The 57,546-nt window shown below is 65.4% G+C and carries 55 protein-coding genes and 5 pseudogenes (1 of these 60 only partly in view); 36 read left to right on the top strand and 24 right to left on the bottom strand.

Annotated elements, in window-relative coordinates:
- The 6 genes in view from ON20_RS29900 to ON20_RS29875 are tightly spaced (at most 46 nt apart) and all read left to right on the top strand, a layout consistent with a single transcriptional unit that may run on beyond the window.
- Positions 1-917: the 3' portion of an OB-fold domain-containing protein gene (locus ON20_RS29900; protein WP_040841319.1), read on the top strand. Its footprint begins 526 nt before the window's first position; the window shows 917 of its 1,443 coding nt (coding positions 527-1,443); its start codon lies off the left edge, out of view; its stop codon occupies positions 915-917.
- 2 nt (positions 918-919) lie between these two features.
- On the top strand, positions 920-2,122 hold the full coding sequence (locus tag ON20_RS29895) for an acetyl-CoA acetyltransferase (RefSeq protein ID WP_040841317.1): 1,203 nt from the start codon (positions 920-922) through the stop codon (positions 2,120-2,122).
- Positions 2,119-2,937 carry a crotonase/enoyl-CoA hydratase family protein gene (locus tag ON20_RS29890; RefSeq protein WP_040841315.1) on the top strand — a complete coding sequence of 273 codons (819 nt, stop codon included), beginning with the start codon at positions 2,119-2,121 and terminating at the stop codon, positions 2,935-2,937. Before ON20_RS29895 ends, ON20_RS29890 begins: the two co-directional genes overlap by 4 nt.
- Before the next feature lie 46 nt (positions 2,938-2,983).
- Positions 2,984-4,141 (top strand): acyl-CoA dehydrogenase family protein, encoded by a 1,158-nt coding sequence (locus tag ON20_RS29885; RefSeq protein WP_040841313.1) that lies wholly within the window; start codon positions 2,984-2,986, stop codon positions 4,139-4,141.
- A gap of 23 nt (positions 4,142-4,164) precedes the next feature.
- The gene (locus ON20_RS29880) at positions 4,165-5,313 is read left to right on the top strand and encodes an acyl-CoA dehydrogenase family protein (RefSeq protein WP_040841368.1); all 1,149 of its coding nucleotides are present in this window, start codon (positions 4,165-4,167) and stop codon (positions 5,311-5,313) included.
- Complete coding sequence (locus ON20_RS29875) at positions 5,310-6,371, top strand: acyl-CoA dehydrogenase family protein (protein ID WP_040841311.1); 1,062 nt, start codon at positions 5,310-5,312, stop codon at positions 6,369-6,371. Before ON20_RS29880 ends, ON20_RS29875 begins: the two co-directional genes overlap by 4 nt.
- 195 nt (positions 6,372-6,566) lie before the next feature.
- Here the strand turns inward: ON20_RS29875 and ON20_RS29870 are convergent, their stop codons facing one another.
- From ON20_RS29870 to ON20_RS29850, 5 genes are read right to left on the bottom strand one after another with little or no spacing between them, the layout of a single operon-like run.
- A complete protein-coding gene (locus ON20_RS29870) occupies positions 6,567-7,406 on the bottom strand; it encodes a fumarylacetoacetate hydrolase family protein (RefSeq protein WP_040841309.1) in 840 nt (279 codons plus the stop codon).
- Positions 7,407-7,412: 6 nt separating this feature from the next.
- Positions 7,413-7,859 carry a VOC family protein gene (locus tag ON20_RS29865; RefSeq protein WP_040841308.1) on the bottom strand — a complete coding sequence of 149 codons (447 nt, stop codon included), beginning with the start codon at positions 7,857-7,859 and terminating at the stop codon, positions 7,413-7,415.
- A gap of 30 nt (positions 7,860-7,889) precedes the next feature.
- Positions 7,890-8,948: a Gfo/Idh/MocA family protein gene (locus tag ON20_RS29860; protein ID WP_083865475.1), complete on the bottom strand. Its 1,059-nt coding sequence runs from the start codon at positions 8,946-8,948 to the stop codon at positions 7,890-7,892.
- Entirely contained in the window at positions 8,945-9,838 is an 894-nt protein-coding gene (locus tag ON20_RS29855) for an amidohydrolase family protein (protein ID WP_040841304.1), read from the bottom strand. The genes ON20_RS29860 and ON20_RS29855 overlap by 4 nt, the downstream gene beginning before the upstream one ends.
- Positions 9,838-10,629, bottom strand: a complete 792-nt coding sequence (locus tag ON20_RS29850) for an SDR family NAD(P)-dependent oxidoreductase (RefSeq protein WP_040841302.1) — start codon at positions 10,627-10,629, stop codon at positions 9,838-9,840. The genes ON20_RS29855 and ON20_RS29850 overlap by 1 nt, the downstream gene beginning before the upstream one ends.
- Positions 10,630-10,773: 144 nt before the next feature.
- Here ON20_RS29850 and ON20_RS29845 point away from each other — a divergent pair, with 144 nt between their 5' ends.
- The 15 genes from ON20_RS29845 (at position 10,774) to ON20_RS37055 (ending at position 27,868) form a co-directional block, all read left to right on the top strand.
- Positions 10,774-11,454 carry a GntR family transcriptional regulator gene (locus tag ON20_RS29845; RefSeq protein WP_051163630.1) on the top strand — a complete coding sequence of 227 codons (681 nt, stop codon included), beginning with the start codon at positions 10,774-10,776 and terminating at the stop codon, positions 11,452-11,454.
- Positions 11,447-12,466, top strand: coding sequence for a C-terminal binding protein (locus ON20_RS29840; protein ID WP_040841300.1), 1,020 nt, complete (start codon positions 11,447-11,449; stop codon positions 12,464-12,466). The genes ON20_RS29845 and ON20_RS29840 overlap by 8 nt, the downstream gene beginning before the upstream one ends.
- On the top strand, positions 12,463-13,212 hold the full coding sequence (locus ON20_RS29835; RefSeq protein ID WP_040841298.1) for an SDR family NAD(P)-dependent oxidoreductase: 750 nt from the start codon (positions 12,463-12,465) through the stop codon (positions 13,210-13,212). Before ON20_RS29840 ends, ON20_RS29835 begins: the two co-directional genes overlap by 4 nt.
- Before the next feature lie 115 nt (positions 13,213-13,327).
- The gene (locus ON20_RS29830; protein ID WP_040841296.1) at positions 13,328-16,183 is read left to right on the top strand and encodes a family 78 glycoside hydrolase catalytic domain; all 2,856 of its coding nucleotides are present in this window, start codon (positions 13,328-13,330) and stop codon (positions 16,181-16,183) included.
- Positions 16,180-17,457, top strand: a complete 1,278-nt coding sequence (locus ON20_RS29825) for an ABC transporter substrate-binding protein (protein ID WP_040841294.1) — start codon at positions 16,180-16,182, stop codon at positions 17,455-17,457. The genes ON20_RS29830 and ON20_RS29825 overlap by 4 nt, the downstream gene beginning before the upstream one ends.
- Positions 17,458-17,555: 98 nt before the next feature.
- A complete protein-coding gene (locus ON20_RS29820; RefSeq protein WP_051163629.1) occupies positions 17,556-18,401 on the top strand; it encodes a carbohydrate ABC transporter permease in 846 nt (281 codons plus the stop codon).
- Positions 18,402-18,415: 14 nt separating this feature from the next.
- Complete coding sequence (locus ON20_RS29815; RefSeq protein WP_040841365.1) at positions 18,416-19,255, top strand: carbohydrate ABC transporter permease; 840 nt, start codon at positions 18,416-18,418, stop codon at positions 19,253-19,255.
- A 12-nt stretch (positions 19,256-19,267) separates the two neighbouring features.
- Positions 19,268-20,452 (top strand): ABC transporter ATP-binding protein, encoded by a 1,185-nt coding sequence (locus tag ON20_RS29810; RefSeq protein WP_040841292.1) that lies wholly within the window; start codon positions 19,268-19,270, stop codon positions 20,450-20,452.
- 29 nt (positions 20,453-20,481) lie between these two features.
- Positions 20,482-22,635 carry a N,N-dimethylformamidase beta subunit family domain-containing protein gene (locus ON20_RS29805; RefSeq protein WP_218002696.1) on the top strand — a complete coding sequence of 718 codons (2,154 nt, stop codon included), beginning with the start codon at positions 20,482-20,484 and terminating at the stop codon, positions 22,633-22,635.
- Positions 22,636-22,938: 303 nt separating this feature from the next.
- The gene (locus ON20_RS29800; protein ID WP_040841287.1) at positions 22,939-23,655 is read left to right on the top strand and encodes a DUF8020 domain-containing protein; all 717 of its coding nucleotides are present in this window, start codon (positions 22,939-22,941) and stop codon (positions 23,653-23,655) included.
- Positions 23,656-23,775: 120 nt separating this feature from the next.
- The gene (locus ON20_RS29795) at positions 23,776-25,008 is read left to right on the top strand and encodes an alpha-hydroxy acid oxidase (protein WP_040841364.1); all 1,233 of its coding nucleotides are present in this window, start codon (positions 23,776-23,778) and stop codon (positions 25,006-25,008) included.
- A 530-nt stretch (positions 25,009-25,538) separates the two neighbouring features.
- The gene (locus ON20_RS29785) at positions 25,539-25,949 is read left to right on the top strand and encodes a transposase (protein WP_051163626.1); all 411 of its coding nucleotides are present in this window, start codon (positions 25,539-25,541) and stop codon (positions 25,947-25,949) included.
- Between the two features lie 354 nt (positions 25,950-26,303).
- Positions 26,304-26,456 (top strand): FxSxx-COOH cyclophane-containing RiPP peptide, encoded by a 153-nt coding sequence (gene fxsA / locus ON20_RS37060; RefSeq protein WP_157229122.1) that lies wholly within the window; start codon positions 26,304-26,306, stop codon positions 26,454-26,456.
- 252 nt (positions 26,457-26,708) lie between these two features.
- Positions 26,709-27,170 (top strand): radical SAM protein, encoded by a 462-nt coding sequence (locus ON20_RS33695; protein WP_157229121.1) that lies wholly within the window; start codon positions 26,709-26,711, stop codon positions 27,168-27,170.
- Positions 27,152-27,868 (top strand): MFS transporter, encoded by a 717-nt coding sequence (locus tag ON20_RS37055; protein WP_157229120.1) that lies wholly within the window; start codon positions 27,152-27,154, stop codon positions 27,866-27,868. The genes ON20_RS33695 and ON20_RS37055 overlap by 19 nt, the downstream gene beginning before the upstream one ends.
- A gap of 273 nt (positions 27,869-28,141) precedes the next feature.
- Here the strand turns inward: ON20_RS37055 and ON20_RS29775 are convergent, their stop codons facing one another.
- A complete protein-coding gene (locus ON20_RS29775; protein WP_157229119.1) occupies positions 28,142-29,203 on the bottom strand; it encodes a tetratricopeptide repeat protein in 1,062 nt (353 codons plus the stop codon).
- Positions 29,204-29,573: 370 nt separating this feature from the next.
- On the opposite strand from ON20_RS29775, the gene ON20_RS33685 reads away from it, so the two are divergent.
- From ON20_RS33685 to ON20_RS29760, 3 genes and pseudogenes are all read left to right on the top strand, one after another.
- The gene (locus ON20_RS33685) at positions 29,574-29,885 is read left to right on the top strand and encodes a transposase (protein ID WP_051163623.1); all 312 of its coding nucleotides are present in this window, start codon (positions 29,574-29,576) and stop codon (positions 29,883-29,885) included.
- Between the two features lie 197 nt (positions 29,886-30,082).
- Positions 30,083-30,352 (top strand): annotated as a pseudogene (locus ON20_RS39485) (IS3 family transposase); the annotation flags it as partial.
- Positions 30,353-30,551: 199 nt separating this feature from the next.
- Positions 30,552-31,955, top strand: a complete 1,404-nt coding sequence (locus tag ON20_RS29760) for a lipase family protein (RefSeq protein WP_040841283.1) — start codon at positions 30,552-30,554, stop codon at positions 31,953-31,955.
- Between the two features lie 59 nt (positions 31,956-32,014).
- On the opposite strand, the pseudogene ON20_RS37520 reads toward ON20_RS29760, so the two are convergent.
- From ON20_RS37520 to ON20_RS29755, 3 genes and pseudogenes are all read right to left on the bottom strand, one after another.
- Positions 32,015-32,171, bottom strand: a pseudogene (locus ON20_RS37520) (transposase); the annotation flags it as partial.
- 153 nt (positions 32,172-32,324) lie between these two features.
- Positions 32,325-32,642 (bottom strand): annotated as a pseudogene (locus ON20_RS41320) (hypothetical protein); the annotation flags it as partial.
- A 168-nt stretch (positions 32,643-32,810) separates the two neighbouring features.
- The gene (locus ON20_RS29755) at positions 32,811-33,725 is read right to left on the bottom strand and encodes an alpha/beta fold hydrolase (RefSeq protein ID WP_040841281.1); all 915 of its coding nucleotides are present in this window, start codon (positions 33,723-33,725) and stop codon (positions 32,811-32,813) included.
- A 267-nt stretch (positions 33,726-33,992) separates the two neighbouring features.
- Between ON20_RS29755 and ON20_RS29750 the strand changes: the two genes are divergently transcribed.
- Positions 33,993-34,328: a transposase gene (locus tag ON20_RS29750; RefSeq protein WP_218002695.1), complete on the top strand. Its 336-nt coding sequence runs from the start codon at positions 33,993-33,995 to the stop codon at positions 34,326-34,328.
- 212 nt (positions 34,329-34,540) lie between these two features.
- Here the strand turns inward: ON20_RS29750 and ON20_RS29745 are convergent, their stop codons facing one another.
- Positions 34,541-35,758: a lipase family protein gene (locus ON20_RS29745; protein ID WP_245547568.1), complete on the bottom strand. Its 1,218-nt coding sequence runs from the start codon at positions 35,756-35,758 to the stop codon at positions 34,541-34,543.
- 696 nt (positions 35,759-36,454) lie between these two features.
- On the opposite strand from ON20_RS29745, the gene ON20_RS29740 reads away from it, so the two are divergent.
- Complete coding sequence (locus tag ON20_RS29740; RefSeq protein WP_040841361.1) at positions 36,455-37,978, top strand: alpha/beta hydrolase; 1,524 nt, start codon at positions 36,455-36,457, stop codon at positions 37,976-37,978.
- A 780-nt stretch (positions 37,979-38,758) separates the two neighbouring features.
- On the opposite strand, the gene ON20_RS29735 is transcribed toward ON20_RS29740, so the two are convergent.
- The 3 genes from ON20_RS29735 to ON20_RS29725 form a co-directional block, all read right to left on the bottom strand.
- Positions 38,759-39,049 carry a hypothetical protein gene (locus ON20_RS29735; protein WP_218002693.1) on the bottom strand — a complete coding sequence of 97 codons (291 nt, stop codon included), beginning with the start codon at positions 39,047-39,049 and terminating at the stop codon, positions 38,759-38,761.
- Entirely contained in the window at positions 39,001-39,819 is an 819-nt protein-coding gene (locus ON20_RS33680) for a class I adenylate-forming enzyme family protein (protein ID WP_051163620.1), read from the bottom strand. The genes ON20_RS29735 and ON20_RS33680 overlap by 49 nt, the downstream gene beginning before the upstream one ends.
- A gap of 268 nt (positions 39,820-40,087) precedes the next feature.
- Positions 40,088-40,507: a hypothetical protein gene (locus ON20_RS29725; protein WP_157229114.1), complete on the bottom strand. Its 420-nt coding sequence runs from the start codon at positions 40,505-40,507 to the stop codon at positions 40,088-40,090.
- A gap of 281 nt (positions 40,508-40,788) precedes the next feature.
- Here ON20_RS29725 and ON20_RS29720 point away from each other — a divergent pair, with 281 nt between their 5' ends.
- The gene (locus ON20_RS29720; RefSeq protein ID WP_218002692.1) at positions 40,789-41,481 is read left to right on the top strand and encodes an FHA domain-containing protein; all 693 of its coding nucleotides are present in this window, start codon (positions 40,789-40,791) and stop codon (positions 41,479-41,481) included.
- Here ON20_RS29720 and ON20_RS29715 read toward each other — a convergent pair.
- The 5 genes and pseudogenes from ON20_RS29715 to ON20_RS33675 form a co-directional block, all read right to left on the bottom strand.
- Entirely contained in the window at positions 41,437-41,814 is a 378-nt protein-coding gene (locus ON20_RS29715; protein WP_040841275.1) for a hypothetical protein, read from the bottom strand. The two genes, ON20_RS29720 and ON20_RS29715, sit on opposite strands and share 45 nt — an antisense overlap.
- Positions 41,815-41,822: 8 nt before the next feature.
- Entirely contained in the window at positions 41,823-43,094 is a 1,272-nt protein-coding gene (locus tag ON20_RS29710) for a serine/threonine-protein kinase (RefSeq protein WP_083865464.1), read from the bottom strand.
- A 233-nt stretch (positions 43,095-43,327) separates the two neighbouring features.
- A complete protein-coding gene (locus ON20_RS40085; protein WP_281032933.1) occupies positions 43,328-43,450 on the bottom strand; it encodes a hypothetical protein in 123 nt (40 codons plus the stop codon).
- A gap of 324 nt (positions 43,451-43,774) precedes the next feature.
- Positions 43,775-43,930, bottom strand: a pseudogene (locus ON20_RS35260) (IS3 family transposase); the annotation flags it as partial.
- Positions 43,931-44,376: 446 nt separating this feature from the next.
- On the bottom strand, positions 44,377-45,435 hold the full coding sequence (locus ON20_RS33675) for a peptidoglycan recognition protein family protein (protein WP_051163618.1): 1,059 nt from the start codon (positions 45,433-45,435) through the stop codon (positions 44,377-44,379).
- A gap of 384 nt (positions 45,436-45,819) precedes the next feature.
- On the opposite strand from ON20_RS33675, the gene ON20_RS39475 reads away from it, so the two are divergent.
- Together ON20_RS39475 and ON20_RS35250 are read left to right on the top strand one after the other, a co-directional pair.
- Entirely contained in the window at positions 45,820-46,056 is a 237-nt protein-coding gene (locus ON20_RS39475) for a recombinase family protein (protein WP_040841271.1), read from the top strand.
- Positions 45,968-46,621, top strand: a complete 654-nt coding sequence (locus ON20_RS35250; RefSeq protein ID WP_245547565.1) for a recombinase family protein — start codon at positions 45,968-45,970, stop codon at positions 46,619-46,621. The genes ON20_RS39475 and ON20_RS35250 overlap by 89 nt, the downstream gene beginning before the upstream one ends.
- Here the strand turns inward: ON20_RS35250 and ON20_RS29685 are convergent.
- The 3 genes and pseudogenes from ON20_RS29685 to ON20_RS39470 form a co-directional block, all read right to left on the bottom strand.
- Complete coding sequence (locus ON20_RS29685; RefSeq protein WP_083865460.1) at positions 46,574-47,068, bottom strand: MarR family winged helix-turn-helix transcriptional regulator; 495 nt, start codon at positions 47,066-47,068, stop codon at positions 46,574-46,576. The genes ON20_RS35250 and ON20_RS29685 overlap by 48 nt on opposite strands.
- Positions 47,065-47,496, bottom strand: a complete 432-nt coding sequence (locus tag ON20_RS29680; protein ID WP_040841269.1) for an SRPBCC family protein — start codon at positions 47,494-47,496, stop codon at positions 47,065-47,067. The genes ON20_RS29685 and ON20_RS29680 overlap by 4 nt, the downstream gene beginning before the upstream one ends.
- 195 nt (positions 47,497-47,691) lie before the next feature.
- A pseudogene (locus ON20_RS39470) lies at positions 47,692-48,379 on the bottom strand (IS5 family transposase); the annotation flags it as partial.
- Between the two features lie 261 nt (positions 48,380-48,640).
- Between ON20_RS39470 and ON20_RS29670 the strand changes: the two are divergent.
- Positions 48,641-48,823, top strand: coding sequence for a hypothetical protein (locus ON20_RS29670; protein ID WP_040841265.1), 183 nt, complete (start codon positions 48,641-48,643; stop codon positions 48,821-48,823).
- Positions 48,824-49,098: 275 nt separating this feature from the next.
- Here ON20_RS29670 and ligA read toward each other — a convergent pair whose 3' ends face one another.
- Positions 49,099-51,090: an NAD-dependent DNA ligase LigA gene (ligA, locus tag ON20_RS29660; RefSeq protein ID WP_040841261.1), complete on the bottom strand. Its 1,992-nt coding sequence runs from the start codon at positions 51,088-51,090 to the stop codon at positions 49,099-49,101.
- 34 nt (positions 51,091-51,124) lie between these two features.
- Here ligA and ON20_RS29655 point away from each other — a divergent pair, with 34 nt between their 5' ends.
- Together ON20_RS29655 and ON20_RS33670 are read left to right on the top strand one after the other, a co-directional pair.
- Positions 51,125-51,325: a hypothetical protein gene (locus ON20_RS29655; protein ID WP_040841259.1), complete on the top strand. Its 201-nt coding sequence runs from the start codon at positions 51,125-51,127 to the stop codon at positions 51,323-51,325.
- A gap of 270 nt (positions 51,326-51,595) precedes the next feature.
- Positions 51,596-51,841 carry a hypothetical protein gene (locus ON20_RS33670; protein WP_051163616.1) on the top strand — a complete coding sequence of 82 codons (246 nt, stop codon included), beginning with the start codon at positions 51,596-51,598 and terminating at the stop codon, positions 51,839-51,841.
- Between the two features lie 256 nt (positions 51,842-52,097).
- Here the strand turns inward: ON20_RS33670 and ON20_RS35240 are convergent, their stop codons facing one another.
- On the bottom strand, positions 52,098-52,424 hold the full coding sequence (locus ON20_RS35240; protein ID WP_438803455.1) for a helix-turn-helix domain-containing protein: 327 nt from the start codon (positions 52,422-52,424) through the stop codon (positions 52,098-52,100).
- 176 nt (positions 52,425-52,600) lie between these two features.
- On the opposite strand from ON20_RS35240, the gene ON20_RS29645 reads away from it, so the two are divergent.
- Positions 52,601-53,605, top strand: a complete 1,005-nt coding sequence (locus tag ON20_RS29645; RefSeq protein ID WP_083865455.1) for an aldo/keto reductase — start codon at positions 52,601-52,603, stop codon at positions 53,603-53,605.
- 26 nt (positions 53,606-53,631) lie between these two features.
- Positions 53,632-53,928, top strand: a complete 297-nt coding sequence (locus ON20_RS29640; RefSeq protein WP_040841257.1) for a putative quinol monooxygenase — start codon at positions 53,632-53,634, stop codon at positions 53,926-53,928.
- Between the two features lie 139 nt (positions 53,929-54,067).
- Here the strand turns inward: ON20_RS29640 and ON20_RS29635 are convergent, their stop codons facing one another.
- Complete coding sequence (locus ON20_RS29635; protein ID WP_218002691.1) at positions 54,068-55,354, bottom strand: ATP-binding cassette domain-containing protein; 1,287 nt, start codon at positions 55,352-55,354, stop codon at positions 54,068-54,070.
- On the opposite strand from ON20_RS29635, the gene ON20_RS29630 reads away from it, so the two are divergent.
- Together ON20_RS29630 and ON20_RS29625 are read left to right on the top strand one after the other, a co-directional pair.
- Positions 55,337-55,816, top strand: a complete 480-nt coding sequence (locus ON20_RS29630; RefSeq protein ID WP_218002690.1) for an IS630 family transposase — start codon at positions 55,337-55,339, stop codon at positions 55,814-55,816. The two genes, ON20_RS29635 and ON20_RS29630, sit on opposite strands and share 18 nt — an antisense overlap.
- 269 nt (positions 55,817-56,085) lie before the next feature.
- Positions 56,086-57,546, top strand: a 1,461-nt coding sequence (locus tag ON20_RS29625; protein WP_051163636.1) for an amino acid permease, incomplete at its 3' end; no start/stop codon positions are given.

The following is a 57,546-nucleotide window of genomic DNA, read 5'->3' as shown; positions in this document are numbered from 1 at the left end:
GCTGGCGGATTCCCGGCGAGTCGGCCGGCCACCTGTGGGAAGAGCGCTTCGCCGTGGACCGATACGTCGAACTCGCCGGGCAGGCGGTGCGGGCGGCGCTGGACGAATCCGGCACCGACCGCACGGCGATCGGCCGCATCGCCGTCGCCGGAATGCACCGACGGGCGGTGGCGGTGGTGACCCGTGAACTGCGTGGAGAGGCGACGGTCGTGCCCGACCGGGCCGACGCCATCGGCGTCACCGGTACCGCCGAACCGGGATTTCTGCTGGCCACGGCGCTGGACGAGGCTCAGCCGGATGAGCTGATCCTGCTGGTCCACCTGGGTGACGGTGCCGATGCGCTCATCCTGCGAGCCACGGATGTATTGCCGCGCTGGCGTGATGACCGTGTAGTGGGCACGGCTTCCGAGCAGATCGCCGACGGCAGGGAGATCGATTATCACCGCGCACTGATATGGCGTGGGCATCTCCGGCCCGAACCGCCGCGGCGCCCCGATCCGGACCGTCCCGCCGGTCCACCCGCCGCGCGGAACGCCGGGTGGAAATTCGGGCTGGTGGGATCGCGCTGCACGGTGTGCGACACCCGGCACCTTCCCGCGAGTCGGGTGTGCCGCTCCTGCCACAGCGTCGACCGAATGAGGCGGGATCGGATCGCCGGCGAATGGGGTGTCGTCACCACATTCCAGGCGGACCGGCTTGCATACAGCATGAATCCGCCACTGACCGGTGCGGTTGTCGATTTCCCCGGTGGCGGCCGACTGGTGTGCGAGGTCACCGATATCGACGACGATTCGCTGCGGATCGGCGACCGGGTCGAGATGACCTTCCGACGGCTCTACACCACCTCCGATGGTGTGCACAACTACTTCTGGAAGGCGCGTCCGTGCCGCGACCGCCGGATTTCGAACGAGGGATGACCATGCCGACACACGGAATTCGCGACAAGGTGGCGATAATCGGAATGGGCTGTACGGCCTTCGGGGAACACTGGGACAAGGGCGCCGACGATCTGCTGATCGAGGCTCATCAGGCCGCCGCCGCCTCGGCCGGGGTGGATCCGCAGGACATCGACGCCTACTGGCTCGGCACCATGGGAGCGGGCTACTCGGGGCAGTTGTTGTCGCGCGCCCTGAAATTGGACTACAAGCCCGTCACACGGGTGGAGAACTTCTGCGCAACCGGGTCCGATGCCTTCCGCAACGCGTGTTACGCGGTGGCCTCCGGCGCATTCGATGTGGTGATGGCCATCGGGGTCGAAAAGCTCAAGGATTCAGGGTATTCGGGTCTGACGAGCAATCCCGCCCCGCACGACGGAACGGTCGCCGGTATCACCGCCCCCGGCGCCTTCGGCCTGCTGGCGCCCGCCTACGCCGAGGCCAATGCGCTGGACGACGAGCTGATGAAAGAGGTCCTCACCCGAATCGCCTGGAAGAACCATTACAACGGGGCGCGCAACGCACGGGCGCAGTTCCGCAAGGAGCTGACGATGGACGCCATCCGCGATAGCCCCACGGTCTCCGGGATGCTCGGCGTGCTGGATTGCTCCGGAGTGTCGGATGGGTCGGCCGCCGCGATCCTCGTGCCGGCGGAGCGGGCCTACGATTACACCGATCGGCCTCTGTTCGTGAAGAGTTTGTCCCTGGTCGCCGGACCGGGGGACGGTGGAATGGACCCGGACTACGACTACACGACCTTCCGTGAAGTCGTCGCATGTGCGGCGCGCGCCTACCGGGAGGCCGGAATAACCGATCCCCGGACGCAGCTGGCCCTCGCCGAAGTGCACGATTGCTTCACCCCGACAGAGCTGGTCCTCACCGAAGATCTCGGCCTCAGCGAGCGCGGAAGTGGCTGGCGCGATGTGCTGGAAGGCGCCTTCGACCTGACGGGGGAGATCCCCGTCAACCCGGACGGCGGCTTGAAGAGCTTCGGACACCCGATCGGTGCATCGGGTCTGCGGATGCTGTTCGAATGCTGGCTGCAGCTCCGGGAGGAAGCTCCGCCGGAGCGACAGATAGACAGCATCCGCACGGGCAGCCGCACCCGGGCGCTGACCCACAACATGGGTGGCAGACCGGGCGACTGCCTGAGTTTCATAGCGGTGGTCGGATCGGAAATCGGATGACCGGCCGGACCGAATCGGCGGATGTGGTCGCCGAAGCCTGCCGGGGTCCGTTACGGATCTGGACGCTGAACATGCCCGACCGCCGCAATCCGATATCCGATGATGCGGTGATCGAACGGTTCGTCCAGCTCACGGACAGGGCGAATTCCGATATCGATACCCGGGTGGTCGTATTGACCGGAGCGGGACCGGTGTTCAGTGCGGGCGGCAATATCAAGGATATGGCCCAGCGGACCGGGCTGTTCGGCCGGTCGCCGTCCGAACTGCGTGACGGCTATCGATCCGGAATCCAACGTCTGGCCCGCGCTGTCTACGGTTGCGAGGTACCGATCGTCGCCGCGGTCAACGGGCCGGCCATCGGCGCCGGGTGTGATCTGGCGATGATGTGTGATGTCCGGGTGGCGGCTTCGAACGCCTACTTCGCGGGGAGCTTCGTGGAGCTGGGCTTGGTCCCCGGCGACGGCGGTGCCTACTTCCTGCCCCGCGTGATCGGATTCGCGCGAGCGACTCAGATGCTCTTGACAGGAGAGAAGGTCGACGCGACCACCGCGCTCGACTGGGGCATGGTCTCCGAGGTCGTCGCACCGGAGGGCCTGCTCGCCTGTGCCGAGGCGATCGCCGCGACGATCGCGATGCATCCGCCCCGCGCGGTTCGGCTGACCAAACATCTGCTGCGGGAGAGCAGACGGCAGGACCTGGACAGCCTGCTGGAGCTTTCCGCGTCCCTACAGGCATTGGCACATACCACCGAAGACCACCGTGCGGCACTGGCGGCGCTACGGGCCGAACAGCGCCCGCATTTCACCGGCCGTTGAACCGGGGCCACCGGTGAACGGACCGATCGGATAGAGGGGAATAAGAATGGAACGGACGATCTTCGAGTCCGAGCACGAGGATTTCCGGCGCATGCTACGCGAATTCATCGTGCGGGAAGTCCAGCCCTACCGTGACGATTGGGATCGACTCGGCCACCCGCCGCGCGAATTCTATGCCCGACTCGGTGAACTGGGAGTGCTCGGCAACCAGGTGCCGGACGAGTACGGCGGTGGTGGCGCGGTGAGTTTCAAGTACAACGCCATCGTCTACGAAGAGGTAGCGCGCGCGGGCGTTTCTTTCGGCCAGTTCTCGGTGCACACCTGCCTGATCCTGCCTTACCTGCTGGCCTACGCCACGGACGAACAGAAGCAGCGCTGGCTGCCGGGATTCGCCTCCGGAGACCTGATGATGTCGATCGCCATGTCCGAGCCCGGCACAGGGTCGGATCTGGCGAATATCTCGACCACCGCGAAACTCGACGAGCACGGTGAGCACTACGTTGTCAACGGCGCCAAGACCTTCATCACCGGTGGCGCGGTATCCGATCTCGTGCTCACCGTATGCCGCACGTCGCCGTTCGACCCTGCCGACCGGCGCGCCGGGCTCTCCATCCTGTGCGTGCCCACCGCGACGCCCGGATTCACGGTGGCCCGACAGCTACGGAAGATCGGGCTGCACCAGCAGGACACCACGGAGCTCGTCTACCAGGACGTGGTGGTACCGGTGGAGAACCTGCTCGGCGAGCCGGGAGCCGCGTTCGGCTACCTGACCCACAACCTCCCCCAAGAACGGCTGGCCATTGCGCTGGGCGCGGTGGCCATGGCCGAGGCCGCGATAATGCACGCCACCTCCTACGTCAAGGATCGCACCGTGTTCGGGCAGCCTGTGGCAAGCTTTCAGAACACCAAGTTCGTCCTCGCCGAATGCTCGGCCGAGACGCAGGCCGCCCGCGTGTACGCCGATCACGCCCTGGAACTGCACGATCGTGGCGAACTGACGGTCGCGGATGCGGCGCGCGTCAAGCTGCACTGCACCGAGATGGCGGGCCGCGTAGTGGACAAATGTCTGCAATTGCACGGGGGATACGGTTATATCACCGAGTACCCGATCGCCCGCCTGTACGCCGATACCCGGGTGAACCGGATCTATGGAGGCACCAGCGAAGTGATGAAGACCATCATCGCCAAGGACCTACGCCTGTGACCCCCTCGCAGCGGGGTGCGTCCCTGTGTCCACCCCTGGTACCGGCGGCCGGACCGGAGTCCCCGGAACTGGGTGACCTCCGCCGCGCGGTCCGGGAATTCGTAGACGACCAGATCGCTTCCGGTGTATTCGTGCCGGGGATCGACTCCTGGTCCACCGCATGGAATCCGGCCTTCAGCCGCACACTCGGCGAACGGGGGTGGGTGGGGATGACCATCCCACCCCGCTACGGCGGTGCGGGTCGTGGTTTCGTGGAGCGCTTCGTCGTCACCGAGGAACTGCTCGCCGCCGGTGCGCCCGTGGCGGCACACTGGGTGGCCGATCGGCAGGCCGCGCCGGCCCTGTTGCGGTTCGGCACCGAAGAACAGAAGCAGCGGTATCTCCCGGGAATCGCTCGGGGAGAGATCTACTGGGCGATCGGTATGAGCGAGCCGGAGGCGGGTTCCGATCTGGCCGGTGTGCGCACCAGGGCTGTCCGAGCCGATGGGGGCTGGCGGGTCACCGGCACGAAGCTGTGGACCACCGGCGCACACCGTGCCGACGCGCTGTTCGCTCTGGTGCGCACCGAGGACGCGGTACCGGACCGGCGCCACGACGGATTGAGCCAGTTGATCGTTGCACTGGATTCCCCCGGGGTTCGGGTCCGGCCCATCCTGTCGATGGCAGGCCGGCACCATTTCAACGAGGTGCACTTCGACGATGTGTTCGTCCCGGACGATATGGTGCTGGGCGCCGTCGGTAGCGGTTGGACCCAGGTGACCGCCGAGCTCGGTTACGAGCGCAGCGGTCCGGAGCGCTTTCTGTCCACATTCGGCACGCTGGCGGGTATAGCCGCGGCGATGGACGACGAGACCGGCTCGGTAGAGCCGCGTGTGGGTGCGGCGGTGGCCCGGGTATTCGGTCTGCACCACCTTTCGCGTGCTGTATCGGTGGCATTGGAACGCAACGATGATGCCGGGGTGGGCGCCGCGGTGGTAAAAGTGCTCGGCACCCGCACCGAAGGCGATATCGCCGACTTGGCCGACGAACTCGTCGGAGCCGGCACCGTCATGGGACCGCGGCTGGTGGACCTGGTGCGATCCGGTTTGCTGCAGCGGCCCGGGTTCACGCTGCGCGGCGGCACCAGCGAAGTTCTGCGGGGTGTCATCGCGCGGGGATTGGGGCTGCGATGAGCGCGAACGGTCTCGACAGTACCGAAATGGCCGTGCTCGCGGATACGCTCGCTCGGATACTGCGCTCATCGGAGCTGGTGCGGGGCCCTCAGCCCATCGATCGAGTGGTGTGGGGTCGGCTACACGCGCTGGGGATGACTCGGCTCACCGGGACCGAAGAGCACGGCGGCGCCGGGGCCGGTTGGACGGAATCGGCGGTATTGCTGCGGGCACTGGGCGAATATGCTGCCCGGGTGCCCGTGGCCGAGCACGACCTTCTGGCAGAGTGGCTGCTCGAGTCCGGTGACTGTCCGCGCCAGGGCGATGGACCGGAATATATTCGGACCGCCGCGATCGCGGCTCCCGACGGCGTGGCGTCCGATGTGCCATGGGCCCGTTATGCCGATTCCGTTGTCCTGCTGTGGCCTGTCGGCGACAGCTGGCGGATGGCGGATATCGCCCACGGCCGGTTCACCGTTCACGACGGCGCCAATATTGCGTGCGAGCCTCGCGACCACATCCGGGTCGATGTTGCCGCGATCGGCGGCGTCGAGGTGTCGGCGGATATCGTGACCCGGTTCCGATACCGGGGTGCACTGGCCCGGGCCCAGATGGCATGCGGCGCCATGTCACGGGTGATCGACATGGTTGTCGACCATGTGACCGTTCGCGAGCAGTTCGGTAGGCCGCTGGTGAAGTTTCAGGCGATCCAGCACATGGCCGCCGATATGGCGGCCGAGGCGACGCTGGCGCAGGCAGCTGTCGATGCGGCCGTCGCTCGCGCAGATGCGTGTGGCTTCGCCGATTCCGGCAGTAGGTTCGTGATTGCCGCCGCGCGTTCGTGTGTGGGACACGCGGCGGCAACGGTGGTGCGGGGCGCGCACCAGTGCCTGGGGGCGATCGGGTTCACCGAGGAGCACGATCTCCATGTGTTCACCAACCGGCTACTGGCGTGGCGCGGAGAATACGGCTCGGTGCGCTTCTGGGACCTGCAGGTCGCGACCGCGGCCGCCGCGGCCGGTGAGCGGGGATTGTGGCCGTTGATCAGTGCGAGTCCGTCCGGCACCGGCCGAACGTGACCTCGTCCGCCGTGCCCTGTCGGCAGCATCATCGAGCGCTGCCGACAGGGCACGGCGTTCGTCACCGGCGAATCGCGCCGTCGGATTGCCCGGACGGTTCGGGATCGGTGAGACGACTCCGCCGGTGCGCTCGACCCACACCAGTGGCGGATGACCGCCAGAGGGAGAACTTTTCCCGCTGTTCCGCGCCGCCGGTCACGTCAGAATCCGATGGCGCAGTTCACCGATGCCGGTGATATGACTGACCAACTCGTCGCCGGCGCGCAACCATCGCTGCGGCGATCTCCCCATGCCGACACCGGCGGGCGTACCGGTGAAGATGAGGTCACCCGGCCACAAGGTTAGCGTTCGCGACAGTATCGACACCAACCGTGCCAGCGGAAACACCAGATCGCGGGTGTGTCCGAGTTGGACGAGCTCACCGTTGAGCGTGCAGCGCAACTCCAGATCCTCCGGATTGTCGAAGTCGTCGGTCGTTACGACGCAGGGGCCGATGGGGCCGAAACCGGGATATGATTTGCCGAGGCTGAACTGCGGCGCGGGACCGTCGAGTTGCATGATCCGCTCGGAGAGGTCCTGGCCGACGGTCAACCCGGCAATGTGGCTCCAGGCATCGGATTCGGCCACGCGGTGTGTCGTACGGCCGACCACGGCGACGAGTTCGACCTCCCAGTCGGTGTGCCCGTCGAGCGGTATCCGGATGTCGCCGTAGGGCCCGGTGAGGCAGCTCGCGAACTTGGTGAACACGGTGGGACGCTCGGGCACATCCAGACCCGATTCACGTGCGTGGTCGCGATAGTTGAGGCCGACGGCAATGATCTGCCCAGGTCGGGGAACGGGTGGTCCGAGGTCGGCACGATCATACGGCTCGCCGCTTGCGAAGTCGGCGGTGTCGCACCACGCGACGAATTCATCCCACCGAGCGTAGACGGACTGGGGGTCGGGGTCGAAGAGCCCGGCCGAGGTGCGATTCACATCGACGGCGCCCGCGGGTGTGAGAATGCTCAGCCGCCCGCGCACAGTAGCAACACGCATCGTGGCTCAGCTCCGGATCTCGAGGACTTCGATGGTGAATCCGTGCGGGTCACGGAAGTACGCCACGCGACGGCCCGCATTGGGGCCGGATGTAATCGTGACCGGACCGGTACTGCGTGGTGCGGCGCCCAGCGCACACAGCCGGTCGAATTCTGTGCCGAGGTCGTCTGCGGTCAGGCACAGGTGGGCGGTTCCGGGGTTCTTGGTTTCGAGATCCACGGGAACCCCTGTGGGGTTGAGGTATTCGATGAGTTCGAGCCGCACAGTACTACCCGGAATGCGGAATATCGCGATATCGAGCCTGGTGTCCTGATATCCGACCTGTTCGGACGTGTACGGCTCCTCGTAGGTCCGGCGTATTTCCGGTGCGGTACCGAACAGTTGGGAGTAGAACTCCACGGCCGCGGCGATGTCGGGAACTGTGCACCCGACGTGTGATACTCCTGTGAGCACTCTGCTCTGTCTCCTTCGAAGCGCGGGGAATCAGGTGGCCGGTAGTTCGACCGGTCGGCGGGCAGCGGCGGAACGGTACATGGCATCGACGAAGATGACCGCGTGGAGGCCGATGTCGGCGGGCGACCCGTTGACCGCGGTACCCCGGACGATATCGATCAGATTGTGTGCCGGGGCGTGCTCCGGGTTGCGCTGGGCGGCGGGCAGTGAATCCAGATGTTCGATACTCCCTTCCGCGTTGTGGATCGACGCCGTCCCGCGGTTCACGTCGAACAGGATGTGCCCGGCGTCGCCGAATATCTCGTAGCGCATGATCTCGTCCTGTCCGGCGAGCACCGATCCGGTGGAACCGAGGGTTGCGACAGCGCCGCCGGAGAATTTCGCGACCACTGTGTCGACCAGGTCCACCGGCAGTTCGAAGTTGTCGGTGAACGCGAAGATCTCGGTCGGGGTGAGGCCGGTCAGGAAGCGGAGCAGTGCTGCCGCATGGGTCACCTGTGTCTGCCCTTGTCCGCCCCCGGAGAGTGTGGGGTCGCTGTAGGTGGACGCGGCCGGCGCGTTCACGGTGTAACCGAAAGCTTCCCGGTACGGCTCGGGGTCGCCGCGGTACAACTCGCGGACAGTCGAGGCGTACAGGCACGAGATGTATTCGATGCGGCCGATCCGGCCGGTGGCTATTTCGTCACGTAGCCGCAGCGCATGGGCGTTGTAGTGCCAGGGGTAGTCGATGAGCAACTCGGCGCCCCGCCGGCGCGCCAGCGCGATGAGTTCCCGGCCGTGCGCCGGATCGAGCACCATCGGCTTCTCCAACAGCGTATGCACACCCCGGTCGAGGACCTGTTCCGTGATCGAGTGGTGCAGTGCATGCGGTACCGCGACGATCGCGGCGTCGATGTCGACCGAATCGAGCAGGTCGGTGGTGTCGGCGAAGGTCGCGGGATCACCGAATGCGGCGGCCGCCGCGGCGCGGCGGCGAGCGTCGGGGTCCACGAGTGCTACGAGCTGAGCGCCGGGGTGATCGGCGATGGCGGGCAGGTGGGCGTATGTCGACCACCAACCACATCCGATTACGGCAACACGTGCTTTCATATCCTGTCGTTCCGGTCGGTGAGGGCGAAGATGCGTTCGGCGTTACCCGAGAACAGCGCGCGCTGTTCGTGCCGGGGCAGCTCGGAAATGATGTCGGCGTAGGCCTCGAGCACATCGGGGTAGGAACTGTAGAGCCGATCCACGGGCCAGTTGCTGCCGAAGAAGCAGCGGTCGATCCCGAAGGCGTCGAGGCATTCGAGCACCCAGGGGCGTAGTGAATCGACGGTCCAGCGGTGATCGGCCTGGCCGAGGCCGGATATCTTCATCACGATGTTGTCCACTTCGGCAAGCTGTCGAATGGCGCGCCGCCAGCTCCGGAAGTACGTGTCGTCGCGGAACTTCGGATAGCCCGCGTGGTCTATGCAGAGGGTGACCGCGGGGAAGCGTGCGGCCAGCGCGCGTGCATCCGGCATCCGTTCCACGTCCGGGTCGGCGCAGCACACCCACCTGTACCGGGCCAGCAAGGCGTACCCGCGGTGCCACGCCGGATCCGTCAGGTAGTTGTCGTATCGGAGATCGCGAATGCCGCGCACATTGGCGAACGCGGCGTGGCGAGCCAACTGCTCGGGGGCGTCGGCCCGGGCCAGGTCGGTGTAGGCGATGATTCCGTGAGGTGCGCCGAGCCGATCGGCGAACTCCTGTAACCAGCGGGTTTCCTCGACCGGATCGGGGGTGCCGATCGCCGCTTGTACGTGGATCACCTTGCTCACGTTGTGGAAACGGGTCTCGGCCAGGAAGTCGTCCGCCCAGTACCGCTGGGATCGGATGGCATGATCAGGTCCGGTGACGGGGTCTTCGGGCGCCTGCGGCTCGAGCCATTCGTACCTCAGCCGGGGATGTGCGTGGTCGTGGAAGTGTACATGCGTATCCACGAAGTCCAGGTCTGCCATCACTGCGCTCCCGGGATCGTGCCGAGGTGAGCTCCGCCGTCGACATCGAGAGTGACACCGGTGAGGAATCCGGCATGCTCGGAGAGGAAGAACAGGGTCGCGTCGGCGACATCCGTCTCCGTCGCATTACGGCCCAGGGGATTGGTCGCCGCGGCCGAATCCCGGATCTGGTCCGCGGTGCGGCCGGTGCGCGCGACCTTCCACTCGAGCACCTGCTGCCCCATTCCTGTGGTCGGGCATCCCACGGGACACACGCAGTTGGCGGTGACGCCGGCTCCGGCCAGCTCGGCGGCGACGGCTTCGGTCAGGCCGATGAGCCCGAACTTGGCAGCGGAATACGGCACCTGGAGGCCGAAGCCGCGGCGTCCGCAGTCGGATCCGATGGTGACGATTCGGCCCCGACCGCTGGCGCGAAGCAACGGCGCTGCCGCTCGAATGGTGAGAAACGCCCCTTTGAGGTTGATGTCCAGTGTGCGGTCCCAGTCGTCTTCGCTCGTGTCTTCGAGGGCGCCGACATGGAACACTCCGGCCGATATGACAATGGTGTCCAGTCCCCCGAATTCATCGGCGACGCGTGCCACGGCCTCGCGCACGGCGTCGGGTGAGCGGACGTCGGTCGTTACCGCGAGAGCGTCCGGCCCGATTTCGCGAGCGGCCCGGGTCGCGGCGGTCCGGTCGATATCGACTATCGCCACCGCGGCGCCGGCTTCGTGGAGCCGTGCGGCGATATGCCGGCCGAGACCGGATGCGCCGCCGGTCACCATTGCGACACGTCCCTGTGCGATGTGCATCGTTGCGGTCCCTCATCAGTGTGGTGAATTGCTATATTATTTAGCATAATACTGGACGCTCCCCGCAGGATGCTATAGCATTTCTCGGTATTCGGGCATGTGATGCCGAGAGTGCTCGAACATCCACAGAAAGGCGGAGCGTCAGTGACGAGTAGCCCGCTGACAAGCGGCAACCTGGCCGACGCGGTGGCCGACAGGATTCGTGAGGCGATCTACGAGGGGCGGTACCTGCCCGGACAGCGGCTGGTCGAGCGGACCCTTGCCAGCGAGTTCGGGGTCAGTCATATCCCGGTCCGGGAGGCCCTCGCCCGCTTGGGGGACGACGGTCTGGTCGAACGACTGCCCCGGCGCGGTTGCCGGGTGGCGACGCTGACGGCGACCGAGCTCGAGGAACTGTCCGGTCTGCGGATCGTGCTGGAGCGGTTCGTAGCGAGGCGGTGTCACGAGCGGATCACCCCGGCGCGCGAACGGGAGCTGCGGCGGACGGTCCGTGCCATGCGCGCGGCCGCCGCCCGCAGCGACTACCACCGGGTTCTCGACCTGGATCAGGAGTTCCACGAAAAGCTCTGGGAGATATCGGATCACCGTATGCTGATCGAGGTCGTCGGCCCGCTCCGATTGCGGATCACCGCCTTTCTGCGGGCAGCCATCGCCGCGCTGGACTCGGAGGGTCTGATCCGGCACGCCGATGCGCACGGTGTGCTGTTGGACAGCATCGTGGGTGGGGACGCGGAGGCGGCCGAGGCCGAGATGGCCGGTCATATCGAGGAGGCAGCGGTTCGGCTGCGTCGGACCCTGCACGGGGGTGGCGAGCACGATGGATGAAGGCCCGCTGGTGGTCGTGACCGACTGTGATCTGCCCGATCATCGAATCGCCGTCGAGGTGCTGACCCGAGCGGGCATGCGAGTGCGGCAGGCGAACTGCCGCACCCCGGAAGAGGTCGTGGCCGCCGCTCGGGGCGCCGCCGCGCTGCTGGTGCAGTGGGCTCCGATCACCGCCGACGTGCTCGCCGAATTGGGCACCTGCCGCTTCATCAGCAGGCTGGGTATCGGATACGACATGATCGATGTGGCCGCCGCCACCCGTCGGGGAATAGCGGTGGCGAACACACCGGAGTACTGCGTCGAAGAAGTCGCGACGCACACGATCGCGCTCGCTCTCGGTCTCGTGCGTGGGATCCCGGCGCTGCACGAATCGGTATCCGGGAACGAGTGGCCGGCCGCCGGCGCCGTGGTGCGGATGAGTAGACCCAGTGACAGCACAGTGTCCGTGATCGGCTTCGGACGTATCGGTTCCCGGGTTGCCGCATCAGCGCGTGCACTGGGTTTCTCCGTGCTGGTGCACGACCCCTATCTCGCCGCCGGTATCGTCGAGACGGCCGGGTATCGGGCCGTGGATCTGGAATCCGCTCTGTCGCAGGCCGATATCGTCAGCCTGCATGTCCCGTTGACCGCCCGGACCCGGCACCTGATCGATCGGCACCGGTTGGAGCTGATGAAGCCCGGCTCCGTGGTGGTCAACACCTGTCGTGGCGGACTGATCGACGAAAGCGCCCTGGTCGATGCGCTCGTGGACGGCAGATTGGGTGGCGCGGCTCTGGATGTCTTCGAGACCGAACCGCTTCCGGCGGACGATCGGCTGCGGTCGGCGCCTCGCGTGCTCCTGACCCCGCACATGGCGTGGTACTCCGAGGAGGCCCTGGCGGAACTGCCGAGATCTGCCGCCGCCCAGATCGTCGAGTTCCTCTCCGGCGCTACCGTCGCCTCGATCGTCAACCCCGGCTACGAAGATCACCTTCGGGAGGCCGGGGTCGGTTCGCCGGGGGAGCGACAATGACATCCGGGCGCAATGTGCTGATCACCGGGGGCGGCAACGGTATCGGTGCGGCGACGGCGCGGTTGCTCGCGGCGGACGGGTGCGATGTGTGGCTCACCTATGCGACGAACGAGGTGGCGGTTCGCCGCGTCGAGTCGGAATGCGGCGCCCACGGCGTGCGGACGATGCGATCCGCGGTTGATCTGGGGGATCCCGGCGATATCCGGCGGCTGGCGGACGATATCGGTGATCGCTGGGGCTCGCTGCACGTTGTGGTGAACAATGCCGGTTCCTGCCCGTATACGCCGTGGCAGGACATTACGGCGACGGAATGGGATCAGGTACTCGGCGTGAATGCCCGGGGTGTGTTCCTGATGATCAAGGAGTCGATGCCGCTCCTGCGTGCGGCGACCGGGGACCGCGCTGTTGTCAATGTGGCGTCGCTGGCGGGCCAGGTCGGTGGAATCTCCACCAGTGTGCACTACGCGGCGGCCAAGGCCGCGGTGCTGGCGGTGACCCGGTCGTTCGCCCGGCATCTCGCTCCGGAAGGAATTCGGGTGAACGCGGTGGCTCCTGGGCCGGTGGCCACGGGTATTACCGCGCAGCTCGCCGACGACGCGCGTGCGGCACTGGTGGGCGGCGTACCACTGCGGCGGATGGGGGAGCCCGGGGAAGTGGCCCATGCCATTCGATTGCTGGCCTCGGCCGATTCCGGATTCACGACCGGAGCCACGTACGACATCAACGGTGGGCTTCGGATGGAGTAGCCGCGGATCTCCCGATCCGAAGTCGTCGACCAACAGCACAAAACTCCGGATAGCCCTACCATTGCTTGGTCAATTGACTTAGTCTATTGACCAAGCCAGAGATCGGAATACCAACATGACACTTTTCACCACACCGGGGGAGGACTCCATCGGCGGCAACGGCACGCTCACTGCCACGGATCTGCGGTGCCGGCACCTCACCGACCCACTGGGTATAGATAGCGCTCGCCCGGTTTTCTCCTGGGTCCCGACCGGGAAAGCGAACACGGTGCGGGGATTCCGCATCCTCGTCGCCGGCGACCCGGATCTCCTGCGCCGGGGCATCGGTGACCGTTGGGACTCCGGAAAGGTGGAATCCCGGGATACGTCGGGTGTGCGTTACGCCGGTGAGGCGCTGCGGAGCCGCGAGCGTTACTGGTGGACAGTGCGCCTATGGGACGACGAAGGGCTGCCGGGCGCGTACGCACCCGCGGCGACCTTCGAGATGGGGCTGCTGGACCCGTCCGACTGGCAGGCCGCGTGGATCGCTGCCGAGGACCCGGACACCTCCTCTCCACAACTGCGCACGGAATTCGACGTCTCGGGCGTGATTCTGCGAGCGCGTGCCTATGTTGCCGCTCTGGGGTACTACGAGCTTCGCCTCAACGGAGAGCGGGTCGGCGACCGCGTGCTGGACCCGGCGACCACGACCTACGATCACGACCCCGAACTGCACGACAGCGAAGGCAACCGGGTCCGTATCGCGAGTCCGCGCATCCTCTACTCCACCTACGACATCACCGACCGGATCCGCCGGGGCGCAAATGCCGTCGGGGTGACCCTCGGTCACGGGTGGTACAGCGCCGAGGAGGACATCGGTCCCGGACCGATGCCGCGCACACCGTACGGTGACCGGCCACGGGCGCTCGTGCAGCTGGAACTGGAACTGGCCGACGGCGGACGACAGACGATCGTGTCGGACGCCGATTGGAAGGTTCACCCCGGGCCGATCACGTACAACGACTACGCGCACGGCGAGCACTACGACGCGCGCGCCGAGACGCTGGGATGGGACGGTCCCGGTTTCGACGCCGTCGGCTGGGGCGCCGCGCAGGTGGCGGAGCGCGCACCTGCGGGCGCACTGCGCAGTCAGCCACTGGAACCGATCCGCATCATCGATACCCGTGAGCCGGCGACCACGACAACCACCCGGTCGGAAAAGACACTGGTGGACTTCGGACAGCACATATCCGGTTGGACCCGGATCACCGTGCGCGGACCGGAGGGGGCACAGGTGGTGCTGCGGCACGCGGGCGAGGTCGATCTCGACGGCGAACTGGATACCGACGCGAACGAGGATGCCTGGTTACCGGCCCGTCAGCGGGACGAGTACATTCTGCGCGGCGCGGAGAGCGGCGAGACCTGGGAGCCGCGGTTCACCCTGCACGGTTTCCGCTATGTCGAACTCACGGTGCCCGACGATGTGCGCCTGGACACGGTGGTCGCCCGGGTCGTGCATTCCGACCTCGAGCCCGTAGGGGATTTCGCCTGCTCGGATCCGATGCTGGAGCGAATCCACCACAACGTGCTGTGGACGTTCCGTGCCAGCTTCCAAGGATTCCCGCAAGACGCCGCGGACCGTGGCGAACGGGTGGGCTGGGTAGGCGATCCGGGTTGGTCGGTGGAGGACTACCTGTACAACTACAACTCCTTGTCCTTCTGGAGCAAATGGCTCGACGACCTCGCCGATGCCCAGCTCGCCGACGGTCGTTTCCCGGTGATCTGTCCGATCCACTGGCGCGGCCGTGTGGCCACGGAGACGACGGAAGGTCACGAGGACGTCCCCGAGGACGTGTCGTTCGGGTATTGGCCGTATGCGCTGCTCAACGACTTCGCGATGACCTCCTACCCGAGTATCGCCTGGCATCTGTACCAGTTCTACGGGGACCGGTCGATCCTCGAAGACCATTACGAAGGTATGCGCCGCGGTCTGGACTTCCTGCGCGCCAGGGCGAAAGGCCACATCATGACCGAAGGGCTCGGGGACCATATGGAGCCGCAGGCGGACGGCACCTGCAGCGTGAGCCCGAAGCGAACTCCGATCGAATTGACCTCCACCGCGTGGTACTACGCGGTGACCCGGATGGTCGCCGATGCCGCCGAGGTGATCGGCAATACCGCGGACGCCACCCGCTACCGAGAACTGGCCGACTGCATCCGAAACGCGTTCAACGCCGAGTTCTTCGACGAGTCGACCGGACAGTACGCCACCGGGTCGCAGACCGCGCTGGCGATGCCGCTGTGGCTCGGTCTCGTTCCGGACGAACACCGGCAACTCGTCGGCGAGCGGTTGGTGCAGCGGATCGTGGAGTCCGACAACGGTCATCTCGCCACCGGCACCATGGGAACCGCTGCGCTGCAGAACGTACTGGCCGATATCGGTGCTGCCGACGTCATGTACGACATCGCCACCCGCCCGACCTTCCCCAGCTGGGCGCAGCAGGTGCTGGCAGGAGCCACGACCGTGTGGGAGACGTGGGGCGGTGACCCGGGGTTCAGCCGGAACATGAAGTTGCTGGCGATGATCGAGAAGTTCCTCTACAACGATGTCGCCGGACTCGCGCCTGCGGGACCCGGCTGGCAGAGCCTGCTCGTTCAGCCGAAACTCACCCACCGGCTGCAATACGCCCGTGCCCGGGTCGGCACTCCTCGGGGGGAGGCGGCGGTCGAATGGACCGCCACCGCCGGCGATTTGGACCTTCGGATTCGGGTACCGGCCACGAGTGACGCCCAGATCCGGTTCCCGGTTACGGGACCGGAGCCCGTCCTGATATCCGGTGACCATGTCGTCTGGCCCGCCGGCGAGGATCCACCGTCACCTCATCCGATCGAGCTGTGTGAGGGTTACCTGGTTGTCAGCGTCCGCGGCGGGGACCACCGCTTCCGCCTGCTCTTCGCTCCCGCCCGGCGAGTGGCAGGAGCGGCGAAATGACCATACGGAAACGCGCAGCGGTTGTCATCACAGCGGTCCTGGTCGCGGTGCTGGTGGCGTCCGGCTGTTCCGGTGACGCCGGTCGCGGCGAGAACACCCTGATCATTTCCGCGCCCGCGACAGGGGCCGAACGCGAACCGCTCGAGGCTGCGGCGGAAGCGTTCGAAGCGGAAAACCCCGGTGTACAGGTGACCGTCAACAAGACACCGTACGTCCAGCACATGCAGAATCTGCGGCGGCAGATCAGCACCCCGCAGGCGCCGGATGTCGCGTACACCTTCGTCGGGTACGGCGAATCATCGGCTGCCCGGGCGCTTGCCGACAAAGGGCTGCTCCGACCGCTGAGCGACCAGGCCTGGGTCGACCGGGTCGCCGAGGGCATCCGGCCTGTGATCGGGGATGGAACCGAAACCTACGTCTATCCGGTCGATTCCATGTCCATCGTGACGTTCTACGATCCGGATGTCTTCGCGGAAATGGCGCTCGATATTCCGCGAACCTTCAACGATGTGCTGGGTATCTGTCGCAGCGCCCGAGCGGCCGGCCGGATCGCCTTCGCGATGAGCGGTGCGGAGGCATCGGGTATGCCCAGGTTCCTCGCCTATGCGCTCGCGGCCTCGACTGCCTATGCCGACGATCCCGGATTCGCCGCGAAACGTCTGCTCGGTGAGGTGACATTCGCGGAATCGACCGGTTGGCAGCGGGCATTGGCCCAGTTCGCGGAGTTGGCGGCCGCAGGGTGTTTCGACGACGGCGCGGTGGGCATCTCGCGGGAATCGGCCGGCCGGTCCCTGGCCGAGGGGCGGGCGCTGATGGCGGTGGCCCCGACGGTAATGCTGCCCCTGTTCCAGGACGGCACCGCAGGTACTCCCTTGCGCGCCTTCCCGTTCCCCGGCACTGATGATCCCGGTCGGCTGCGGGTCGTGACCGGACCGAGTAGCGGGCTGGTCATTCCGGCGAAGGGACGGAATCCCGATCTGGCGAAGCGATTCATCGACTTCTACTTCGAGCACCGGGCGCAGTTCAGCGAACTCGACGGAAGCGTGCCCGCCGTTCCCACGGCAGAGGACTCGCGACGGGTTCCCGCCTTCGCGGACGCGGTGGAACCCTTGCTGACGCAGGACCGCACCGTACTGACCCTGGATCTGCTCTGGCCGAACCCGGCGGTTCTGACCGAGAACGAGCAGGGCTTGGTCGGGATCATGAACGGCACCAGGACACCGTTGGAGGTACTCACCGCGATGGATTCGGTATGGACCGGCACAGCGCCCTAACCGCCGCGCCCCGTCGCGGCCCGAAACCGGCCGGTACAGACGCATCGGCGCCGTCGCGCAACATGCGGCGACGGGGACAAGGGCATTCGACGCGGCCGGTGCCCTGGCTGTTCGCTCTGCCCGCCCTGGCCCTGTGCGCCGGTGTCCTTCTTGTGCCGTCGGTGCTGGGCGCGGGCTACGCGTTCACCGATTGGGACGGGCTGACCGCACCGAACTGGGTCGGCACCGCGAACTTCAGCGAATTCCTCGGGGCCCCCGACGGTGCCGGAATCCTGGTGCGAACGGTGATCATCGTGGTCTGCTATTCCCTCGGCGTCAACGCGGTCGGGCTGGGTCTGGCACTCGGCTTGTCGCGGATGTTGCGTACTCGGAATTTCCTGCGGGCCTTGTTCTTCGTACCCGCCATTGTGAGTCCGCTGGTGGTCGGCTACGTCTGGCGGTTCGTTCTCGACACCTACGGCCCGTTGAACGAGGCCTTGGACTTCCTCGGCGCCGACGGCCTGTCCCGACCGTGGCTGGGAGAATCGGAAACCGCGCTGGCAGCGATCGTCATCGTAATGATCTGGCAGTTCTCCGGCTACCACATGTTGATCTACCTGGCCGGTATCGAAGGCATCCAGCCGGAACTGCACGAAGCCGCCTCCGTGGACGGCGCGGGGTCGTGGCGCCGCTTCCGTGACATCACTCTCCCCCTATCGGCACCGGCACTCGTCATCGGCTTCACCCTGTCGATGATCACGGCATTCATGCTGTTCGACCAGGTGATGGCGCTGACGGGCGGAGGTCCGGCCGGGGCGACCGACACCCTCGGCACCCATGTGTACAAGCAGGCATTCGTCAATGGCCGATACGGTGCCAGCGCCGCAGTGGCCCTGCTGCTGGTTCTGGCCGTCTGCACGATCGCCGTCGTTCGAACGTGGGCCGTGCGCCGGCGGGCTCGGTAGTCAGGGGAGTACAGATGTATCGCTATACGCGTTGGACAGCGTTCCGGGAGGTCGGCTATTGGCTGGCAGCCGTTCCGGTGCTCGCCCCGTTGTACTTTGTGATCACGACGGCGCTGCGACCGCAGGACGAGTCGCGGGGCTCGGCATTCGCCGTGCCGTCCGAACCGACGGCAGACAACTTCGTCGAGGCGTGGAGCCACACCGGTGGTGGTGCCGTCTCCTTCAGTGGGGCCTTGGTGAACAGCGTCGTCGTGACCGTGACCGTGGTCTTGATCCTGGTTCTGACCGCGGCACCCGCGGGCTACTTCCTGGCGCGACGGGCATCGAGACTGTCGGGGGCGATGTTCGGGCTGTTCGCGCTCGGTCTGATCCTGCCCATCCAACTCGGCCTCATCCCTCTCTACGTCGGGATGGTTGAAATCGGTTTGGCCGGTACGCGATTCGGTCTGCTTCTCGTATACTGCGGTCTGCAGATGCCGCTGGCGGTGTTCCTGTACACCGGATTTCTGCGCGGGCTACCGGTTGGCTACGAGGAAGCGGCCCGGGTGGACGGCGCCGGAACAGTGCGCATCTTTTTCGAGATCGTGCTCCCGCTGGTGCGCCCGGTGACCGGCGTGGTGGCCGTTCTCACCGGTCTGTTCGTATGGAACGACTTCTTCATCGCGCTCGTCTTCGTCGGCAGCACCGGTGGTGAGACGCTCCCGGTGGCGGTGTACTCCTTCGTCGGGCGCTACTCCGCGAACTGGCCACTGATCTTCGCCGGCGCCCTCATCGCTGTGATTCCGGTGCTGACGATCTTCTCGGTGATGCAGCGGACGATCATGAACGGCTTCACCACCACTCTGCGTGGGTGAGAAAGGAACCCCATGGCATCGATAGAGTTGGACCATATCCGGATGGACTACGGAGGTCCAGCGGCGGTGGTCGATGATCTCAGCCTTCGGATACACGACGGCGAATTCTTCGTTCTCATCGGCCCCTCCGGCTGCGGTAAGTCGACGCTGCTCAGGTTGCTGGCCGGGCTGGAACACCCGGCAGCGGGAACGATCCGACTGGATGGCACGGATGTGACCGGACTCGACTCCCGTCACCGCGATATCGCCATGGTGTTCCAGAACTATGCCATCTATCCGCACATGACCGTCCGGCGGAACCTCGGCTACGGATTGCGTGTCCGCGGCGCCGACCGGCGGAGCGTCGCCGAGCGGGTCGACGCGGTCGCGGGCATGCTCGGCCTCGAACACCTGCTCGATCGGCGTCCGGCGACGCTGTCCGGCGGACAACTGCAGCGGGTGGCGATGGGACGGGCGATAGCGCGTCAGCCGCGGGTCTACTTGATGGACGAACCATTGTCGAATCTCGATGCCAAGCTGCGAGTGACAATGCGATCCGAGCTCGAGCGTCTACACCGCAATCTGGGTGTCACCACCGTGTATGTAACGCACGATCAGGTGGAGGCCATGACGCTCGGACAGCGGGCGGCTGTTCTCCGCGGTGGGCGGATCCAGCAGGTCGGCACGCCGGATCAGCTCTACCGCGCTCCGGCCAACGCCTTCGTCGCGGCGTTCATCGGATCGCCGCCGATGAACTTCGCCGTGGCGGTGGTCCGTGACGGGATGCTTCTGCTGGGCGACGGGGTCTCGTGTCGACTACCCGACAGCGGAGGGTACATGCTCGCCGACGGGCAGCGGGTTCTGGTCGGTATCCGGCCAGAGGATATTCGGGAGCGCGGGAAACCCGGGGCCGAGGTACGGGTGCGTTGCGTGTCCCGGCAGAATCTCGGCGCCGACGTGCTGATGTTCTTCGAACTGGGCACATCCCCGCAGGACTGTACGGTGATCGATCGGCTGACCCATTCCGACCGGCAGCACGCCGATACGCGTCCGCCGGGTGGACGTCGGCAGCTGTGCGCCCGTCTTCCGGGAACGCACCCGATTCGACCCGGTGCACACATCGGGCTCGTCGTCGACCCGGATGCTGTGCACCTGTTCGATATCGACACCGGAGACCGCCTGGCGCAACGCGGGTCCGTCGAGCCGGTGATGCGATGACGATAGATGTTGTCGGATATACCGATCGGATGAGTGTCGCTCCCGGCGAAGAGATCCGGATCATGTGCAGTAGCACGGACTCCGAGGTACATATCGATCTCGTGCGCTTGCGCCACGGTGACGAGCGGGCGCACGGTCTGCGAACGGAACCGGTGGCCGCCACTCTGTCGGGAGCCTATCCCTCGGGGTATCAGCCGTTGCGGAGCGGCTCCCATGTGGTCGTTCCGTACTGTCCGGAACTCGATGTGGACAGGGGTTTCGGCGTCGACCTGTGGGTCTGCCCGACCATGCTCGCGGCAGGCCGGCAGGCATTGATCGGGAAACGCGACCATGCCGGCCTCGGCTGGGGCCTCGATATCACCGAGGACGGGAAGGTCTGCCTGAGTATCCGGGACCCGGGCGGTTCCCGGATCGAGGTGACGACCGAGCGCCGGGTACGTGAACGGAGCTGGTACCACATTGCCGCCGCCGTGGACCGGGCCGGCTGCCGGGCCGAACTGATGGTGCGTCCGAGGGATTGTGTACCTGCGCGTTCGCGGTCCGAAATCACCGAAACCGAACGCGTATGGGCACCAATCGATTCCGCGGAGCCGGCATTCGCGCCTGTCGCGCTGCTCATCGCGGGTGCATGGCGGCGCGATGGCGGCGACTATGTGGCGGCGACGTTCAATGGCAAGGTGGCCGCCCCCAGACTCCATCGCGTGGTTCCCGAGCTGGAGCAACTCGCCGACACCTCCGGTACTGTCAGCGGCGGAGATGTACTTGCGTGGGACTTCGCCCGCGATCCGGGTTCGACCCGCATACCCGAGATGTCGGGCAGCGGCGTCGACGGCACCACCGTGCACGCACCTACCCGCGCCGTCACCGGGCCCTTCTGGGACGATATCGGCAACAGCACCGCCGAGCACCGCGACGCTGTTCACTTCCACGACGACGATCTCGGCGATGCGGGATGGCACCCGACCGCGACCTGGACGGTGGACCCGGATCTACCGAGCGGAATCTACGCCGCGTACGTACGGGGCCGTACGATCGGCGAGGATTACATACCGCTGGTCGTACGGCCGCCACGCGAGCGTGCTACAGCGGAGATCCTCGTGGTTGCACCACTGTTCAGCTGGCTCGCGTACGGCAATGTGCGGGCCCTGGAGGAATACACCGGCGCCGGGACCGAGGCCGGAGCATACGTCGTGGCCAATCGTCTCAACAGCCTGTACGACCTGCACTCCGACGGCAGTGGCGTCGCGTATTCGTCCTGGCGGCGACCGTTGCTGAACCTACGTCCCGGTTTCCGATTGCCGATCCTGGATTCGCCGCATCAGCTGGGGGCCGATCTACATCTGGTGGATTGGCTGATCGAATTCGGCCACGATTTCGATGTGGTGACCGATGAGGATCTCCACCGGGACGGTGTCGATCTGCTGCGACGATATCCTGTCGTGCTCTCGGGAACCCACGCGGAATACTGGTCGGCGCCCATGTTGGACGCTCTCGAGGGCTATCTCTCGCAGGGCGGCAGGTATATGTACCTGTCCGGTAACGGCATGTACTGGGCCACGGCGTTCGACGGTGCGCATACGATCGAAGTGCGGCGCCACGGTGCGGCGGTCAGCGCATGGCACTGTGCGCCGGGCGAGGGAGATCTCGCGACAACAGGCGAGCCCGGTGGATTGTGGCGTTGGCGCGGTCGCCCCCCGCAGCGGTACGTGGGCGTCGGATTCTCGGCGTGCTGGGCCACAACCCCTGAAGCCAGGGGCTCGGGGTATCGTCGGGTGATCGGCGACGACGCCCGGGTGGCGTTTGTTTTCGAAGGGGTGGAGCACGACGAACCGATCGGTGCGTTCCCCAACCTGATACTGGGTTACGGTGCCGCGGGGTACGAGGTCGATCGTGCCGACTTCGCGCTGGGAACTCCGGCACACGCGTTGATACTGGCCACGGCCGACGAGTTTCCGGAAGAGCACTGGACCGTTGCACCGGAAGAAATGGGCCGGTCCGGAGTCCGCGCCGATATGGTTTTCTTCGAGACCCCAGGGGGAGGTGCCGTCTTCTCGGTGGGATCGATCGCCTGGTGCGGGGCCCTTTCCTACAACGACTACGACAACAATGTTTCGACGGTCACCGGAAATGTTCTCCGTCGTTTTCTGGATCGTACGGAATTTCCCATACCCATCATCGAATGACAGTCAAGGTTCTCGCAGTGATCGACTACGGTTTCCGATCCGGATGGATCGGCAAGAAAATCCATCGAAATCGTGATTCCCTCGTGCGTCCGAAAGCACGTGGTCCGCCGCAACTTCGGAAACAAGGGTTTCTCGGACAATGTCCGCGCTCGACATATTCGAGCACATGATCTTCCGGGCCGTTCAGGACGGAAATGTACCCAGCTCTTCATGAGCTCGCTTTTCCCGGATATTTCGGCACCCGATCACGAGTGGGCGCTCGGGTGCTCGAATTATCCATCTCATTCGTAAAAGTAAGGACCAATGATGAGGGTGAAGACTACCCGTGTCATCGCCACCACAACGATGATTATGCTGGCCCTGTGCAGTGGCACTGCGGCAGCGAATCCCGCACCGTACCATGGCGATCCGTCGGCTCCCGATACCTCGACTGCTTCCGGGTTCGACTATACCGCGAGAGTCGTGGAACGATCTGTGGTGTTGACCACTGCTGCGGGCGCACTGACCATTCAAGGCGATCAGTTCCGGGTACTCGACGATGCGGGCAACCCGGTGGCCGGTATTCCCCTGACCTACCTGCGTGACGGCATGGACTGGCCCATCGCGGCGCATATCGAGGGTCGTACCGCCACTTTCACCCCGAGTACCGATCCGGCCGACGCGCGGCCCTCGGCTACCGAACCGATGTTGAAGGACATCGACGCCGCAGCCGATGCAAAATTCGACATGGCGATGCTGAACGCGCTGACGCAGCTGAGTTTCGGTGTCACGATGGGCACATTGATCGGCACTGCAATCGGCGCCGGTATCGGCTGTATCGCCGGTGGGGCGGTCGTAGGTGCCGCAGCGGGAGTGCCGACGGTAGGTGTGCTGGCGATCCCGGGATTCCTGGGCGGGTGCCTCGCGACGGCGGCAGTGACGGGACCGATCGGAGGCATGATCGGGACCATCGTTGTCGGTGTACCGACGGCGATCGCGGTGGGAATCCAGTTCTACAACACCATGAACAAACCGGCGTAGTTCGCGGACGTGCTGCGGTGTGGCACGGGGCACCGCAGCCCGATCCCTGGGCAAACGCGCTCGAACCATCCTCTCGACCGGAACGAAAGACGGTGCCGTGAAAAGGACGATGCTGTGAAACTGGAACGCCGTATACCTCGCCTGCGGGAGCTGGCGCCCTTGGTCAAGGTCGAGCCGCCGTTCGGGGGACGGGCCCGCAAACTGGCGAAAGCTCAGACGATAGGGGATCTGCGGGAGTTGGCGCGGCGGCGGACCCCGCGGGTCGCCTTCGATTACACCGACGGCGCCGCGGAGGCCGAGATCAGCCTGAACCGTGCGCGACAGGCGTTCGCCGATATAGAATTCCGACCGGCGATCCTGCGCGATGTCTCGGTGACCGACACAACCACCCCGGTGCTCGGGCGGATCGCCGAGTTGCCCTTCGGCATCGCGCCGACGGGATTCACTCGGATGATGCACGCTGCCGGCGAATGCGCAGGTGCCCGCGCCGCCGAGCGCGCCGGAATCCCTTTCACGCTGTCGACGATGGGGACCACTGCGATCGAGGACCTCGTCGCGGCCACCGGTCCGTCGGCGCGCAACTGGTTTCAGCTGTACATGTGGACCGATCGCGACCGATCGATGGCACTGGTCGATCGTGCTGCGGCGGCCGATTTCGATACCCTGGTCGTGACCGTGGACGTCCCGGTCTCCGGTGCTCGGCTGCGTGATCTGCGCAATGGCATGACCGTGCCGCCTTCCGTCACCGCGGTTGGCGCGCTGGATGCCTTGCGGCGTCCGCACTGGTGGTGGGATTTCCTGACCACCGAGCCGTTGGCCTTCGCCTCGCTGGATCGCTGGTCGGGTACCATCGGCGAGCTGCTGGATACCATGTTCGACCCCACCGTGGGCTTCGACGACCTGTCCTGGCTACGGGACCGGTGGCCGGGCCGGATACTGGTCAAGGGCATACAGACAGTCGACGATGCGCGGCGTTCGGCAGCAATCGGGGTGGATGGCATTGTGCTGTCCAATCACGGTGGGCGGCAACTGGATCGAGCGCCGGTACCGCTGCATCTGTTACCGGCCGTGTGTCGTGAAGTCGGCACCGACCTGGAGATCCATCTCGATACCGGGATCATGGACGGTGCCGATATCGTCGCCGCACTCGCGCTGGGTGCCCGGTTCACATACATCGGACGGGCCTACTTGTACGGGCTGATGGCCGGAGGTGAAGCAGGAGTCGACCGGGCCATCGAGATTCTGCGTTCACAGATAGTGCGCACCATGAAGTTGCTCGGTGTCAGCGCTGTCGACGAGCTCGGGCCGGACCACGTGCGGCTCCTGTACGGCGATGGTGATCACCGACGGTGACAAGCCTGTGCAGGGTCGTGTCGAGCTCGACTTCGAACGGTTCATCGAAGCCGGGCTCGTTCTGTCGGCCGTGAACCTGCGAAAGCTGGTGCAGCCACGGGTGGTGCTCGTACCGGTCGACGCGGAAGCGACAGGTGCCCGATCCGACCGGTCATCCCTGAGAGCGGAGTCCCGGCAACCGAGAGACCCCTGTGTTCGACCGGGAAAGGCGTCGACGACCCAGCAGCTCGAGTCTTCGCCGGGGCAGTCCTGGGCAGCGCCTGTATCAGCCGTTGCCGTTCTCTGTAGCACCGACCCGGGAACTGTGGATTTACCGGTGTTTCCGGCCTGATTCGCTGACCGATGGTCAGTGGGAAGGGCCGTGATGAAGACACTTGACGCCGTGGCGAAGAAGGCCGAGGCATCGGCCGAGTAGCCGGCGGCGGAGCTGGTCGGATGGCCGAGGAACGCGCTGCCGCCGCACGCCGGCAGCGCATCGGCCTGCCCGGCGAGGCGCTCGCCTCCACCGTGATCGCCGATTCGGCCAGGGGGTGCCGGCCCTCAACGGCCAGATCAAGAAAACCGACAAACTCATCGAAACCCGATTTCACCGACACGAACTCGCCGAGGTGATCACCAGCATGTCGAGATTCGGGCACTTGCTCGACGCGGAATTTCTCGCGGTCACCGGCGGCGACATGGCGTCCTTCACCACCCCGGCCCACCGGGCCGCGTTCGCCGCCCTCGCGCCCGTGCCCTGGGATTCCGGCCAAATCCGCGACAACCTGCACCGCCCTCGCCGCTACCACCGCGGCCTCGACCACGTCTTCTATATGTCCGCCATGGTGAGCATCACCTGCTGTCCGGAGTCGAGACGGTTCTACGACCGAAAACGCGCCGAAGAAAAGCGCCGCAACCAGGCTGTCTTCGCCCTCGCGCGACGCCGCGTCAATGTCGTATAGGCGCTCATCCGCGACAATCGGCCCTACCCGGCACAGCAGCAGCCTGACCCCGGCTTGACAACTCCATTGGGAAGTCTCCGGCGCGCAGTTGGATCTTGGTCGATCAACCGCATTGTCGGAGACCTGGTCACATCACCAACTCTCCAACCCGGTCAACATTTTTCGCCCAGTTGACCCAGAATTTCGAAACACGTATTCGTTGAGGTGCAGTAGAATTCGATGTCGGGCGGCGTCCCGTTGCCCATCGAAGATCTCCTTGGCCGTCGGAGGACGCCGAATCGTCGACCGGTGTTCGGCATCGGAATCAGGCTTCCGCCTCCTTCGCATGGGCAGGAGATGGAAGGAGGTTATGTCGTGGGAAATCCTACCGAATTCGCGGACCTGGACCCGCAGCAACTCGCGGCGGTCGAGAACCCCGCATTGCGTGCGGCACTCGAACGTCATCTGGCTCAATCCGAAGGGCCCCGGGCTTTCGGATTCCAGTCGTTCATCGACGCCGGTGAGTAGTCCGGGTCGGTAGAAACCACCTGCGGTCGACCCTGCGCGCAGGGTCGACCGCAGGTGTCGCTCGGTACGAGGGAGTAAGGAATGGAGCGGGGATCGACAGAGCATTTCCGGCCGAATACGCTGTGGCCTGCAACTGGTTTGGATGTTGCGGACTTGATGCGCGGCGGTTGGGAACCGCTGCCTTTCGTCGAGTTCGTGGTGAAGATCCACAGTCGGTAAAATCTGGTATGCGACTACTTCTACGTCTACTAAATGGCCGATCAGAGCTGGCGACAGCAACCGAGAACGATGAGCCTCGCAGTGTTCTCCAACGTTTACCGAATGATCGGCGAACATGCACGCCGCTTCTCGCTTCCGGCCGTGGACCTCGTATTTCACGGCGGTGAACCGCTGCTGCTCGGACATGGGCAACTAGCGGAGTATGCGCGACTGGCGCGGGAATCTTTGGCGCCGATCACCAAGGTGCGTCTGGGAATGCAGACGAACGGCATGCTGCTCGACGATGAATTCTTACGTATCTGTGATCGGTGGGATATCAGGATCGGAGTCAGCGTCGACGGCAGCGAAGATGGGCACGATCGGCACCAGCGGGACCGGCGAGGCATCGGCAGCTACCGCTGGGTAGCGGCAGGGCTCGCGATATTGACGGCCGATAACCGTCGGCACCTGTTCTCCGCCTCCTGTGTACGATCGACGTGGCGAACGACCCGGTAGAAACCTATGAAGCACTCCTACGGTACGGGCCGTCGGCAGTTGATTTCCTTCTACCCCACCGCAATTGGACCACGCTGCTGTCGCACGACCCCGACCACGCCACTGTAACACCTTACGCCAACTGGCTTATCGCGGTGTTCGAGCATTGGTACCGAGCACCAACACTGGAAACGTCGTCTGGAAACGTCGTGTTGCTGGTGATCCTGGTCGACCTGAAGAACAGTGGACGTCCCGCATGGACTATCGGCGTGGTACTTGGTGCGGCAGGTGCGGGCGGAATGCTCGGCGCGGCCGCGGCGGTATGGCTCACGCGCTGCTTCCCCTCACAGCACGTCTACAAGGGCGCACTGTGGTGTTGGGCAGCTCTACTCATACCGACCACGTTGAGCGACAATCCATTTGTGCTGGCTGCTTGCTGGGGTGGAATCGGAGGCGTCGGTGTCGTCAGCAATGTGGCCCTGACCATGTATCGGGTGGACGTCATCCCCGAACATGTGCTCGGCCGTGCCATGGCAACCATATACTTCGTCTGTTACGGCGCTGCTGCGCTCGGTGCGCTGAGCGCGGGTTACCTGTTGTCCTTCCTCGGGGTCGCGGCAACGTGGTGGGCGGTGCTCTCGAGCATGTTGACACTTGCCGTGTGCGGGAGCATCCGCTCTGCTCACCCACTCGCAGGCACTTCTCTTCATTCACGCTGACATCATGCGATTACCGAGCGATGAGGTTCCCTGAGCTTCCTGGGTTTTCCGGAGGGGTTGGGTGTAGTGCTCACACTTCGTATCGCACGTCGCGATATGGAAAGCCCCATCCGCCTGCCGGTATCGGTGGAAGATCGAACACGCCATCGCCTGGCTCACCGGATACCGACGTCTGACAATCCGCTACGAAAGCCACGACCATCTGTTCGCGGCACCCTTACACCTCGTAGCCGTGCTCACCTGCTACAAGAAACACCCCACATGAGATATCCGCTAAGTGCATTGATCGGCTTGTGTTTGTGCGTATATCGTATACGGAGCACCGAGTTCGGCGGCCTGCGAGTAGCTTTCCCGGGCTTGTGCGCTCTGTCCGGTGTCTCGAAGAAAATCGGCCAAGCGCACATGGCCTTTGGCATCCCATGGGTCGTGGTCGACCAGTCGGCGATAGTAGGTTTCGGCTGTGGCGAGATCGCCGACGTCCCACGCTGCTCGGCCACGTGTCTCGAATAGCGGCCCCATGTTCTCCAGTGCCGCCAGACGGCTATCCTCCGCCGCCTGGTCGAGAGCTTTAATCGCACATTCCTCGGCTTGGTCCAGCATTTCCGATACCAGCCGATGGTTACCCTCGAGATATGGGATGTAGCTGACCGCGCGCCAATAGACACTATTCAATACCCACGGCAAACTGTCGGATCGTACCGATGATCGCAGTGATGTGGCATAGGTCTGCCATCTACGTGCCCGCGCGTTGTCTCGCTGCTTGCGCACATAATGCACTGTGAGATACACGGCGGATGCCAGCCGCGCCGCGATGGGTAGCTGCTCGTTCGTGGCCATTGCAATACGGGTCTCAGCAAGAAGTGCAACAGCGTTGGTGTCCCGCTCGTCGAGTTGATGCCGCGCGACAGCGCGAAGGTGCGACAGCGACAACGTTTCCAGCGTGTCGCAGGGCTCATCGCCAGGTTCGATCAGATCGGCAACGAACTGCCAGAATCCGAGCTTCGCCAGAACACGCCCGATCCGCAGCCGTTGCATATCCTCCAGCGCGTGCCACTTGTCGACGGACACACACATCAGCTGCCAAGGCTTGGAGCGTTCGTCAACCGGCAGTTCGCGAGGATCCTCGAGATATGGCACGTTCGGTGCGTCCATGGAAATAAATGCCCGTAAACATGGTGGAGTGGCAACTTGATACGCCGGAAACCATGCGCCGGACTGCAATCTGGCGCCGAGATCGGTGGCGACGCGAGCGTGGATCGGACCGGTATTACTGCACAGATCCGAATAGGCGGCCAGCAGTTTCCCGCTCTGTGTGACTGGACGCGAGGCGATCACGGAACCCTCCGTTATTGGAATGACATGAACAGTTACTGCATGAGTGAGGGGGGTGACATCGGCTCTTCGAGTACGGCTCGAGGTATTCGTTGCTACCGAGGGTAGCCAGGTCGATCGTTGTTGCAACCTCGGACCATGCTACCGCTTGAATTCTCGTTCCGCGATGGGTACAGTCGCCGAACACAGCACTCAGTTTGGTTTAGCACGACAGTTGTATTCCGTTGTGCTGCAGTGCGGTTTTTGTCCGGTTATGCTGGAAGATGTTGCGGCTGAAGGCCTTTCGGCGTGGTGAGTGCGGACGTGTCCGACCCGGTTGCCGGCACCGGTGGAGCGCAAGAAATCATGGTAGCCGACCGATGCCGCGGGGGCGGTGGGGTCGGACGGGCTGCGGCACGTGCTGAACAGATCCCGGTGGGACGCCGACGAGTCGCGTGATCGGTTGCGCTCGTCCGTGTGCGAGGCGCCGGCCTACCCGGACGGTGTTCTGGTGCCGGACGAGACCGAGTTTCTCGAGAAGGGTATGAAATCGGCCGGTGCTCAGCGGCAGTACTCCGGCACGGCCGATTGCGTGGAGAACTGCCGGCTCGGTGTGTTCCTGGCTTATGACGGGAGATCCGGGCGGACGCTGATCGATCGCGAGCTCTATTTGCCCGAGTCGTGGATCGGGGACCGTGACCGTTGAATCGAGGCAGAAATACCTGAGAACCGCTACAGTCAGGGTATTTTGGTGAAACCTTGACTGGTGGAGTCGGTGATCATCGGCATCCTGGACGCGGGGGTGGCCACCGGATGGGGTCGCCGCCGATGCCGTCTACGGGCATAACGGCCGGTTCCGGGTCTTCTGCGAAACCTCCGCCTGTCCTATATCCTCGAAGTCCCCGTCCGGTCGAGACCGTCTCGATCACCGACGAACACTCCCATGAATGCCTCGGCGGGCTGGTGGAGCGCTCGATCACCGCCGATCGGCTCATCGACGAACTCGACCGCATAACCGCCGAGCGCGGTTATCCGACGGTGCTGCGCTGCGACAACGGTCCCGAACCGGCATGCGCCGCCATGCGGGATCGGGCCGGTGAACGGATCGGGTTGGCGTTCATCCCGTCGGGACAGCCGTGGCACAACGGCTACATCGAATCGTTCAACGGGCGGACCAATTCACGGGGCCCTGTCACAGAGAGGGACAACCGGAGGGCTGGGTTGTCTCAATCTTATGACGTAACACTGCAACCGACTCCCGGTCACGTAGCCTGAACACCTGGCCCCGGTATGACAGGGCACGTTCCGGGGACGGAAACCCGCATCTCCTCGGGTGCCAGATGTATCGACGTCGCACCCAGGGGCGTGTGCCATGAGATGTTTGCGTGCCGGCGCTCTCGCGTTGCTCGTCATCGTGCTGTTGCTCACCGGGCAGGCTGCCGCCCAGCCGCCCGCACCGCCCGGCCTCCCGTTCCCTGGACTGCCGGTATTTCCAACGCTCGCGGATGCGAGCGGCACGATCCTGCCCGGTATTCAGCAGTGGATCGACCAGGTGATTCCGCCGCCGCCGATTGCGCCGGCACCGATGGAGGAGACGAACGGCATGGCACCGGAGCTGGCGGCGCTGCGTCAGGCGGTGCTTCCCGCGCCGGTCGGTGACCCGATGTTCGATCTGTGGCCATCGAACCTCGCCGACTTCGCCCCAGGTGCGGTGATCGAGGTCCGCGATATCACCGCGTCGGCCGCGCCGCTGGTCGTTGTGCCTATCCAGCAGGCTTTGCTGTTCAAATACCGGACCACCGACGCGCACGATCGCCCTTCCTTCGCCACGGCCACGCTGGTGATTCCGGCGACCGCCTCACCGGTGCCCGGAGCGCGGCCGGTGGTGGTCAACAACCTCCCGATCGACGCTCTCGGCCGTCACTGCACGCCGAATTACACACTGGCGCACGGCTTCTCTTTCGACAGCGCGCTCACCGACTTCGTGCCACCCACCACCCATCTGGCCGCGCTGCGTGGCTACGCCGTGCTCATTCCGGATCACGAGGGCCCGCTGATGGCCTACGCCGAGCCCTACGTCGCGGGCCACGCGGTACTGGATGCGGTGCGCGCGGTACGCGGTTGGCGGGCGGATGAGTTCGGCGGCAGCAGGTTCGCGATGGCCGGCTACTCCGGTGGCGCGATCGCCACGCACGGCGCGGTGAAACTGATCGAGAGTTACGCGCCCGATCTCGCACCGTCACTGGTCGGTGCGGCGCTCGGCGGGGTGCCCGCCGACTACGAGATCCTGGCCCGCAGCATGAATGGTAATCTGGCCTCAGCCGTGTTCATGGCGGCCGTCTTCGGTATCGCGCGCGAACGGCCCGAGATCCTGGCCCGGATGAACCACCTCGCCCAGTGGGTGACAACCTCGCCGATGAAAGACCAGTGCGCGAGTGTTTTCGCGCTGCTCGGCGTGCTGCTGCTGCCGATCGATATCGCGGCGAATATCGCCGACCCACTGCAATCTACGCTGGCACACGACATCTACGAGGTGACCCGGATGGCAGGGCTCGCGTCGGCGACGCCGCTCTACATCTACAACGGTGAACAGGAGTTCTGGATCCCGGCCGAGGGCGCGCGCAACCTCTACCGCGAGCAGTGCTCACTCGGCGTCACCGCGATCTACCGCAGTGTGCTCGGCGAACACATCATCGCGGCGGGCCTCGGCTATCCCGAGGCCATGATCTGGCTGGACGAGCGCCTGCGCGGCATCCCGGCAGAAAGTGAATGCTGAAGACGCACCAACTTTCTGGATAGTCTTGTGTGCTGGGCAGGGGCCTCGAGCTGGTGTGGTTGTGCTGCCGGAGCAGTGGGTGATCGGGGCGATTCCGGCGTAGGAGGCGAGGTGACCGGCCGAGGCGGACGCGGTGCCGTCACCGACTTCGAGCAGGATGCGGGTGCCGGTCCTGACTCCGATGCCGGGCATCGAGGTCACGACCTCGACAAGAGGGCGATCGGCGAACGTCTCCTCGATATCGACGTCGATCTGCACGTGATGGCCGGGGCGTTGCCTCTCGTAGCGTTTCCATCGTTGCCTGTGGCGTTTGTAGCGTTGCGAGGCCGGCAGCCGGTTCGTTCCCAGCCGCTCGGGGAGCCGCGATACCGCGGACCGGTCGATCGAGATGTCGTGGTAGCGCTGGAGATATATCGAGATTTCGAGCGGCCCGAAGTGGTAGTGCTGCCTCAGATGGATAGTCTTGCCGATCACTTCGGGCCGGGTCGTATTCGGGCAGTGCGCCGGCGCGCCGGCTCGGTCTTCCAGTCCTTTGATGTCGTCGTCCTCATATCGGCGTTTCCACCGGTAGGAGACGTTGCGGCTGGTGCCGTAGTAGCGGCAGGTCCGGCGATGTTGCCGCTGACCTCTTCGGTGTGGCGTAGAACGGCCAGAACGCCGGTTCGCGCGCCTGACCAGATCTCTCACTCCACACACGTTCCGACATAAGAACTCCCTGCCATCAGGAGCCAGAATTGTCAACAACCTCTGTCAGTTTTAGACCTAGCGGGGAATGCACGAAAGATCGTCGCCCGAAGCGCTCATGCCAACAATCTGCTCACGATGGTTGCGTTGCCGCGCCTATGTGGCTGTCTGTCAGCGCTGACCACGGGTGTTGCCTGCCGCGGCGCGCTCGGCCGCGATATCGGCGATGAAGTGCCGCATTTCCGCGGCGCACTCGGGCGAATGGGTCTCCAACAAGAGATGGCCGCCGTCGTAGACGTGCATTTCGAGCCGGTCGAGTGCTCGTGCATAGCCCATGATCTCGTCCACGTCGAAGAATGGGTCGTGGCGGCCCCAAAGTACCAGGCACGGCGGCTTATAGGTGCGGTGATACTCGGCCAGCTCGTCGAAGCGTGCAATGTGGTTGGCGTAGTCGCGGAACAGCCGAAATTGGGCTTCGATATTGCCGGGGCGCGACATTCGCTCCCAGTCCAGGTACCACGACTCCGGGGGGTGCAGGGCCTGCGTACGCTCGGGCAGTCCACCCAGGTACTGGTAGCGGGTACCGTCGAAGTTCAGCCATTCCGGCAGCGCGGCGCGGTTGGCTTCCGACGGATCGGCCCAGAAGGCCCGTGCGCCGTCCCACTGGCTGCCCAGCCCGTCCTCGTGGGCGTTGCCGTTCTGCACGATGAGCCCGAGGATGCGCTCAGGATGGCGGGTGGCGAGGTGGTAGCCGACCGGCGCGCCGAAATCGTGCAGGTAGACGAAGAACTCGTGGACGCCGATCAGGTCGAGGAACGCCTCGATGGTGTCGGCTTGGTTGGCAAAGGTGTACTCGTACTCGTCGACGTCGGGCGACCCGGAGAACCCGAAGCCCGGCAGGTCCGGCGCGATTACCCGGCTCACCTCGGCCAGCGGCGAGAGCACATGTCGGAAGCTGTATGACGAACTCGGAAAGCCGTGCAGCAGCAACACACAGGGTTTGTCCGCTGTGCCCGCCTCCCGATAGAAGACCTCGACTCCCTTGACGTCGAGACTGTGATGGCGGGGTTTGCTACTCGTCTGCATAGGCACGGCCTCCTCGGCTGGTCCTCGTCGCACGGGCGACCGGACCAGCCGGACGCCGGGCATGCCGGGACAATTGTCGCGAGCTTCACCTGCGAAGGTCCACATCTTCTCAAAGAGTGAGCCACCCTGGAGAGTAACCGGGACGAAAACGCCGGGGAAGCTTCACAGCTGACGCTATCACCTCGTTGCGTACATGACACGCACAAGGAGGCAACGCTACCAACGGCATATCTGATGCTGCACATCCTATCGGTTTCAACCTTGCGCTTGACCAAATGTAGGCCGTTGGCGCTCATGCCGACTGCGGGCAACATCACCGACTGCACGATGTTCACCCAAGTGCCGGCGGGGATCTGGATGCCGAAACCTGGTCGAGGTCGGTCGTGGAAGCGGCCGCGGCGGGTCTTGGCCGACAAGGGATATTCCACCCGCGCGATCCGTGTTCATCTGCGTACTCGCGGTATCGCCGCAACGATTCCCGAACGCACCGATCAGCAGGCCAACCGGCGTCGCCGGGGCAGCGCCGGTGGCCGCCCACCGGTATTCGGTCCTGTGGCATACCGGCGCCGCAACGTGGTCGAATGCTGCTTCAACCGGCTCTGACAGTATCGGGCGATCGCCACTCGCTACGACAAGACCGCCACTTCTTACCGCGGGATGCTCGATCTGGCCGGCCTGCTGGTGTGGCTTCGAGGACACTCTCTGGCGGGGCGACGAAGGAAATGTTCCACTGAAATTTTTGGGCCTTGTATGACGGAGACAGAACCGAGCTACCGAACAAGCTCGGCCACCGGTGTTCGCGGCACCGCACGTCCTTACTGCTCTACACACCCCGGGTTCTGCGGGGTGCCGGCGAAACGGTCGGCGAGGAAGCTCATGCTGCCGAGTGCTTCACCCGCGGCTGCTCCGATATGTCCCGGGAACAGCGAGTGGGTCGCGGTGAGGGTGGCGCCGTTGGCGCAGTAGGTATCGACAAGGGCGGTGTAGCCGGCGACAGGAATCTTCTCGTCGGAGACACTGTGGTACAGGTAGAGCGGGGTGTCGGGGACGGTGCCGCCGAGTTCGTTGGGGATGGCTGCGTCGCGGAAAGCGGGATTCGCCAGCAAGTTCGGGACCGCAGCGAGGTCGTCGATGTGGATGTCCGGGTACTTTTGGGCCAGATCCGCACCGCAGGCGGACGTGTCTGCGGTGCGCAGCGCGCTGCGTCCCTGGTCGTTCAGTAAGTCGGCCAGCCTGGAGTCGGGTTCATTGCGGGCCAGCCCGAGCAGGATCAGTATGGCCCCCACGTCGCCGTCGGCGCGTTGTGCCATGGCCGGGATATCGGTTGGGACGCCGCCGGCGCTGACGCCGACGAACCCCACGTCGGGTGCGTATTCCTGACGCAGCTGCGCGGCCCACAGCGTGGCGAATGCTCCACTCGAATACCCCCAGGCACCGATCGGGCTCGCGGCATCGATCCCGGCCGGAGAGAAGGACCGGGCAGCCCGAATTCCGTCCAGGACTCCACGCCCGGATGTCACTCCGTCGAAGAGCCGCGACTGCGGTCCTTCGTAATCGCTGACCACGACGGCCCATCCGCGCCGCAGTGCGTCCGCGATGAACGGCGCATCCTGCGCGACGGCTGCCATATCGGTGCTGTTGCGTCCGCCGCGCAGGGTGAACGACGGCGCGCAGCGGGTGTCGAGACTGTTTTCGGGCACCTGGTACGACAACACCGGCCGCGGCCCGTCCCAAGGCACCGGTGGCACCAGCACCGTCGTCGCATTCAGTTGCGGACGCTCTTCCGAATCGGTTGTGCGATAACGTAATTGCCACGCGTCCACAGGTATCGGCAGGCCGAGCAGTGTGATCGTCCGTGCCCCGAGCACCGTTCCGTTCGGATGTGACGCGAGGTCGGCCGGTGCGGCATAGAAAGGATCCTCGTCAGGCGACGGCACTGCGGCCCGCGCGACCGGCATGGACAATGCTGCCGGCAGCATGACCGCGGCGAGCGCGAGGATCGCAAGCCATAGTCGACCGATCCGCCGAAGCATCACCGGTTGCCGGCGCACACCGTCGACCGGCAGGCCGGATGTATTGGTAGCCGGACACGCTGTCCGGCCCCCATTTTTCCGATATGTCGACAATGTCTGCCCGGGTTCCATCATGCCTCCCGCGTCCGGCCGGCCAATGCGCAAGTACTCCGGGCTCGCGCTGACCGGCTATGTCACATTTGAGTCAAGATCACGATAGCGTAACGACTGTATGGACGATAACATAACGATTGCATGTTCCGCTTCGGCTGATCGGAAGCTCACAAAGGAGGGGTGCTGGTCGCAATGACGGAGGTCGGTAACGACACGGTCACCGAACGCAATGGCGGCATCCTGCCGACCCACCGGCGGGCTCAACCGGAGGGTTGCCGACAACTGGTGCGGCCACCTGCGTGGAGGAGAAGCCTCGCCGGACGGAGCCGATACCGGTGCGAAGACGGGCCTCGACACGTCGGGTCATTGTCCGGCAAACGCCGCTACCGCACGAGACTGCGATCCTTGCGCTACGCCGGCTTCGCAGAAACAGGTGTCAGAGGCCTGACCGCTGTGATGGTGGTGAGTCATGGGTGACGACCCCGGGAGCTCCGGCTTCGCCGGGGCGGCTTCAGCAAACGACACCAGCGCCGGTGCGAGACCCGAAAATGTCCGAGCGGCGGAAACAGGATGCGAACACAGATGTCGCGGACAGGAGATGTGATGCCGATTCGATGGATTCGATGGCTCGTGCCGGCGGTTATAACGGCGGCCGCATTCGCCACATTGCCCATGGGGTCGGCGAGCGCCAACCAGGTCGATGACATCCCGGCTGGGCTGGAGTCGTTCTATCACCAGCAGCTGGACTGGAAGCCGTGTAACGACGCGGTTCTCGATGGTGCGGGGGCTCAGTGCGCGGGCGTTGTCGTACCGCTCGACTACAACCGACCGGACTCACGCACGCTGACCGTGGCGATCTCGCGCATCCCGGCTACCGATCCGGCCCATAGACGCGGGATCATGTTGTCCAACCCCGGCGGTCCGGGCGGTCCGGGCCTGAGCATGACGGCCAACCTCCGGGACCTGCTCACACCGGATGTCCGTGCCCGATACGACCTGATCGGCATGGACCCGCGTGGTATCGGCCGATCGGACCAGGTGAATTGTGCGCTGCCGCTGCCCACCATGTTGTTCTCGGCCGGTTTCGACGCCTTCGGCTTCGCGCGCGACGCCACCCTGGCCGCCGCGCTCGCGGCTTCCTGCGTAGCACCCGATCCCGAGAAGGCCCGCCACATCACCACCCGCAATACCGCCCGGGACATGGATATCATCCGCGGTGTATTCGGTGAACGCGAGCTCAACTATTACGGCGGCTCCTACGGCACCTACCTGGGCGCGGTGTACATGCAGATGTTCCCTCAGCACAGTGACCGGATGGTGCTGGACAGCGCCATCGACCCGGACCGCTACTGGATCGGCACGTACCAGGATATGGGCGCCGTCAACGAGGCCGGGCTCGACGACTGGGCGATCTGGGCGGCCCGCCGCGACGCCGACTACCACTTCGGTAGCAGTGGACCGCAGGTCCGAGCCTTTGTCGAGGACATGATCCGACGTGCCGCCACGCACCCGGTCATCGGCAACGGCTATCTCATCGATGAACACACCGTACCGATGATGCTGTTGGCGCTGTTGTCCAATCCGCAGAAGAACGCCGACCTCGCCGAGGTTGTGCGGATCGTAGCCGATGCAGTGTCCGGGCTGCCCATCGACATGGAGCAGCTGAAAACGAAGATCAGCGGCCCCGTTCCGCTGAACGCCTCGGGCATGGCCGCAGTCCTGTGCGGCGACAAGGCCGCACCTCGAGATCCGGCCTGGTATCACCGCAACATCGAAAGCGTCCGGGCGACCCAACCGGTGTTCGGTGCGTTCGCCAACAACATCACCGCGTGCGCGTTCTGGCCGGACCCGATCGAGCCACCCACCGCTGTGCGCAACTCGACACCGGCCCTGATCCTGCAGGCGACCCGCGACACCCGCACTCCCTACCAGCAAGGTCTTGCACTACACGAGGACCTGACAGCGTCACGAATGGTCACGTTGGCAGACACCCGCGTTCACGGTGTCCTCCGCGCCGACCTGAGCCGCTGCGTGAGCGAGATCGTCAACACCTACTTCCGCGACGGCAGCCTCCCCGATACCGACATCACCTGCAGGCCCGACCCCGGCTCTCTCCCCGAATATTAGCCCGCAGTGCCCGGCGGCACGATCCACACCCTCCACATGGCCCCATGCCTGTTTGTGGTTATACGAATACGATATCTACTGCATCCGACAGGTCGGGTCGGAAAACCGTTGTCGCGTAGTCAGCGTTTTGATTCTGATCAGGCAGTAGACAAGTCTCGGAGGGCGCGGTGCGGACCGGTACGAGTTGGTGGTGTGGCGATCGCGGGCGGAGGAGTGGTCTGGGCCAGGGCAGCGCGGCGCCTGCGAGGACAGCGAGGGCAAAAAGTACCCAGTTCCCGTGACCATCTCCGACACCACCGTAGTGGGCCACCTACCAGCGGCGCTGCACCAGTTCGGCGGTCCGTGGATCCGGCCTGCGGTGGATTCACGCATCATCGGTGTCGAACCGGCCGGCCCTGCCCTGGTGGGCTGGGAGCACCGATACGCGGGTCGCGCAGAGGTCGGTCCAAGGAAATCGGCCGTCAATCCATCGTGCGTGCCGGCCGCGACGCCGGAGTTGGCCAACCACGCGGTGCTCGAGATCGGCTTGCATCGCTCGAGCCTGGTCGGTGCCGGGGTTCGAGATGCCGAAGCCACACACGAATTGCTCTGGCGCGCACTACCTTCCCGGACTGCTCCGGCACCGTCCGGTTCTCCACCGGTACCGCCGGGGGTGGTGCCGCCGCACGGCTCGCGCGGACCTACGGCGATCCGGATTCGCTGCTCACGCGCGGCTCGACCAATCCGCACGCCTCCTACACTGATTCCGCGGTCCAGGCAGGCGGCCGTCCGGCGAGCGTCCTACACATGACCGCCCGAGCGCCGGCCGGTTTCTACCGCGACCTCGGCGACGGTGCCTTGCTCCCCGGAAACATCCTGCGGGAGGCCGCGCTGGATCTCGGCGATGTGGTCCAGCCGGAACGCATTGAGCTTCTCCGGGCGATCCAGGGTGATGGTCGCGACGCACGCCTCGACGACCGAGAGCGGAACGGGCTCTGATCCGGTGATGATCCACTGCGGTGAGCTCGCCCGCAGCTCGTCCATCAGGTCGGGCCGCTCGAGAAGATCACGCAGGATGCCGGGTACGAGCATGCCAGGGGTGATGCGGTCGTCGACGAGCATCCGCACGATGTCGTCGGCATGGGGTTTCCGGTGCACTTGGTCTGCGAGTAGCCGCCGATCCGGACGAGAGGAAGGAAGACGATGTGGAACCCGGCGGCCCACGAGAACGAGGGCACGACGGCATACCGCACCTCTCGGGTCAGGCGCAGGCCCGGCACCTGGCCGGAGGCGTTCCAGAGCACTCCACCGTGAGTGTGGACGGCCGCATTCGGTCGGCCTGTGGTGCCCGAGCTGTAGTAGAGGACGAAGGTGTCGTCGAGATCCGGGCCGACGGGAGCGAACTCCGGCGTGCCGCCGGCCACCAGGTCCACATAGGTCACCGACCGGGCGCCGGGCGGCGGGACGGAACCACCGATCGTGATCACCACGTCGAATGTCGAGGCGATGTCGGCCACGTTCGCCGAAGCGATCTCGTCCGTGATGAGCACGCCGGTGCCGCTGTCGTCGCACACATGCTCGATCCCAGGGCCGACGAGCAGCACGTTGACGGGCACGAAGATCGCTCCGATGGCCCCGAGCGCGAAGAACACCTCGGCCCGCTCGATGCGGTTGCCCATCACCGCGACGCGGTCGCCGCTTCTGACTCCTTGGGCGTCGAGCCCGGCAGCCACTGCCAACGCCCGGTCGCGCAGTTCGCGGAAGGCCCTCGTCTCGCCCTCGAAGCCGAGGCATTTCTCACGGCCGTAGTACGCGCGAGCCGAACGGTCGAGCATCGTGAAGACGTTGCGTTGCAGAATCATGGGCACCCTCCTCGAGGGTGAGACGGCATGGAGTCCGCACCGCCACGACGTCGAGACGTAGCCCACGTTCTGCTGCGCGGAAAGCTCCGTTGGCACCGACGAGCACACCTCGGATGACCGACTTCAGGGCCCACCCCACGCTCACGGCAGTGCTCGATGGAGACATGTCGGCCACGGTGTCGTCGCGGTCGACCGCCTCCTCGGTGCCCATAACACCGGCGAGCCCGCCCGTACGCGACCTCCTCGGATCCACCGATGTCGACCTCACCTACCGCGTCCAACAACGCATCGTGGAGTACCAGTCCTCAGAAGCCAACGTGCACGTCGACCGTGTCCCGATCTGCTCGATATCGACCCGCAGCACGGCGAACGCGACCAGGATCGGGACGGTGGCCGCGAAGGCGATGACGCGCTGACGCCATAGCCGCGACCGTGGTGGCCGGGACCCGAGTACCCCACCATACACGGTGACCATCGCCCACCACGCCGCCAGGACGATTTCGAACCACACCGATCGCACGACACAGGTGAGGACGGTGATCAACACCAGGGTGACAGGCGCGGAACCGAAGGCCACCCGGCGTCGGCCGACCATCAGGTATCCGATCCCGAGCAGCGACGCGTCGGCCAGGGCGACCGCCCAGGGGTCGCGAGCCGGCGCTGGTGTCGATGGTGGAAATTGCTGCACGGTGGTCCCTTCAGAATTGACCTGACGGCAAACGCCGGTGTGGGCCCACACCATCGATACGGGTTGCCACCGGAGATGCATCCGCCCGCCGTGCTGTTGTCCGATCCCGGGACTGGTCCCGCGCGGCGGTGTCACTATCGACGGAAGGCAACAGCCCACTCGGTGAGACAGGACGAAACCCAATGCAGCACACTCTGGAACTTGCAGGTGTACAACGGTTGTCGGCGTGGCACGGCAGTTTCGGCCCAGCAGCGACCGCACCTGTCCCGGGAACCGCTTCGGTGCTGTCTCTGCTCGGCGGGGCGAGTTTCGGGCCGAGAGAAGGGCGCGAGATCGTCTTCGGCCGTAATCGGCCGCTGGTTCATGTGTGTGTCGGTGAGAACGATCTTCGCATCAGTCGCCTGCACGGTCGATTGCTCTGCGCTCGTGGTCGGTGGTGGGTCAGCAACCTGGGAAGTCAACCGATACGGATCGCCCAGTCGCACTGGTTGTTTCGAAACGAGGAGCCGATTCCTCTCGACGCGGGATACACGCCGCTGATCATTCGCGGTTCGGATCGACGCGAACACCTGGTGGAGGTCTTCGTCACCGCCTTCGAACAGTGCGAGCACCGACCCCGGCACGGACACCTCACCAATGCCGGAACATCCTACGAACTCAGCGACGCCGAGCGGCTCGCACTGGTCGCTTTGGGGCAGCGATACCTACGCCATGAACCTTGGCCACAACCGTGGACATGGGAGGCCACCGCGCAGCTGCTCGCCGAGATACAGCCGGGCATGGGATGGAAAAGGCGGCGAGTCGAAGAGCTGGTCACCGGCGTGCGCCTGCGCCTGTCCGCCCTCGGCGTCGCCGGACTGACCACCGAAGAGGTCCCGCAGCCGATCGGAAATATGCTGAACCACAACCTGTTCCAAGAACTGATGGTCTCAGGAACATTGTCGCCCTGTGATCTGGAGGCAATCGACCCGTGAGGCGGCGGCCCGTCGGTCGGGTCTGAACGTATGCACGGCACCGTCGAACAGTTCATCGCCACTGGTGTCCTGCGTGCCGTCCACGGCCCAATCGACGACGATTTTCCAGGGCTGGCGGCCGGCGTTGTAGAACAGTTCACGCTTGCGCCACAGTTGCCCGCCGTCGCCGCGGAACGTCATGGTGAGCACGACACTCTTCACTCCGTTCACCGTCGTATCCGCGAGCGTGACCTGTTGGTCGGTCAGTGTTTTGCTCTGCGTGTATTGCCAATACCAGTAATCGGCTCGCTCCTTGGGGGACCCGCCGGGCACATCCCAGCGAAGCAGCAACATTTCCTGGTCTATCTGCCCCTTTTCACCTGGAAGGCCACCCCACCACCGTGGTCGTACAAGTCGTAGGCCTCGTAGTTGGCGGGGACCGCGAGTGAAACTCCGAGCTTGTGCACCATCTTCCAGCCCGCGGGAACGCTGATCGAGGCCGTCGTCCGGCCGGACGTACCGCCGGCCGTCGGGCCGGGCCACATCACGGTGGCGACAGCACCACCGGCGACGACCACGGCGGTCAATGCCGACACTGCTGGATACATCCACTTGTGATGAGCCGCACCACTGCCGGCTTGCCTCTTCACCGGTATCGCCCCCCGGTTCAACGCGCACGCCGGTCCCGCGACACGGTCCAGGGCCGAAACAATCTCTGCTGACATCGGACGCGCGGCCGGGTCCTTGTTCAGCAATCGCAGGATGAGCCCCGCCAGATCGCCGGCCTGCCGCGGCGTCGGAGGCTCAGCGTGCAATACCGCCTGGAACGTCGCATACCGAGTCTGACGCCAGAACGGGGAAAAGCCCTCGACGGCCGAATAGAGCAGTACCCCGAGGGCGAACAGATCCGACTCCGGTCCTGGAACCCGACCGAGCACGCGTTCGGGAGCGGTGTAATCGGCTGATCCGACGACGGTGCCCGTCCGCGTCACCGGTGCCTCGCCGTCGATGTGGGCGATTCCGAAGTCGGTCAGCACGATCCGGCCGCACGATGCGAGCATCACGTTCGATGGCTTCACGTCACGGTGAACCACCTTGCAGGCATGGGCTGCGGCCAAGGCACCAGTGACCGAAAGCGCGATCCGGGCCGCCTCTGCGGGCGCCAATGTGCCCTCATCGAGAATATCGGCGAGGGACCGCCCCTTGATCAACTCCATGACGATCCATGGCTGCCCATTCTCCGACACCACGTCATAGATGGTGACCACCGATGGATGGTCGACCTGCGCCGCGGCCCGCGCCTCACGCTCGAGCCGCGCGAACACCACCATCCGATCCCCATCGGGTACCGCCGCCGGCACGCGCGGTTCCTTGACCGCGACATCGCGGTCGATCACGGTGTCATGGGCCTTCCATACTGTGCCCATTCCACCGTGCCCCAGCTTGTTCACCAACTGATACCGCCCACCCACCGGCCGACCGGGACCGAACAAGTCCGGATCGACCCCGGCAACCACCTGACGGGCCGGTGGCACCAGGCCGCTGTCGGGGAGCGCAGCCGTTTCGGTTGGAGTAACCCAGAGCCTCGGATCGGCGGCTACGGAGCCGTTCGGGGCTGCCTCACTGACATCCATGACTCAATCATTCATCGCCAACTTCCAGTGTGGAGGGATTTCACCACACACAACAGTCCTTGCGCTGGACCACTCTCAGCTCGACCCCCGCCCTCGGACGCATTGGGCACCAACACATCAGCACAGGCGCGGCAACCGGCTGAAACCGTCCCGGGACCGGTCCGGGGACGAAGGGATCACAATCCCGAGCCCATCTCTGCTGCAGCCATTGCGCAAGCCGGCGCGACAGCCCCTCACATGAAGGAGAACGCAATGAAGATCTCAGCCGCATCGGCCATTGTCACCACAGTGCTGCTCGCGGTGGCGGTGGCGGGCACGACGTATGCGTCGGCCGCCCCCGAGCTCTCCAAAGGCACTCCCGCAGCATTGATCTCGGCCGCACAGGTCACCACCCGCCCTCGATCCGTTGCCGATTACATCGCATCCGGATCCGCCCACCGGCCGGACTTCGATCCCGGGCCATACCCGGACCGAGATACGTGCGAACAGGCCCGCGCACGGTACTACAACCCTCCCAATTGGAATGTGTTCCGGTCTGACGTCGATGGAGCGGCGGAGCCCCGGGCGCCGGATCGGTGCCCGGCGCGCGCAGTCGTGACAACAGCGTCCTCGCCGGCACGGATGTTGAACGCGACCGGAGATGATGTTCCCCCGGTTTCGTGGAGTCGAGATACTGGACTTCAGGCCACGGGTTGGATGGACGGTTGCATCGTCTCGTACTCGATCGGGGTCCGCATACCGAGGACCGAGTGGCGGCGGCGCCGGTTGTGGAAGATCTCGAGGTACTCGAAGATCGCGTTCGCCAGTTCCATCCGAGTTTTCCACCGCTGTCGGTTCCAGTGGTAGAAACCGGACTCGGAGACGTCCAACAGCCGGGCAGGCGACCTGCACCGGCAATCCCTCGCTCGCGATCGTAGCTATGGCCGCGTAACGCCTTTCGGGCCGCCGGCCTGTTTTTTTGGCAGCTCACGAGCTCGTTTCTCCGATGGCGACCTAGTGCTCGAATTCGCGGATGCGGCGTTTGGCCGCGGCCAGTTCGGACTGCTCGGCGGTGGTTGCGCCCGGGATCTGGCCGGTGTCGATCAGTTCTTGTTTGTGCCGGACGTAGATCTCTGGTCGCTGATGCTCAGATCCGCGGCTTCCTGCGCGACCGGTCGGCCGGCAGCGACCAGATCCAGGACCTTGCGACGGAACTCTTCGGGGATGCCTTGGCACGAACAAGTCTCCTTCCTGTGACACCGCCCGCACGCTCCCGCGGATAGGACATGCCGACCGCCTGGGTTCAGCCGACTTCCGACAGCCCGCGCAGGAGCGGCAAGGCGCCGTGCAGGAAATCTGCGGGACAATCGGTCGGGCCGGCGATCGCCTGCCAGTCGCGGTGACCGCTGATCGCCGGCATGGTGGCGGTGTTGCCATTGACCGGGTTGACGTAGTGGACCTGGGCGAACGGATCCAGCTCCAATCCTGTGCACAACCGGGCGAGTACGATGTCGAGGCTGTGCAGGGCCGGCTTACTGGGCAGATGGTGGGTGAAATCTCCGATCATGCAGATACCGATATTGCCGGTGTTCGCACCCACTACGTGTCCGGCGGTGATGATCTGGGCACCGCGGGTCAGCTTGGATCCTGGCTCGAAGATCGGTGAGTCGTCGGCGGGCTCGGTGGTGGTGCCGGTGCTGCGGCCCGCGTAGACCACGCCGTTGGGGTCGATTACCAGGTGATAGCCGATGTCGCCCCACCCCTGCCCATTCGGGGCCGGGAGTGCGTGGTAGCGGAAGATTTCGAGGACCGCGTCGCGATAGTCACTGTACTCTGTGCCGTCCGGAATGGCCGAGTGATGCACGGTTATCAGCTGCGCCGGCGCGAATTCTGGTTCACCCCAGGTCATCAGGGATTCGTCGGCGCCCCATCCGGATCTGGTCACCACCGGGAAACCCCAGGTGTAGGAGGTGGTGACCGGCTTGCGGAACGGCTGGGCGAGTGGCGGTCCGAACAGTCCCACTGCACCGCTGCTGCCGGCGCTGATCTCCTCCGCACCCGCCGGCACCGCCAGTGGTTCGGACAGCGCCGCCTGCCGATCGTCACGGCCGTGCTGCGCCGCTCGCACCGTCACCGGATCGGCCCACGCGCCGTTCAGCCGGAACCGCACCTGCCGAACTTCGGGCGGCACGGCAACAAACCGCGCACCGCGGCAATCGATCCCGCTCGGCGGCTGCGCACCAGCGGGAGCATCCGGGACCAGGCCGACACCAGCCAGCGCGAGAGCCCCGGCGAGCACCGCCCGCCGGCCCGGGCGAGCCGCGGCCTGCGAGTCGACGGATTCGGTTGTCTGCATCGGCATGAAATTCCTTGATACGTTGTGGATCTCAACGACCCTGGAGATGGGATTTCCCCAAGAGATACCATCAGGCGCCGCGACCGGTTTCCTGTCCGTGGGAGTTAGGTGTGGCCCGCACCGGGCCCTGCTTGATCTCGTCGCGGATAATCGCGGGGCAGCCGGCGTGGGCGGCGATTTGACGGGCGAGGGTGGTGGTCTTACCACTGCCCGGTGTGCAGCTGCCGTCGCAACGAATCCGCAAGGTAGTCGCTCTGACGTGTCTGCTCGAACGCACGCCACAGAGTGATCCGCTACCGAGACAGTCGAACTCAGGCTGAATAGTCCGAGGTTGGAATACTCCCCTCCACCGACACTCGTCGGCCACACACGCGCGGGGATGGTCCGTTTGTGCATGGTCCATCGGTTCCCGTCGCCCTATGGGTATCGGCTCGCCGATGCCGGCCCGCATCCCAATCCGGCAAGGCCGCCGACGGCAAACGCCTGCAGCGGCTCGAGCCCGACCCGGTCACCGCTCCGATCGTGCAGCGCACCTACCGTGAGTACCTGTCCGGTTTCGGGGTGTTTGCCATCGCGCAGCGCCTCCCCGCCGAGGGTATCTCCCTGCCCCTCGGCCTACGATCGTGAACGCAACTGGCATCGGTGCGGGGTCGCCTGGTCGAAAAGCGCGGTGCGCACGATCTTGACCAATCCCCGCTACACCGGCTCCGCGGTATGGAACAAGCAACACAAGCAGGAATCGCCGATCGACGTCGAGGATGTCGCGCTCGGTCACCACACCCGGCTCCTCGAGTGTCAGCCGATCGTTGCTGTCGTTGTTCTTCTTACCGAACGACAGCCGCAACCCCAGATCGAGCGGCAGCGACACCTCGAACTCCTGCAACCGGCCGCTGCTGCGACCCCTCTGCTCGACGAAAACTGTTCAACTTGCGTTGTAACAGATAGATCAATTCCCGCATGGCTCCAGCATGCCTACCAGCGCTCGACGACTCGCCGCATTTGCTGTCATAGGACCGAGCCCTACAACTCGAAGCCCTTGCCGAGCCGGTTCGTTGACGCGGGGGACTCCCGACACCTCGGCGCAGTGTGGTGTGTCCGTTCCCGCGCTTCCGATGACACCCACCCACTTTCGGATTGGTGGGTGTCAGTTTCTGGAGTCGTCTGCACGGATGGCAGGACTCGTTTGCGCTGACCCCCGAGGCGTAGGCGCCCACCCGGCGAGGTCGGCCAGCACGCTGTATAGCTGGGCGGGGTCGCGGGCCGCGCGGAAGAAGTCGCGGTCGGTCTCCTCGACGATCTGGATGGCGCGTTCGACGAGAGCGGCTCCCGCTGAGGTGGTCGAGAGTCGTTTGGCGCGGGCGTCGGCCGGATCGGACTCGCGGCGGACCAGTCCCCGTGCCTCGAGGGTGCGCAGCACCTGACTGGTCATCATGGCGTCGGTGCCGGCGTGGTCGGACACCTCGCGCTGGCTGGGTTTGGTCTGTTGTCTTGACAGCCACCAGACCCCGGTGAGCAGCACGAACTGTGCGTGTGTGAGGCCGAGCGGGCGCAGCGCCCGCGTGATCGCACGTTGCCAGCGCAGCGTGGCCCGCCACAGCAAGAAGCCCTGGCTCGGGCCAGGGCCACCGGCCGCGGTCATATCTCTGCCCGCCCGGACTCGGCGACTCGTGCCAGGGCCTGGACTGCGTCCGGCATACCCTTCGCGATCGCGCGGCCGATAACCACGGAGAACAGGAATGCCATCGGTCCGCTGATAGTTACCGTGTGCGTGATGACCGTCCCGCCGTCCGTCCCGCCATTCAGCGTGTGGTCGAAGGTCATCCGGGCCCCCGGCAAGCGGGCGACGTCGGTGAACCGGCGGCCGGGCTCGGCGACGGTGATGATGAACGCGACCTTCGGCCTGCCGGCCGGGCTCAGCACGCCCGTCGTTCCCGCCTCGAACGGCCCATCCAGCGAGACGTCCTCGACCCCTTCGTCCCACTGACTCCACGACGCCACGTCGCGGTAGCGGGCGAAGACCTCGTTCCGATCGGCCTTGGTCACGACGGTCGCTGTGGCACTCCACATACCCTGCTCCTCCCAACTCATTCAATGAGCGCACATATAATAAGCGCGCATGTTAAATTCGGCAATCCGCTCTTGGCGTCTGTGGCGCACGTCCAGCTGGGGCACGCCATTCACCGCCTCGATCGCGTCTACCTGATCCCCCGACCACCGACAGCTCCGACCAGGACAAATATCACCGAGAGCTCGGTTCGGAATGAGTTTGCGGAGGCAGATGACCGAGCAGACCGGGCTCGGTTGTGCTTGGTGGATCTCGGCGCGGCGTTCGTAGCGGGTCCGCAAGCGTTTGAAGGTGTGTAGCCATGCGAAGCCGCGCTCGACCGGCCACCGGAGGTTCCCGAGTCCGAAGCCGTGGCCGGTGTTACGGCGGGCGATGACAGGGATGATGCCGCGGGCTCGGAGAAGCCGACGGTATTTGCCGTGGTCGCAGCCGCGGGCGGCAGGCAGATGCCGGGACCGGCCCCGCCGGCCTGCGATCACCGGCAGGGCATCGACGAGCGGGATGAGCCGGGTGACGTCGCCGCCGGTCAGCGTGACCGTCAGGGGTATTCCGGTGGCCTCGGTGATCAGGCGGTGCTTGCTGCCGGACCGGCTTCGCTCGACCGGACTCGGGCCGACATGGTCGCCCCTGTGCGGGCCCGGACGTGCGAGGCATCGACCAGGACATGCGACAGCTCGAGCCGTCCCGCTGCACGGAGTCCGTTCACCACGCTCTCATGCAGTTGTTCCCACACCCCCGCCTGCGACCGTTCGCTCAACCGACGCCAACAGGCCGCACCCGAGACACCGCACAGCCCGGTCGGCAACTGGTTGCCTCCGATACCGGTGCGAGCCACACACAGAATGCCCCCAACGCCGCTCGGTCATCGGCCCGATGACGGCCCGGGGGTGCGGTATCGCCGCGTCGGATGGTGTCGAGTATGAGCGCGGACGCCGCTGCTGTTGCAGCGCCGTTGTCGGTGGCTGCTGGTGGCCGGCTCCCTTGTCTGCGGAGAAGTTGCAGAGCGATGACGCCCCACCCATCGAGTCGGGGGATCTCAGTTGGTCTGGCCGTTGTGGGCCGGAAGTCGGTGTGTGGCCGTACTCTCGGCTTCCGTCCCACGCGGACCCAGGGACCGGGGCCGCGGTCCGGAGATGAAGCTGTTCGATGAGTACGAAACTCACCCCTGCGCGGCAGCGCAATGCGGCCTCGGAGGGCGCTGCCCTCGGGCTGCTCATGTGCGATCGCATCACGTTGCCGTTCGACAAGATCGGTGTGGACCTGGCCTTCGAATCGGCTTGGCGTGACTGGAGCCATACAGCGAAATTCCCCAGGTCAATACGGATTTGAAAGGGCCTGGACACTGTATGGGTTCTCACCAGGGCAGACAAGGATGATCACGTCCTGGTGCTGTATTGGAAGACGCAGGGCTCCCAGCTGGAGGTCTGCATATGCCAGGAGGGTTGGACGGTTGGCAACCCGCCCGACGTCGAATACGCAACCGAGGTGATCGAAGGGGGAGTGCCGGCGGAGGGGTGGAAGGCGCCGGCGCAAGCGTTCCTCCAGAGCTTCGAGTTGTTTCGGCATGCTCCGGTCGGTGCGGCCCGGCCGGGACATGCCGAGGCTTAGACGATCTTGGCCGTGATCAGCAGGTCCCAGATCTCGCCCTGGTCGATGACCTCGACACCGAGCTTCGCCGCCTTGGCCAGTTTGCTCTCCCCGACCCCCGCGCCGGTGATGAGCAGGTCGGTGTTCGCCGAGACCGAGGATGCCGCCGTGGCGCCGGCCTTCTCGCACAGGCGTTGGAACGTCGGGCGGGCGACCTTCTCGCCGGAGCGCGGGTCGCTGATGGCGCCGGTGACCACCACCGTCTTGCCTTCCAGGGGTGCGCCGGCCGCGACGACCGGCGCGAGGTCTTCCTCGCGCACGTCCAGACATACGCCCACCTCCCGCAGTCGCTGCAGTTCCGGACGCAGGCGGTCCAGATGGGTGACCAGGGAGGCGGCGACCTTGGGTCCGATGTCCTCCACCGCCACGAGTCGTTCGACGCCCGCGTCGGCGATCTCTTCCAGGGATCGGAATCCTGCTCGGGCCAGGCGGGCGGCGGTGCCGTCGGAGGCCATCGGGATCGCCAGGCCGATCAGCGCGCGGCGCAGCCCGACCTTGCGACCGGCATCGATCGAGTCGATCATGCGCGCGGCCGAGACCTCGCCGATGCGATCGAATGCGAGCAGACGCTCGGTGGTCAGGGTGTAGAAGTCCGACGGGCGCTCCAGCAGGCCTGCCTCGGCCAGGCGTTCGATCCACACCGGTCCGATGGCGTCGATGTCGGCCGCCGCCCGCGAGGCCCAGTGGATGAGCCGGCGCACCGTCTGTGCGGGACAGGCGACGTTGGTGCAGAACAGCTCCTGGCTGTTGCCCTGCTCGGTCACCGGCTGCCCGCACGAGGGGCAGGCGACCGGCGGCATGATCTCACGCTCGGCGCCCGTGCGCCGGGAGGCGTCGAGCACGCCCGCCACGAACGGGATCACATCGCCCGCGCGACGCACCAGCACGGTGTCGCCGACCTTGATGTCGCGTGCGCGGATCACCTGCTGGTTGGCCAGTGTCGCCTTCGTGACCGTCGTGCCGCCCACGAATACCGGTTCCAACCAGGCGACGGGGACGATCTTGCCCGTCTTGCCGACGTCCCAGACCACCTCGTTGAGCACGGTGGTTTTCTCCTCGGCGGCGAACTTGTATGCCAGCGCACCACGTGGGGAGTTCGATCGGGTTCCGGCGGCGGCGTAGGCATTACGGTCGGCCAGCCGTAGCACCGCGCCGTCGAGGTCGTAGTCCAGCTCGTTGCGGCCGTGCTCGATCGCGGTGATCGCCGCCTGCGCCTGCTCGGCGTCGGCGCAGACCCGCATCCGCGCCCCCGCGATTCCCAGCGCCCGCAGCCCCTGGGCGAGGTCGGCCGCGGCATCGTCGTCGGAGGTGTCCAGGTCGAAGCCGAAGAACCGTAGGCGCCGCTCGGCGACGGTGGCCGGGTCCTTGGCTCGCAGGGTGCCCGCCGCGGCGTTGCGTGGATTGATCAGTGGCTTGTCCGGGTGGGCGGTGTTGTAGGCGAGGAAGGTCGACCGCAGCATCACCGCCTCGCCCCGCACCTCCACCCGCCCCGGGACCTCGATCCGCTCGGGGACGCCGTCGACCAGCGCGCGGACCAGCACGGTCACGTCGTCACCGGTGGTGCCATCACCGCGGGTCACCGCACGCACCAGCCGCCCGTCCTCGAAAACCAGGGCCAGCGACAGGCCGTCGAGCTTGGGCATCACCACCACCGACTGGCCGGGGAAGCGGTCGAAGAACGCCGCGACCTGCTCGGGAGTGGTCGCCTTCTCCAGTGACAGCATCGGACGCGAGTGCCGGACCGGGGCGTGCAACACCGCGGGCGCGCCGACCTGCTCCAAAGGGTTCGGGTCCGGTGCCAGGTCGGGATGCGCGGCGATCAGACCCCGCAACTCGTCCTCGATCGCGTCGTACTCGGCATCGGCGACCAACGGCGACCCTCGATAGTAGGCATCACGCAGCACCACAACGCGATCCGCGAGCTGTTGGATATGTTCCCCAGTGTTCACGGCACCCGACGCTACCGAGGCCTACCGACACTCGATGCGCACCGGCCACACCCGAGCACCCGAGGACGATTGCGGCCCTCGCAAGGTACTCGACGACTTCGACGGGAACCGCGTCGCCACGGCCGACCGGTCCGCCGTTGCGGCGTGGGCCGATTCGTCGGCACCTCTTCCTATCGTCCGCGAGCGGGTGTACATCGGCGGCGTCGGCAGGTTGCGGCTCGGCCTGCGCCCCTGATATTTCGATGCGGCCTGCCGCCGGCATCCTCACGCGGCCTCGCAGGTCGGAGTCCTCTTCGTGTGACGACTGGTCGTATCTGTCACTTACAGAGGCTTCTCTGTTGTGTCAAGCGGTTCCGGGGTCGGTTTCAGGGTGCGGTAGATCTGCCAGGTGACATAACGCCTGAGGCAGCGGGTGGTCCAGCGCGGGTCGACCCCGCGGCAGTCGTGGAGAACGTGGCGGCATCGACGAGCCGACCGGACGGGCATTCGACCAGGGCGTAGTGGTGTGGATGTCCACACCGACGACGAATCGGTAATGATTTGTGACGATGGACAAGCGATGTCTCCTCACCTGTGGGTAATCGCCCGAGCTGCATGCGTCGACCGCACATTTCTCTATCGGCATCCCGATCTGCTCGCCCAGGTCCACACCGCCCAGACCAACCTGTTGCCGGCCGAAGGGAACGCGGCGTTGGTGACGATGGCATCGCTGCGGGCCGATCCGGCCAAGTCCCAAGCCCGCATCGGGTGACTGGCCGGCCACAACAAGCAGGCGGAGAAGAAGCTGTCCGAGTTGCTCGGCGAGCAAGCATGGCACGAATCCGGGCTGGGGGCACCCACAGATATCAACCGGCTCCAACGATAGATTGTGCCCCTGGAACAACAGGTCATCGAGCTGGGAAACCAACTGGAAGAACGTGACCAAGGACTCGAAGCGGCGCGGGCCGCCAACCGAGAGTCGTTCGCGAACATGAACAACGCCACTGAGGACCGCGGGATTCAGTTCCCTACACCGGCCGGACCTGCTGCGGTGCATCCGCGCGGTCCCCTTCCGACCAAGGTCGCGCGAGCCGGTAGAGATGTTGCCGTTCGACATCGTTCAGGCGCAGCGCCCGGGCGACCGCATCCAGCACGGCTTCGGAGAAGTGCAGGGTGCGCCCCTGTTCCAGGCGCACGTAGTGGTCGACGCTGACTCCGGCGAGCTGCGCGAGCTCCTCTCGGCGCTGCCCGGGAACGCGGTGCCGACCGCCGTAGTCCGGCAGGCCGAGTTCCTCGGGCCGCCAGCGGGCCCGCCGGGAGCGTAGGAATTCGCCGAGTTCCGACCGTCTGTCCAGGGCCAGTATCGCCGCACCCGCTGGACGCGAGCCTGGTCATGTGGTGCCCAGGCTCCGGCCGGCACCGGGTAGCCCGAGACACGGAGGTCAAGGTTGGAGACACCGGAAACAACACAGCGAAGAAATGAGCACTGCGCAATGACCAACCTGACCGCCATCCCCTCGGCGCCACCGGCATGGACATCACCCGACTCGGCTTCGGTTCGTGGGCCGTTTCAGGCTCGGGCTGGACCTTCGGCCGGGGCGCCACGGACGACGCCGAATCGGTCGCCGCGATCCGCCACGCGCTCGACGCGGGCGTCAACTGGATCGACACCGCCGCCGTGTACGGCCTGGGCCATTCGGAGGAACTGGTCGGCAAGGCCATCTCCGGCCTGCCGCAAGCCGACCGCCCGTACATTTTCACCAAGGTCGGCCTGGTCTGGGACCCGGAGAATCCGTCGGCCGCGCCTCGGCGGATCATGAAGCCTGCCGGCGTGCGCCACGAGGTCGAAGACTCCCTGCGGCGGCTGGGGGTCGACCACATCGACCTGTGCCAGGTGCACTGTCCCGATACCGGCGAATCGTTGGAGTACTCCGGTGGCGGGTTCGGTGCGGTGTCACCCAACGCCACCCCGCTGGAGGAGTACTGGCAGGTCATGGCCGACTTGAAGGCCAAGGGCAAGGTCCGGGCCATCGGGTTGTCCAATCACACGCCCGATCTGCTCGAGGCCGCCGAGCAGATCACTCATGTCGACGTCATCCGGCCACCGTTCTCGGCGATCAACCGGTCGTCCGCCGCCGAGATCGCCTGGGCGCGCGCACGAGACCGGCGTGATCGTCTACTCGCCGCTGCAGCCCGGCCTGCTCACCGGGACCTTTCCGCCGAGTGTGTGGCCGGTCTGCCCGCTGATGATTGGCGGACCGCCCACCACAACTTCACCACCGGCCTGACCGCCAACCTCCAGTTGACAGACACGCTGCGCCCCATTGCCGCACGGCACGGCGCCACCGTCGCTGAGGTGGCCATCGCCTGGGTGCCGGCCTGGCCAGGTATCACCGGAGCCATCGTCGGTGCACACAGGTCCAACCAGGTCGACGGCTGGATCGGCGCGGACTCGGTGGCGCTGACGCCGTCGGACCTGGCCGAGATCGCCGCGATCACCGCCTCCGGCGCGGGCGCCGGTCCCGCTCAGCCGTGAAAACCCCTACCGCACAGGAGTTCGTTATGTCGCTCACCGTTATCGCCGAGTACCTGGCCGCGCCCGGGCAGGAGGACCGGCTTCGCACCGCGCTGGAGGCGATAATCGAGCCCTCGCTGGAGGAGCCCGGCTGCCTGTCCTACCGACCCTACCTCGACCCGAACCACGCAGGCCGGATGGTGATCGTCGAGGAGTGGACCAGCGCACAGGCCCTCGCAGAACGCTTCACGACCGCGCACTTCCGACACGTGAAGCAGGTGCTCGAATTCGTGCTCGCCGAGCCGGTGATCATCCGCGAACTCGTCGCCGCCCCCACCGGGTGAACCGTCAAGAGCCCAGCCGACAGGACCCCGTGAGATGGTCCGCCTGACCTGACCCCGTGGTTTCGGTCCGGGCCAATTCACGGCTCCCGTCACTGGCCCTATCGAACCATGTTCAGAGTCTTCCAAGGAGGTGGGAACCTCAGGTAGCGCAGTGTGTTGCAGTCAACCGGGAAGTTATGCACCGGCACATGACCGGCGTCTTCCACCCTGAGCACCCCGGCGGCGGAGATGGAGTAGCCGGCACCGCGGCCGTAGGCCAGGCCCTGCGGAACACCGTCGTCGGCGAGGTACACCGTGAAAGCCACCATGCCCGCCAGGATATCGAGCGGGGCGAGGTCGGTCGTTGCAAATAGTGCCGCGAGATCCCAGTCCACCGCGGAACCGCGGACAGGATCACCGACCGGTGCGCACCGCATTCGGGGCAGTCGTTGTTCGATTCGTTCTCGGTGGGCACGTAATCGTCGTAGTCGCTGTCCGTTGCCAGTTGGGCGCGTGTGAACAGGCCCAGTGACAGCAGGTGTTCGGTGTGATCGTCGGGCTGCCCCGAACGGCCCTGGGCGAAGGCGGACAGCAAGGTCTGACCGGGTACAGGGGGAGGCGGTTCTTGAGCGAGATAACCGGCTCGGCCGCGCAGGATCACCGTGCCGCAGTCGGGCGTGAGCTCGTCCGCCAGTACCCGTAACAACGTGGACTTATCCGCGCCGTTCGGGCCGGTGATCAGCAGCCGTTCTCCCGTGGATACCCGCACACTCGTGGGTGAGAGCCTGCCATCCACCGCGATATCGGTGGCATCCAGGACGACCCCGTGAGCGCGTCCCGCCGGGGGAACCACTCTGAACTGCAATGGTTCCGGGGGTGGCGGTACCGGATCGGCCAGTAGCCGCCGCAGGCGTTCCTCGGCATTGCGTACCCGGCCTGCCAGCGACTGCTGCACGCGGCCACCTGCCCGGTCGTAGGCCATCTTGTTGTTGTCCTTCATCGGGCGCCCCGGTGCGACCCGTCGTGCCGGGGTGGCGATGGTTTCGCGTAGCTGGTCGGCCTCGTCCGGCCAGCGCAGATGGGCCCGGGCCCAGCGTTGCCGCGCCGCCTCGCGTTCGGCGAGGTAGCCGCTGTATCCGTTGCCGTGGCGCACGACGCATCGACGATCGGAATCTACTTCGAGCAGCGTGGTTGCTACCCGCTCGAGGAAGATACGGTCGTGGGAGACGGTGACCGTTGTGCCGCGCCGAGTACGCAGATGGTCCTCCAACCAGGTCAGCGCGTCGTCGTCGAGATGGTTGGTCGGCTCGTCCAGCAGCAGCACCTCGGGTGCCGCGGCGAGCAGGGCTGCCATGCGCAGGCGGACCTGTTCCCCGCCGGACAGTCCACCGACCGCTCGATCACGCGGAACCACCCCCAGCCCGAGACCGTGCAGGGCTCGCTCCACCCGGGCATCATCACCCTGTTCGCCGCCCTGAACGTGGCCACCGGCGAGGTCATCGGCTCGATCCACCGCCGCCACCGCGCCGCCGAGTTCAAGAAATTCCTCATCGAACTCGACAAAGCAATATCGGCCGAGCTCGACATCCACCTGATCTGTGACAACTACTCCACCCACAAGGCGCCCGATATAGTGAAATGGCTTGCGGCACACCCTCGTTTCCACATGCACTTCACCCCCACCCACTCGTCGTGGTTGAACCAGGTGGAACGCTGGTTCGGGCTGCTGACCGACAAGAAACTCCGCCGCAGCGCCCACCGATCGCTCCAGGCCCTCGAACGCGACATCCGCGCCTGGATCGCCCACTGGAACGAAAACCCGCAACCTTTCGCCTGGACCAAGACCGCCGACGAAATCCTCGAACGACTCACCTCATATCTGCAACGAATTCCTGGCGCACGACACTAGGCGGTGTCGTCATTGACGACACCGGACTGTCCAACGGCAAACTCGAGGAATAGAGAACTACTACAACTTCCACCGCTCTCACGGCGCCATCGGGGGGGCAAACGCCCTATGAGAGGCTGCTCCAGAGGACCCGTACCCACACTGTCACCAACCGCTATCGGTAGTACACCTGGCGACGGTTCGGACGGAGTGCGTCGTATTGAGTGCACCGTTGAACAACGGTACATTGATTAGCGGAATGTTTGACCTGTACCGCGGAAAGGCTCTCCATGGCGAGGACTCGGCGTGGCATAGTAGCGCCCGCGGATGCACTGCACGCTGAGGATGTCGGCTACCACAAGACGCTGCGTCCGCGTCAGCTGCAGATGATCGCCATCGGTGGCGCCATCGGTACCGGGCTGTTCCTCGGATCGGCCGGTCGGCTGCACACGGCTGGGCCGGGATTGTTTCTGGTGTACGCGGTTTGCGGGGTGTTCGTGTTCTTCATCCTGCGGGCACTCGGCGAACTCGTGCTCCATCGTCCTTCCTCGGGGTCGTTCGTCTCCTACGCCCGCGAGTTCTACGGCGAGAAGCTCGCCTTCGGCGTCGGCTGGATGTACTTCTTCCACTGGTGCATGAGTGGGATCGTCGACATCACTGCCATCGCGACCTACGTGCACTACTGGGGTGTATTCGAGTTCATCCCGCAATGGTCGATCGCGCTGGTGGCGCTGGCGCTCGTGGTGAGCATCAATCTGGTGTCGGTGCGCTGGTTTGGTGAGCTGGAGTTCTGGGCGGCGCTGATCAAGGTCGCGGCGTTGGTGATGTTCCTGGTTATCGGCACGATTTTCCTCGCGAGCCGCTCGTCCCTGCAGGATCGGCCGACGGGCGTCGGAGTCATCGCCGATCACGGCGGGTTGTTCCCCACCGGACTGTTGCCGCTGGTCACTGTCACCACGGGTGTCGTGTTCGCCTACTCTGCAGTCGAATTGGTCGGCACGGCGGCAGGGGAGGCGGAGAACCCGGCCAAGATCATGCCGCGCGCAATCAACTCGGTCATCGCGCGGATTGCCGTGTTCTATGTCGGCTCGCTGGTTCTGCTGGGACTGTTGCTGCCCTACACCGCCTTTGTGCCCGGGACAAGTCCTTTCGTCACGTTCTTCTCGAAGCTCGGTGTTCAAGGCGCGGATTCGATCATGAACCTGGTGGTGCTCACCGCGGCATTCTCCAGCCTGAATGCCGGCCTGTACTCCACCGGGCGGATTCTGCGGTCGATGTCGGTGAACGGCAGTGCGCCGTCGGCAGCCTCACGTATGTCTCGCGGCGGCGTACCCTATGTTGGCATTCTCGCGACCGGAGCGATCGCGCTGATCGGTGTCGGGCTGAATGCGGCGGTGCCGGACAAGGCCTATGAGATCGTACTGAACATGTCGGCCCTTGGCACGCTGTCGGCCTGGGCGGCCATCGTCCTCTGCCAGTTGCGGCTGTGGCACTGGTGGCGACAGGGGCGGGTCGAGCGCCCATCGTTCCGGTTGGTGGGTGCGCCGTACACGAGCATCGCGACTCTGCTGTTCCTCGTTACGGTGGTCGCGTTGATGGCCTTCAGCGATGACGAGGTGCAACGCGCAGCGGTGATCGCCGCCGGGCTGATCATGGTTCCGGCGCTGGTCGGCGGGTGGTTCCTGGCCCGCGGACGGGTGCTGCGCATTGCTGGGGAACTCGAGGGCGTCACCGGGCAGTTTCCGGTCCGC

The sequence above is a fragment of the Nocardia brevicatena NBRC 12119 genome, assembly GCF_000308495.1.
GTDB lineage: Bacteria > Actinomycetota > Actinomycetes > Mycobacteriales > Mycobacteriaceae > Nocardia > Nocardia brevicatena.
Note: the sequence above shows the minus strand (reverse complement) of the source record. Positions and strands in the feature narration are given on the sequence as shown.

What these genes read in the sequence shown, in the direction of transcription:
- ON20_RS29860 (WP_083865475.1), bottom strand. Translation starts at nt 8,948, where the DNA reads ATGAAAGCACGTGTTGCCGTAATCGGATGTGGTTGGTGGTCGACATAC.
- ON20_RS29815 (WP_040841365.1), top strand. Translation starts at nt 18,416, where the DNA reads ATGTATCGCTATACGCGTTGGACAGCGTTCCGGGAGGTCGGCTATTGG.
- ON20_RS29825 (WP_040841294.1), top strand. Translation starts at nt 16,180, where the DNA reads ATGACCATACGGAAACGCGCAGCGGTTGTCATCACAGCGGTCCTGGTC.
- ON20_RS29745 (WP_245547568.1), bottom strand. Translation starts at nt 35,758, where the DNA reads ATGCTTCGGCGGATCGGTCGACTATGGCTTGCGATCCTCGCGCTCGCC.
- ON20_RS29710 (WP_083865464.1), bottom strand. Translation starts at nt 43,094, where the DNA reads ATGGATGTCAGTGAGGCAGCCCCGAACGGCTCCGTAGCCGCCGATCCG.
- ON20_RS29685 (WP_083865460.1), bottom strand. Translation starts at nt 47,068, where the DNA reads ATGACCGCGGCCGGTGGCCCTGGCCCGAGCCAGGGCTTCTTGCTGTGG.
- ON20_RS29885 (WP_040841313.1), top strand. Translation starts at nt 2,984, where the DNA reads ATGGAACGGACGATCTTCGAGTCCGAGCACGAGGATTTCCGGCGCATG.
- ON20_RS29715 (WP_040841275.1), bottom strand. Translation starts at nt 41,814, where the DNA reads ATGTTGCTGCTTCGCTGGGATGTGCCCGGCGGGTCCCCCAAGGAGCGA.
- ON20_RS29895 (WP_040841317.1), top strand. Translation starts at nt 920, where the DNA reads ATGCCGACACACGGAATTCGCGACAAGGTGGCGATAATCGGAATGGGC.
- ON20_RS29735 (WP_218002693.1), bottom strand. Translation starts at nt 39,049, where the DNA reads ATGCTCGTACCCGGCATCCTGCGTGATCTTCTCGAGCGGCCCGACCTG.
- ON20_RS29680 (WP_040841269.1), bottom strand. Translation starts at nt 47,496, where the DNA reads ATGTGGAGTGCCACAGCGACCGTCGTGACCAAGGCCGATCGGAACGAG.
- ON20_RS29805 (WP_218002696.1), top strand. Translation starts at nt 20,482, where the DNA reads ATGAGTGTCGCTCCCGGCGAAGAGATCCGGATCATGTGCAGTAGCACG.
- ON20_RS33695 (WP_157229121.1), top strand. Translation starts at nt 26,709, where the DNA reads ATGGCCGATCAGAGCTGGCGACAGCAACCGAGAACGATGAGCCTCGCA.
- ON20_RS29835 (WP_040841298.1), top strand. Translation starts at nt 12,463, where the DNA reads ATGACATCCGGGCGCAATGTGCTGATCACCGGGGGCGGCAACGGTATC.
- ON20_RS29740 (WP_040841361.1), top strand. Translation starts at nt 36,455, where the DNA reads ATGCCGATTCGATGGATTCGATGGCTCGTGCCGGCGGTTATAACGGCG.
- ON20_RS29800 (WP_040841287.1), top strand. Translation starts at nt 22,939, where the DNA reads ATGATGAGGGTGAAGACTACCCGTGTCATCGCCACCACAACGATGATT.
- ON20_RS29870 (WP_040841309.1), bottom strand. Translation starts at nt 7,406, where the DNA reads ATGCGTGTTGCTACTGTGCGCGGGCGGCTGAGCATTCTCACACCCGCG.
- ON20_RS29855 (WP_040841304.1), bottom strand. Translation starts at nt 9,838, where the DNA reads ATGGCAGACCTGGACTTCGTGGATACGCATGTACACTTCCACGACCAC.
- ON20_RS33680 (WP_051163620.1), bottom strand. Translation starts at nt 39,819, where the DNA reads ATGATTCTGCAACGCAACGTCTTCACGATGCTCGACCGTTCGGCTCGC.
- ON20_RS33675 (WP_051163618.1), bottom strand. Translation starts at nt 45,435, where the DNA reads ATGCCGATGCAGACAACCGAATCCGTCGACTCGCAGGCCGCGGCTCGC.
- ON20_RS29640 (WP_040841257.1), top strand. Translation starts at nt 53,632, where the DNA reads ATGTCGCTCACCGTTATCGCCGAGTACCTGGCCGCGCCCGGGCAGGAG.
- ON20_RS29670 (WP_040841265.1), top strand. Translation starts at nt 48,641, where the DNA reads ATGAGTACGAAACTCACCCCTGCGCGGCAGCGCAATGCGGCCTCGGAG.
- ON20_RS29760 (WP_040841283.1), top strand. Translation starts at nt 30,552, where the DNA reads ATGAGATGTTTGCGTGCCGGCGCTCTCGCGTTGCTCGTCATCGTGCTG.
- ON20_RS29840 (WP_040841300.1), top strand. Translation starts at nt 11,447, where the DNA reads ATGGATGAAGGCCCGCTGGTGGTCGTGACCGACTGTGATCTGCCCGAT.
- ON20_RS29850 (WP_040841302.1), bottom strand. Translation starts at nt 10,629, where the DNA reads ATGCACATCGCACAGGGACGTGTCGCAATGGTGACCGGCGGCGCATCC.
- ON20_RS29755 (WP_040841281.1), bottom strand. Translation starts at nt 33,725, where the DNA reads ATGCAGACGAGTAGCAAACCCCGCCATCACAGTCTCGACGTCAAGGGA.
- ON20_RS29810 (WP_040841292.1), top strand. Translation starts at nt 19,268, where the DNA reads ATGGCATCGATAGAGTTGGACCATATCCGGATGGACTACGGAGGTCCA.
- ON20_RS29875 (WP_040841311.1), top strand. Translation starts at nt 5,310, where the DNA reads ATGAGCGCGAACGGTCTCGACAGTACCGAAATGGCCGTGCTCGCGGAT.
- ON20_RS29645 (WP_083865455.1), top strand. Translation starts at nt 52,601, where the DNA reads ATGGACATCACCCGACTCGGCTTCGGTTCGTGGGCCGTTTCAGGCTCG.
- ON20_RS29890 (WP_040841315.1), top strand. Translation starts at nt 2,119, where the DNA reads ATGACCGGCCGGACCGAATCGGCGGATGTGGTCGCCGAAGCCTGCCGG.
- ON20_RS29830 (WP_040841296.1), top strand. Translation starts at nt 13,328, where the DNA reads ATGACACTTTTCACCACACCGGGGGAGGACTCCATCGGCGGCAACGGC.
- ON20_RS29655 (WP_040841259.1), top strand. Translation starts at nt 51,125, where the DNA reads ATGCGCACCGGCCACACCCGAGCACCCGAGGACGATTGCGGCCCTCGC.